This is a genomic window from Lysinibacillus pakistanensis (assembly GCF_030123245.1).
GTDB lineage: Bacteria > Bacillota > Bacilli > Bacillales_A > Planococcaceae > Lysinibacillus > Lysinibacillus pakistanensis.
On the sequence record NZ_CP126101.1, the window covers coordinates 814,558 to 872,228 of the forward strand.

46 protein-coding genes and 2 pseudogenes (2 of these 48 only partly in view) are annotated in these 57,671 nt (G+C 35.8%); 45 read left to right on the forward strand and 3 right to left on the reverse strand.

Annotation, left to right across the window (positions count from 1 at the left end; translation table 11 throughout):
* The 25 genes from rfbD to prfB all read left to right on the forward strand — a co-directional run.
* Window positions 1–467, forward strand: the 3' portion of a protein-coding gene (gene rfbD, locus QNH24_RS03830) for a dTDP-4-dehydrorhamnose reductase (protein WP_283870830.1). It extends 373 nt beyond the left edge of the window; the window shows 467 of its 840 coding nt (coding positions 374–840); its start codon lies beyond the left edge, outside the window; its stop codon occupies window positions 465–467.
* Window positions 468–470: 3 nt separating this feature from the next.
* Window positions 471–1,541 carry a glycosyltransferase family 2 protein gene (locus QNH24_RS03835; protein ID WP_283870831.1) on the forward strand — a complete coding sequence of 357 codons (1,071 nt, stop codon included), beginning with the start codon at window positions 471–473 and terminating at the stop codon, window positions 1,539–1,541.
* A 27-nt stretch (window positions 1,542–1,568) separates the two neighbouring features.
* A complete protein-coding gene (locus QNH24_RS03840; protein ID WP_283934524.1) occupies window positions 1,569–3,119 on the forward strand; it encodes a glycosyltransferase family protein in 1,551 nt (516 codons plus the stop codon).
* Window positions 3,120–3,142: 23 nt separating this feature from the next.
* Entirely contained in the window at window positions 3,143–4,084 is a 942-nt protein-coding gene (locus QNH24_RS03845; RefSeq protein ID WP_283872728.1) for a WxcM-like domain-containing protein, read from the forward strand.
* Entirely contained in the window at window positions 4,081–5,166 is a 1,086-nt protein-coding gene (locus tag QNH24_RS03850) for a DegT/DnrJ/EryC1/StrS family aminotransferase (protein WP_283870833.1), read from the forward strand. Before QNH24_RS03845 ends, QNH24_RS03850 begins: the two co-directional genes overlap by 4 nt.
* A 22-nt stretch (window positions 5,167–5,188) precedes the next feature.
* Window positions 5,189–6,580 (forward strand): hypothetical protein, encoded by a 1,392-nt coding sequence (locus QNH24_RS03855; protein ID WP_283870834.1) that lies wholly within the window; start codon window positions 5,189–5,191, stop codon window positions 6,578–6,580.
* 3 nt (window positions 6,581–6,583) lie between these two features.
* Window positions 6,584–7,456, forward strand: coding sequence for an FkbM family methyltransferase (locus QNH24_RS03860; protein ID WP_283870835.1), 873 nt, complete (start codon window positions 6,584–6,586; stop codon window positions 7,454–7,456).
* 26 nt (window positions 7,457–7,482) lie between these two features.
* Entirely contained in the window at window positions 7,483–8,127 is a 645-nt protein-coding gene (locus tag QNH24_RS03865; protein WP_283870836.1) for an acylneuraminate cytidylyltransferase family protein, read from the forward strand.
* A gap of 8 nt (window positions 8,128–8,135) precedes the next feature.
* Entirely contained in the window at window positions 8,136–9,722 is a 1,587-nt protein-coding gene (locus QNH24_RS03870; protein WP_283870837.1) for an aldolase catalytic domain-containing protein, read from the forward strand.
* 15 nt (window positions 9,723–9,737) lie between these two features.
* Entirely contained in the window at window positions 9,738–11,417 is a 1,680-nt protein-coding gene (locus tag QNH24_RS03875; protein ID WP_283870838.1) for an HAD-IIIC family phosphatase, read from the forward strand.
* Window positions 11,401–11,625, forward strand: coding sequence for an acyl carrier protein (locus tag QNH24_RS03880; RefSeq protein ID WP_283870839.1), 225 nt, complete (start codon window positions 11,401–11,403; stop codon window positions 11,623–11,625). Before QNH24_RS03875 ends, QNH24_RS03880 begins: the two co-directional genes overlap by 17 nt.
* Before the next feature lie 13 nt (window positions 11,626–11,638).
* Window positions 11,639–12,742, forward strand: coding sequence for a GNAT family N-acetyltransferase (locus QNH24_RS03885; protein ID WP_283870840.1), 1,104 nt, complete (start codon window positions 11,639–11,641; stop codon window positions 12,740–12,742).
* A gap of 15 nt (window positions 12,743–12,757) precedes the next feature.
* Window positions 12,758–13,645, forward strand: coding sequence for a polysaccharide deacetylase family protein (locus QNH24_RS03890; protein WP_283870841.1), 888 nt, complete (start codon window positions 12,758–12,760; stop codon window positions 13,643–13,645).
* 306 nt (window positions 13,646–13,951) lie between these two features.
* On the forward strand, window positions 13,952–14,338 hold the full coding sequence (locus tag QNH24_RS03895) for a flagellar protein FlaG (protein WP_283870842.1): 387 nt from the start codon (window positions 13,952–13,954) through the stop codon (window positions 14,336–14,338).
* A 22-nt stretch (window positions 14,339–14,360) separates the two neighbouring features.
* Window positions 14,361–16,688 (forward strand): flagellar filament capping protein FliD, encoded by a 2,328-nt coding sequence (gene fliD, locus QNH24_RS03900; RefSeq protein WP_283870843.1) that lies wholly within the window; start codon window positions 14,361–14,363, stop codon window positions 16,686–16,688.
* Window positions 16,689–16,706: 18 nt separating this feature from the next.
* Window positions 16,707–17,066: a flagellar protein FliT gene (gene fliT / locus QNH24_RS03905; protein ID WP_283870844.1), complete on the forward strand. Its 360-nt coding sequence runs from the start codon at window positions 16,707–16,709 to the stop codon at window positions 17,064–17,066.
* Between the two features lie 76 nt (window positions 17,067–17,142).
* Window positions 17,143–17,553, forward strand: a complete 411-nt coding sequence (gene fliS, locus QNH24_RS03910) for a flagellar export chaperone FliS (RefSeq protein ID WP_283870845.1) — start codon at window positions 17,143–17,145, stop codon at window positions 17,551–17,553.
* An 812-nt stretch (window positions 17,554–18,365) separates the two neighbouring features.
* A complete protein-coding gene (locus tag QNH24_RS03915) occupies window positions 18,366–19,355 on the forward strand; it encodes a tetratricopeptide repeat protein (protein ID WP_283870846.1) in 990 nt (329 codons plus the stop codon).
* Between the two features lie 650 nt (window positions 19,356–20,005).
* Window positions 20,006–20,386 carry a PilZ domain-containing protein gene (locus QNH24_RS03920; RefSeq protein WP_283870847.1) on the forward strand — a complete coding sequence of 127 codons (381 nt, stop codon included), beginning with the start codon at window positions 20,006–20,008 and terminating at the stop codon, window positions 20,384–20,386.
* A 90-nt stretch (window positions 20,387–20,476) separates the two neighbouring features.
* Window positions 20,477–21,028, forward strand: a complete 552-nt coding sequence (gene hpf, locus QNH24_RS03925; RefSeq protein WP_283870848.1) for a ribosome hibernation-promoting factor, HPF/YfiA family — start codon at window positions 20,477–20,479, stop codon at window positions 21,026–21,028.
* Window positions 21,029–21,596: 568 nt separating this feature from the next.
* Window positions 21,597–22,505 (forward strand): group II intron reverse transcriptase/maturase, encoded by a 909-nt coding sequence (gene ltrA / locus QNH24_RS03930; RefSeq protein WP_283868744.1) that lies wholly within the window; start codon window positions 21,597–21,599, stop codon window positions 22,503–22,505.
* Between the two features lie 20 nt (window positions 22,506–22,525).
* Entirely contained in the window at window positions 22,526–22,882 is a 357-nt protein-coding gene (locus tag QNH24_RS03935; protein ID WP_283872730.1) for a group II intron maturase-specific domain-containing protein, read from the forward strand.
* Between the two features lie 196 nt (window positions 22,883–23,078).
* Window positions 23,079–25,589 carry a preprotein translocase subunit SecA gene (gene secA / locus QNH24_RS03940; RefSeq protein WP_283870849.1) on the forward strand — a complete coding sequence of 837 codons (2,511 nt, stop codon included), beginning with the start codon at window positions 23,079–23,081 and terminating at the stop codon, window positions 25,587–25,589.
* Between the two features lie 456 nt (window positions 25,590–26,045).
* Entirely contained in the window at window positions 26,046–26,594 is a 549-nt protein-coding gene (locus QNH24_RS03945; RefSeq protein ID WP_283870850.1) for a competence protein ComK, read from the forward strand.
* A 133-nt stretch (window positions 26,595–26,727) separates the two neighbouring features.
* Window positions 26,728–27,832 (forward strand): peptide chain release factor 2 gene (prfB, locus tag QNH24_RS03950; protein WP_376781181.1). Its coding sequence is split into 2 segments (ribosomal slippage): window positions 26,728–26,802 and window positions 26,804–27,832, totalling 1,104 coding nucleotides; the frame shifts between segments, so codons are not numbered across the junction.
* A 181-nt stretch (window positions 27,833–28,013) separates the two neighbouring features.
* Here the strand turns inward: prfB and QNH24_RS03955 are convergent.
* A complete protein-coding gene (locus tag QNH24_RS03955; RefSeq protein WP_283870851.1) occupies window positions 28,014–28,523 on the reverse strand; it encodes a competence protein ComK in 510 nt (169 codons plus the stop codon).
* Between the two features lie 225 nt (window positions 28,524–28,748).
* Between QNH24_RS03955 and QNH24_RS03960 the strand changes: the two genes are divergently transcribed.
* The 12 genes from QNH24_RS03960 (at window position 28,749) to QNH24_RS04015 (ending at window position 43,549) form a co-directional block, all read left to right on the forward strand.
* A complete protein-coding gene (locus QNH24_RS03960) occupies window positions 28,749–28,991 on the forward strand; it encodes an IDEAL domain-containing protein (RefSeq protein ID WP_054770144.1) in 243 nt (80 codons plus the stop codon).
* 303 nt (window positions 28,992–29,294) lie between these two features.
* Window positions 29,295–31,274, forward strand: coding sequence for an excinuclease ABC subunit UvrB (uvrB, locus tag QNH24_RS03965; protein ID WP_283870852.1), 1,980 nt, complete (start codon window positions 29,295–29,297; stop codon window positions 31,272–31,274).
* Window positions 31,275–31,281: 7 nt separating this feature from the next.
* A complete protein-coding gene (uvrA, locus tag QNH24_RS03970; RefSeq protein WP_283870853.1) occupies window positions 31,282–34,146 on the forward strand; it encodes an excinuclease ABC subunit UvrA in 2,865 nt (954 codons plus the stop codon).
* Window positions 34,147–34,323: 177 nt separating this feature from the next.
* Window positions 34,324–35,511, forward strand: a complete 1,188-nt coding sequence (locus tag QNH24_RS03975; RefSeq protein ID WP_283870854.1) for a DUF4097 family beta strand repeat-containing protein — start codon at window positions 34,324–34,326, stop codon at window positions 35,509–35,511.
* 259 nt (window positions 35,512–35,770) lie between these two features.
* Complete coding sequence (gene ftsE / locus QNH24_RS03980) at window positions 35,771–36,457, forward strand: cell division ATP-binding protein FtsE (protein ID WP_283870855.1); 687 nt, start codon at window positions 35,771–35,773, stop codon at window positions 36,455–36,457.
* Window positions 36,447–37,331, forward strand: coding sequence for a permease-like cell division protein FtsX (gene ftsX / locus QNH24_RS03985; RefSeq protein WP_283870856.1), 885 nt, complete (start codon window positions 36,447–36,449; stop codon window positions 37,329–37,331). Before ftsE ends, ftsX begins: the two co-directional genes overlap by 11 nt.
* A 69-nt stretch (window positions 37,332–37,400) precedes the next feature.
* Window positions 37,401–38,702, forward strand: coding sequence for a murein hydrolase activator EnvC family protein (locus QNH24_RS03990; protein ID WP_283870857.1), 1,302 nt, complete (start codon window positions 37,401–37,403; stop codon window positions 38,700–38,702).
* 252 nt (window positions 38,703–38,954) lie between these two features.
* Window positions 38,955–39,593, forward strand: coding sequence for a hypothetical protein (locus tag QNH24_RS03995; protein ID WP_283870858.1), 639 nt, complete (start codon window positions 38,955–38,957; stop codon window positions 39,591–39,593).
* Window positions 39,594–39,620: 27 nt separating this feature from the next.
* A complete protein-coding gene (locus QNH24_RS04000) occupies window positions 39,621–40,211 on the forward strand; it encodes a redoxin domain-containing protein (RefSeq protein WP_283870859.1) in 591 nt (196 codons plus the stop codon).
* Window positions 40,212–40,534: 323 nt separating this feature from the next.
* A complete protein-coding gene (locus QNH24_RS04005) occupies window positions 40,535–41,986 on the forward strand; it encodes a S41 family peptidase (protein WP_283870860.1) in 1,452 nt (483 codons plus the stop codon).
* Between the two features lie 142 nt (window positions 41,987–42,128).
* Entirely contained in the window at window positions 42,129–43,310 is a 1,182-nt protein-coding gene (locus tag QNH24_RS04010; protein WP_283870861.1) for a PDZ domain-containing protein, read from the forward strand.
* Window positions 43,310–43,549: a DUF2198 family protein gene (locus QNH24_RS04015; RefSeq protein WP_054770141.1), complete on the forward strand. Its 240-nt coding sequence runs from the start codon at window positions 43,310–43,312 to the stop codon at window positions 43,547–43,549. The genes QNH24_RS04010 and QNH24_RS04015 overlap by 1 nt, the downstream gene beginning before the upstream one ends.
* A 48-nt stretch (window positions 43,550–43,597) precedes the next feature.
* On the opposite strand, the gene QNH24_RS04020 is transcribed toward QNH24_RS04015, so the two are convergent.
* Window positions 43,598–43,924 carry an AzlD domain-containing protein gene (locus QNH24_RS04020; RefSeq protein ID WP_283870862.1) on the reverse strand — a complete coding sequence of 109 codons (327 nt, stop codon included), beginning with the start codon at window positions 43,922–43,924 and terminating at the stop codon, window positions 43,598–43,600.
* Complete coding sequence (locus QNH24_RS04025) at window positions 43,921–44,652, reverse strand: AzlC family ABC transporter permease (protein ID WP_054770139.1); 732 nt, start codon at window positions 44,650–44,652, stop codon at window positions 43,921–43,923. Before QNH24_RS04025 ends, QNH24_RS04020 begins: the two co-directional genes overlap by 4 nt.
* A gap of 124 nt (window positions 44,653–44,776) precedes the next feature.
* Between QNH24_RS04025 and QNH24_RS04030 the strand changes: the two genes are divergently transcribed.
* The 8 genes and pseudogenes from QNH24_RS04030 to QNH24_RS04065 form a co-directional block, all read left to right on the forward strand.
* On the forward strand, window positions 44,777–45,328 hold the full coding sequence (locus QNH24_RS04030; protein ID WP_347342944.1) for a helix-turn-helix domain-containing protein: 552 nt from the start codon (window positions 44,777–44,779) through the stop codon (window positions 45,326–45,328).
* 11 nt (window positions 45,329–45,339) lie between these two features.
* Window positions 45,340–45,963 (forward strand): TVP38/TMEM64 family protein, encoded by a 624-nt coding sequence (locus tag QNH24_RS04035; protein WP_283870863.1) that lies wholly within the window; start codon window positions 45,340–45,342, stop codon window positions 45,961–45,963.
* A gap of 388 nt (window positions 45,964–46,351) precedes the next feature.
* Complete coding sequence (gene addB, locus QNH24_RS04040) at window positions 46,352–49,861, forward strand: helicase-exonuclease AddAB subunit AddB (protein ID WP_283870864.1); 3,510 nt, start codon at window positions 46,352–46,354, stop codon at window positions 49,859–49,861.
* A 1-nt stretch (window position 49,862) separates the two neighbouring features.
* A pseudogene (locus QNH24_RS04045) lies at window positions 49,863–51,125 on the forward strand (UvrD-helicase domain-containing protein); the annotation flags it as partial.
* A 672-nt stretch (window positions 51,126–51,797) separates the two neighbouring features.
* Complete coding sequence (gene ltrA / locus QNH24_RS04050; RefSeq protein ID WP_283870865.1) at window positions 51,798–53,714, forward strand: group II intron reverse transcriptase/maturase; 1,917 nt, start codon at window positions 51,798–51,800, stop codon at window positions 53,712–53,714.
* Window positions 53,715–53,814: 100 nt separating this feature from the next.
* Window positions 53,815–56,274 (forward strand): annotated as a pseudogene (gene addA / locus QNH24_RS04055) (helicase-exonuclease AddAB subunit AddA); the annotation flags it as partial.
* Window positions 56,275–56,359: 85 nt separating this feature from the next.
* Window positions 56,360–57,526: a DUF418 domain-containing protein gene (locus tag QNH24_RS04060; protein WP_283870867.1), complete on the forward strand. Its 1,167-nt coding sequence runs from the start codon at window positions 56,360–56,362 to the stop codon at window positions 57,524–57,526.
* Window positions 57,527–57,651: 125 nt separating this feature from the next.
* Window positions 57,652–57,671 carry the start of a fumarylacetoacetate hydrolase family protein gene (locus tag QNH24_RS04065; protein WP_283870868.1) on the forward strand. 883 nt of this gene lie beyond the right edge of the window, so 20 of the gene's 903 nt are visible here — the first part of the coding sequence; its start codon is at window positions 57,652–57,654; its stop codon lies beyond the right edge, outside the window.

Here is a 57,671-nt window from a genome sequence, read left to right on the forward strand (position 1 = left end):
ATGGTAAGTCGAAGTTAGCTGGGGAGCAATTTGTGCGTGAGCTTCATAATAAATTTTTTATTGTACGAACTTCTTGGGTTTATGGTGTACATGGCAATAATTTTGTGAAAACAATGTTAAAGCTAGCGGAAAAAATGGACGATATAAAGGTTGTAGATGATCAAATTGGCTCACCGACATATACAGTTGATTTAGCTGAAAAACTAGCTGAACTCTGTGGTACAGAGAAGTATGGAACATATCATATTTCAAATGAAGGTCAGTGTTCATGGTATGAATTTGCATGTGAAATTTTTAGGATAGCAGGAAAAGATACAAAAGTTATTCCATGTACTTCCGAGGATTTTCAGAGACTGGCTAAGCGACCAAAATATAGTGTATTGAAGCATCAAGCATTGGACATAAACGGAGTTTCACTGTTAAGTAATTGGACTTGTAGTTTATCAAAATACTTCAAAAAGGAATAAAAGATGGAGAAACGAATTTCTATAATAATACCTAATAAAAATAGTTATAGTTACCTAAAATCATGTATAGACTCAATTACTAAATTAAACTATAAAAACTTTGAAGTAATAATAGTAGATAATGGTAGTACCGAGGAGGATATTTTAGATTACTATGAAATTTTAAACAAAAAAAATACCTATAAAATAATTAAATGTAAGATGGAGTTTAATTATTCTAAAATGAATAATATGGGAGCAGAGCATGCTACGGGAGATTTTTTGCTGCTATTGAACAATGATACTATGTTCGTCGATCCTGATACTATAAAAAAAATGTTGAAGCTTGCTGAAAAAGGTGATACTGGTGCAGTTGGGGTACTAATGTTATTTGAAGATAATACAATTCAACATATCGGTGTTACTATTAGACATCAGCTTGCTAAACATCATTTTAAATATAACTATTATAAACGTGTTGAAGAATTCGAGCTTAATCAATGGGATAATCTACAATGCGACGCGGTAACAGGAGCATGTTTATTAATAAAAAAACAACTTTATATGAACATAGCAGGTTTGAATGAAAGTTTGAAAATCGCATATAACGATATAGATTTATGTTTAAGATTAAGAAAGTTGGGTCTGAAAAATTACTGTGTGATAAATAGTTATATTTATCATTTTGAGAGTAAAAGTAGAGGGGATAAAGATATTTCTAATGATATAAAATTATTTAATAAGATTAGTGAATTCAGTGAAGAAATAACATATATAGATTTTTACAGATTACTTAATAACGCAGCATTAGAAAAATTTATCAACAATCAAGAATTCTTTATTTTTGGAACGAGTAGGGCAGGACAGGAAGCATTTGCGCTAGTATGCAAAAATCGTTTAACAAATAATTTTAAAGGATTTATAGATAATAATAGCGAAAAACATAATTTAATTTTAAATAATTACAGGATCTATAACCCAAATATATTAACAAATAATTCTAAGATAATTGTAGCAAGCAGTTTTGCTAATCAAATTAATTTACAATTAAAAAAAATGGGTATCAAGGATGAAAATGTTTTGTTTATTAATTGAATGATAAGTGTACTGGAGAGGAATATGATGGATAAAGAAGTCTATAAAGAAGTCTTTAATGATCGTAGACGATATTTTATGAAGTTATTAAAAATGGCTGAAGAGAATATCGCAAATAATCATATAAATGATGGCATAGTTTATTTAGAGATAGCTGCTAGATATGCTACTGAAGTTCATTTTGGCGAATTTTATAATTTTGAAATAGAGGAAATGATAAAAAATATTTCAAATAAATATTTTTTAAATGATAAATTCCCACAAAATAATAACAGAAAAAGAAATAAAGTACTACATATTGCAACAAAAATCTATGAAACAGGTGGTCACACTCGGTTAATGCTAAACTGGATTGACTGTGATACAAATAACCATAATGATATTTTACTCACTGACATCGAGGAGAATCAGATACCCACAGAATTGTTAAAACAATATGAAAAAAAGTTTAGCATATACAACGTAGGACATTTAAAAGGGATAGAAAAGATTAATGAAATCAGGGAATACGCTAAAAAGTATGACTATGTTATATTGCATATTCATCCAAGCGATGTATACACTTCAATTGCATTACACAATTGTCCACTACCTATCCTTTTTTTAAATCACGCGGATCATAGATTTTGGATCGGACGAAACACAGCTAATTTATTTTTAGAGATTAGACAGGAGGGTGCAAATAATTCAAATATAAAACGAAATATTCCAAAATCACATCAAATGATATTTCCTATTCCTCTTAAAAGAATAAAAAAATTTACGAAGATAGAGGCTAGAAAATTATTAAATATTGATGATGATGAAATAATGATTTTATCCATTGCATCTGCTTATAAATACAATCCGATAGATGACAACGGATTAGCTGATTGTATTATACATATAAGTAATAAATTTAAAAAAGTAAGGTTTGTTTTTATAGGTCCTAATTTAAATATAGAGTTTTGGAAGGAAATTAAGGAAAAAGCAAATGGCCAAGTTGATATATTGGGGGAAATAACAGATGTTGACAGTTATTATTTAGCTGCTGATATATATTTGGATTCTTATCCTTTTGTATCATTAACCTCTTTGTTAGATGCTGGGAAGTACGGTTTACCATTAGTAAGTGTAAAGAAGAATATGACAGTAACAGATATTGATGACATAGCATTAGATAATAATTTTAAAGTAAATTCATTAAAAGAATTAATGGCTAAACTAGAACTTTGGATTAGTAATAGGGAAATACTTGAAAAACAAAGATTTAAATACAAAGATGATATAAAAAAATATCACTTATTGAGTAGCTCTTCTAAAATATTGGAAAGAGCATACCGATTGAGTGCTAAATTGGATAAATTAGAAAATAAAAATTTCCAAAATGAAATTTATGAAGATAGAGACTTTCCATTAACATATTTGCATTTTAAAAATAGAAGTAGGGAATTTGAGTTTTTAAAAGTTTGGGCTTGGCATTATGAAAAATTATCGAGAGAGCAGCAAGAAATATTTTTAAACTATCTGAATGCTACATTTAATAGAAATTCTGATGAATATTATGCTTTACTACCTTATTCAATAAAACATATGTGAGGTGAAATCTTATTTATAAATTAATTGACTTACAAATTCATGGCGACGAACGAGGTTCATTAATTTCATTAGAAGCAATGAAAAATGTGCCATTTGAAATAAAACGTGTTTATTATATTTTTAATACTGAGCAAGGTGTTTCAAGAGGGTATCATGCACATAAGACTCTAAAACAAATTTTAGTTTGTGTAAGTGGTTCATGTAACATTAAATTAGATAATGGGGTTACTACTGAAGAAATAATGCTAAATAAGCCAAATCAAGGTCTTTTCATCGAGGGAATGATTTGGAGAGAAATGCATGAGTTTAGTAGAGATTGTGTACTAATGGTATTAGCAAGTGAACTATATAATGAAGAAGATTATATTCGGAGTTATCAAGACTATATAGAAGAAGGAAAAAAACGTAAAAAAAAATATTTTTGCCATAAAAATAGTATAGTAGAATCCGCAAAAATAGGAGAGGGCACTACTGTATGGGCATATGCGCATGTATTCCCTCATGCTGTTATTGGAGATAATTGTAACATTAATGATCATACGCTTATTGAGAACGATGTTGTAATTGGCAATAATGTTACTGTGAAATCAGGTGTTCATATTTGGAACGGCGCTAGAATTGGAAATAATGTATTTATTGGACCAAGTGTTGTTTTTACAAATGACTTAAATCCCAGATCAAAAATATATCCAGAAGAATTTAAAAAAATTATTATTAATGATTTTGCTTCAATTGGCGCAAATTCTACTCTTTTGGGGGGGATTAGTATTGGGAAGTATGCATTAATAGGAGCTGGCTCAGTAGTTACGAAAAACGTTCCAGAACACGCTTTAGTATACGGTAATCCTGCTGAAATCAAAGGATTTGTCTGCAAATGCGGAGAAAAAATAATAGAAGGTTGCATTTGTGAAAATTGCGGTATGACATTTTCCAGTATTGATATAGAAGGGAAGAGAAATAATTGATTCCATTCTTAGATTTAAAATTAATTAATCAAAAATATGAAACAGAATTGAAAGAAGTGGCCAAAAGAGTCATAGATAGTGGATGGTACATATTAGGTGATGAGGTAGAAAAATTTGAAAAAGAGTTTGCTGCTTATTGTGGGACAAAATATTGTATTGGTGTTAGCAATGGGCTAGATGCATTAAAACTAATTTTACGTGCCTATGATATTGGAGCAGGTGATGAAGTAATTGTTCCTGCAAATACTTTTATAGCGACGGCATTAGCAGTTTCAGAAGTAGGAGCTAAACCAATTTTAGTTGAGCCTAGGAACGATACTTATCTGATTAATCCTGAATTAATAGAAGCTGCTATTACTGATAAAACAAAAGCAATTATTGTAGTTCATTTATACGGTAGGGTAGAGGAAATAGATAAAGTAAAACAAATTGCAGAAAAACATAATTTGAAGTTAATTGAAGATGCTGCTCAAGCCCATGGAGCTAACTATAAAAATATAAAGGTTGGAAATTTAGGCAATGCTGCAGCTTTTAGTTTTTATCCAGGGAAAAATTTAGGCGCCCTAGGGGATGCTGGAGCGATTACAACTAATGACGAGGAATTGGGGAGAAAAGTAAAAGCGCTTAGAAATTATGGTTCAGAAAAGAAATACATACATGAGTTTAAGGGATATAATAACCGTCTAGATGAAATGCAGGCAGCATTTTTAAGAGTAAAACTCAAGTATTTAGATAATGAAAATTATTTGAGACAAGAAACTGCGGCAAAATATTTGGACTCTATTGTAAATGGAAAAATCATTTTACCTGCAAAACCAATAACTAGGGAGAATCATGTTTGGCATTTATTCACGATCAGAACTAATAATAGAAACTCTTTAATAAAATATTTGAGCGATAATGGTATAGAGACACTTATTCACTACCCGATGGAGATTTTCAAACAAGTTGCCTATAAAGGTGAATACAATGTAGCACAGTATGGAATTACAACAGCAATAGTAAATGAAGTGTTATCTATTCCTATACCATTTGATGAAAATGAAGCGCAATATATCATTGATGTTATAAATAAATTTTAATAGGAATCTAGGTGAATTTTAGGTGGGGAAATCGTATTTAATATATGGAACAGGTAGTTTCGCTAGTGAAATTTATAGCCAATATAGTAATAAATTATCGATACTGGGGTTTGTTGAAACTTTTAAGTCGGCGAATGAGTTTATAGGTTTACCTGTATATGATTCAGAAGAACTTATTACATTTTCTAGATTAAATGACTGCTTTTTTATTCTTACATCAAAAAATCCATATAGTTGCTCTGCAATGATGAACAATCTTATGGAAATAGGGGTGAAAAAAGAAAAAATTATATTAGATTATATTGATGATAAAAATATATATCATTTATATCCCAAAATAAACGATAAGGAATTATTCGATGAATTATGTTTGAAATTTAATTGGTTTTTACCATGTAATTCAAATATAAATGCTGAAGTTCATATTTATAGTGATTCAATTGAAGAAGGAATTATAGGAAATATTTATATCCATAATAAAAATATTGAATTAAATAATTCTTTTAAATATTTAGTTTGGGATGTAGAACAGATCAGTCAACTAACTGAATTAAAATGTAAATTATATATAATTGACAAAAACTACAAAAAAGATGTTGATATTTTAAGTTGGATGAAGATGTTCTATGAATCATTAAGTATAAAAAGTAAATTTAACATCAAAGAGCATTCTATTGAAAATTTTAGAAATTTAAGTAGAAAAGATTATAAAGAAAGCTGGATTTTTACAACTGGACCTAGCTTAGGAAGATATAAAGAGTTTGATTATAATAAAAATGATTTTAAACTAATTTGTAACAATATAATACTAGATGATGAATTTTTAAATCATGTTTATCCAACAGCGATTACAATAGCTGATATTGCAGTGTTTTTTTCAGAATGTGAATATGGGATAAATTACAGGAATAAATTGTATGATAATTTGGTGAAGTATAAAATTTATTGTATTGTGCCAGAGCATATTGCCTATTTGATGGTCATTAATAACCCTTCAATTATTAATTATGTAATTGGTGTGCCTGTGAAAAATGAACAAATTCCTAATATAGTTGATAATAATAATTTTTATATTACACCAGCAGATAATATTGCAACAATACTATTAATGCCAATAGCTTCAGGTCAAACTGATACAATCAAATTAATAGGAATGGACGGCAAATCTTTAAAAAATGAAAAGTTAAAAAAGAGCAGTCATATTTGGAATCACTATGAACAAATTGAATATGATTTTTCAAGTATAAAAAAAAGCTATCCCGCATATTTTTCGAACATTGACAAAGAGCAATATTATGATAAGCATGAAGAAGATTTAGAAAAAGTTCTTACATATGGTGAGAGATTCGGAAAAAAATATATAAGTAAAACTTTTTCAAACTATGAGCCTCTAAAAAAAAGAATGGAGGATTAATGTATGTTAAATAAATTATTGAAAAATGAAAAATTAATTATAGTAGATGTTGGTGCTAGTGGCGGGGTTCAAATGGAATGGTTGCCATTTCGAGAGTTTTGCGAATTTTATCTTTTTGAACCTGACGAAAGAGCAGTTTTAAAAAATGATAATGATAATATATTTATTCAAAATTACGGACTATCGGATTCTAATGAAACAATGGATATTTTTTTATGTAGAAAGCAACAGGTTTCGTCAATTTATGAGCCCAATCATGAACTTTTGACAAAATATCCAGCACCAGAAAGATTTGATGTATTAAAAAAAGAAAAATTACAAGTACATAGTATGCACGATGTTTTAAAATTGTATCCGAATTTTGTGAAAATAGATGTACAAGGACATGAATTGGCTGTTATTAAAGGAATGAAAGATTTAATTAATAGTGTTATCGGTTTAGAAGTTGAAGTTTCTTTTATTGAGATATATAAAAAACAGCCATTATTTTCAGAGGTGGATAACTATTTAAAGAATAACGGATTCCAACTTTTTGATTTGAAACGATATTTTTGGAGAAGAGATGCTAAGAAAAACTATGGTTCACTAAAAGGGCAACTTTCTTTTGCCGAGGCACTGTATTTACGATCTCCAGAGTATATTATTGAAAATTTTGCTAAAGATAAATCAGAAATATTTAAAAGTATTTTAATTTATAAAAAATATGGATACTACGATTTAATTGAAATTTTAGCGGAGTTGGCTAAGGAGAATAATATTATTGTAAGTGAGGATTATGATCATATAATGGACATTTGTTCTTTAGCTGAAGATCAATCATTTCCGATATTAGGTAAAGGTAGAATTCAAAATGATGAAATCTTAGGAAATCAATGAGTTAAATTTGGAAAAGAGGAATAGTATTGAAAATAGTAGCATTTGTTCCTATAAAATTAAATAATCAACGACTATCTGGGAAAAATATTAAATCTTTTCAGGATGGTAAACCTTTAATACAATACATACTTACTACGTTAAATCAATTAAGCTATGAGATTGATATTTATGTATATTGTAGTGATGAGATTATAAAACATTATTTAGTTGGTAAAACACAGTATTTAAAACGTTCTTCTGAATTGGATAAAGATGGAACCAAAATTAATGAAGTGATTGAAAGTTTTGTTAGTGATGTTAATGCGGATATTTATTTAATGGCACATGCGACATCTCCTTTTATTACAAAAAAGAGTATTGAAAAAGGTTTAAAAGCTGTACTTGATGAAGGAAAAGATTCCGCTTTTGCTGTTAAAGCGCTTCAAGACTTTATGTGGAAAGATGGAAAACCTCATAACTATTCATTAGATGCAATTCCTAGAACACAAGATTTAGAGAAAGTTTTTATTGAAACTAGTGGCTTTTATATTTTTAAAAAGGAAGTATTTATAAATCATTATCGTCGAATTGGCATTAATCCTCAATTAATTGAAGTTAGTGAAATTGAAGCTATTGATATTGATACAAAAGAAGACTTTACATTAGCTGAAGCCATATTAAATTTTAGGTAGGTAAATATATGAAAATATCTATTTTAGATTGTACTCTACGTGACGGTGGATATATAAATCAATGGCGTTTTACTGAAAAGCAAATAACTTCCATATTAAATAATTTAGCATTATCGAATATTGATTATATCGAATGTGGATATTTAAAATATTCTACTGAAAATAATTCAGATACAACTTTGTTCAAAAAAGTTGAACAAATTCGAAATTATTTACCTTTTAATAAAAAGTCTAATAATTTTGTTGTGATGATAAATTATGGGGAATATCCTATTGAACATTTACCTGTTAATAATGGAGAGATTTTTGGGATACGTGTCGCTTTTCGTCGACAAGATTGGCAAGAAGCAATGGAGTATTGTCAACAAATCAAAGATAAAGGTTACTATGTCTTTATTCAACCAATGATAACCATAAATTATTCTGATATTGAGTTATTAGATATGATTCAAATAATAAACGATATTCAGCCTTATGCTGTATATATAGTTGATAGCTTTGGGGTAATGAAACCGAAGGATTTACTAAGATTAACATATTTATTAGATCATAATTTAGAATCAAAAATTAAGTTAGGTTTTCATGGTCATAATAATTTACAATTAGTGTTTTCAAATGCTACTCATTTTGTTGAGTCAAATATTACTAGAGATATTATTATAGACAGTTCAGTTTATGGTATGGGAAGAGGAGCAGGTAACTTAAATACAGAATTATTTGTTGAGTATTTAAACGATAGGCATGCTGCAAAATATGTATTGACACCATTACTAAAAATTATTGATGAGTCATTAATGACGATATATCAAGAAAATTATTGGGGGTATTCTTTACCATATTTTATTGCAGCAAGGAACAACTGCCATCCTAACTATGCAAATTATTTACTTAATAAAAATTCTTTAAATGTTGAAGATATTGAAAGAATAATAAAATCTATTGAAGATAATAAAAAAGACGCTTTTGATAAATTATATATTGAGGATATTTATATTAATTATCAAACCCGTCGTAGTAAAAGTATAGTTTTATCGAATGACATACACGAAGTTTTTGCCGAAAAAGATGTATTAATCATTGGTCCAGGAAAAAGTATACTATCAATGGAAAATATAGATTTATATGCTGAAAATCAAAATAATATTGTAGTTTCTGTTAATTTTATTCCTCAAATTTGTTCAGTAGATTATATTTTCATTAGTAATAGTAAACGATTTGAACATTTGGATAAAAGTGAAAAACCGTTAATTGTTACATCAAACATTAATTATCCAGGAGCAGATTATAAGGTTGATTATAAAGCGTTACTACATCATGATTTAGAAATTCATGATAATGCTCTAGTCATGCTACTTAAGCTCTTAATTAATTCGAATGCCCATAAAGCGATTTTAATCGGATTTGATGGATATGAAATTGATATAAATGAAAATTATAGCGATGCTGATCATATTATACCGATGGATAGAGAAAAAGTGCAGGTTTTAAATCGAAAAATAGGTACATCGATTCAGGAACTTTCTTCGGAAATTGAGATTGTATTTAATACTCCTTCAAAATATTTCAAGACTGAAGATCATGTAATAAAAATATGATAGGGGGAGAAAGATTTGCAAAAGGATATATTGTTAAATAATGAGCTGATGTTCAGAAAAATAAAAGGTTATAAACATGAATACACACAACAGTTAATAATCAAAGTTGAACGAACTCTCCCATTTGAATACGTTTCTAAAATGATTACCCCTTTCCTTTCTCGAATTGAGAAGGAGGGGATATTTTCATATTCTGATTACGATACGTCCATACCGATTTTATCCACTAATGGAGAAGTAGATATAGTTCTTTTCTGGACGGATTGGCGTTTATATATGGATAAAATGGAGCCTAAACCCCTTTTAGAATGGTTGAAAACAAGGTTATCTGAAGTAGATACGTCAAAGCCTATTCTAATCAATAACTGGCCAACATTTTGGGAGTTGGATGAAAAGCAATATGCAGCAAGTGTATCTAAGCGTGGATGGATTTATGAATTTAACTATTTGCTAGAAACATTGAAAGATGAATTTAACAATATTGAGATTATAGATATGAATTTATTTGCTAGTCAGATGGGGATGAGTTCATATGATGCAAGAAATGATGAAGTGAGTAACTATCCACTCTCTAATCAATTAACATTACAATTAGCACGTCATATTGCACTAAATTTAATTCCAGCTATGCTTGAACCAAAATTAAAAGCGATTGTTTTAGACCTTGATAATACGCTATATAGTGGTGTTTTAGGCGAAGATGGTATAGAAGGAATCCAGTTAACGGAGGAGCATATTCAGCTACAAAAAGTGTTAATGCGAATAAAGGAAAACGGTATTTTACTGGCAATAAGCTCTAAAAATAATAAGCAAGATGTACTGGAAATGCTGGAAAAGCGTAAAGACTTCCCACTAGATAAAGATGACTTTACATTTATGGAGGCGAACTGGAAAAGTAAGGCGGATAATATTCGATTAATGGCGAAAAAATTTAATTTTGATGTATCAGCCATGTTATTTATCGATGATAATCCAGCCGAGATTGCCCTTGTAAAAGAACAAATTCCGACTATACATACATTAATGGCGGATGCTACAGGTAAAGAGACAGTACATCGATTATTAAATTATCCATTTCTTTATTCTCGTAAAAAAGATAATTCAGCAGATTTACGTCAAAAGGATATTTTAGCGAATCAAAAACGTGTAGAGCTTGAAAAAAAAGTTGGAGATAGTAATAGATACCTTGCTTCATTACAAATGAAGATTTCAGTTTTCGAAAATGAATCTCTTCACCTACAAAGAATCTATGAAATGGGGCAAAAAACAAATCAGTTTAATCTTGCTTTACACCGTTTTGCAGAGGGAGAGATACAAGAGAAAGCTAAGGATTCAACTTATAAAATATATACGGTAGCGTTATCAGATATGCTAAATGACAGTGGGATTATTGGAACCTATATAGTAAGGTTAGATGGGGATATAGCAACTTTTGAGGAAATATTATTTAGTTGCCGAGCACTCGGTCGTAACGTTGAAGATGCTTCTCTACAGTTAATTCTAAGTAAACTCATTAACGAGGGAATTCGACAAATAAAATTTGAATCAGTGGAAGGTCCACGAAATAGCCCAGCGCTTGAGTGGTTAAATAACATTTACATAAGTCCAAAAATAGCCGATATACTAAAAGAATTAAATAATAAATTAAAAGATTATCCTGCGGAGGTTTGTTGGCAAAATGAGAGAAACCATTAATGAAATACTAATTGAAATCCTAGAGCTAGATGATGCAAATGTCGAGCTTCTAGATCGCGAAAAAAATGCAACTTGGGATTCCATTAAACATTTAGAAATTATTATGGCTATCGAAGAAGAATTTGATATTCGCTTTACTGCTACTGAAGTAACAGCGGTTAAGAATATTCAAGATTTATATGAATATGTAGAGAAAAAACTAGTGTAAGTTGGGGGCTCATATGGAAATTCGATTGTTTAAAATAGATGAGATAGCATTATTGATGGAGTCTATTCATCGTATATGGGCTAAAAATCATATTTTAGCGAGAGATGAGCAGCTAGTTCGTTTCATGTTCTATGATAATCCTAATCGACAGCTCATAACAGACGATAATCATCTAACCTTTGTAGGTGCATGGATAGATGGAGAAGTTGTGGGGCTACTTGGAGCAATGCCTTTTGAATTCAATGATCAAGGAAAAAAAGGATTAGCAATTACACTAGCTAACTGGATTGTCGACCCTAATTATCGTGATTCAGGGGCAGGCTTAGCTCTTTTGGATTTTGTACAAGGTTTAAATCCGAATATTATTTTAGCAATGGGATTGAGTGAAGAGGCAGCGAAACTTTATAGACTAATGCGTTGGAGCCTTGTGGAAGATATTCCGAGATGGATTGGACTAAATAATAAGGAATTGACTATTCAAGCTATATTAAACGGAAATGAACAGCCAATCCGTTATGTCAATCCTTTAAAAGGATTAAATGTTAACTCTAATATCAGTTGTTTTGAAATCACTTCTTTACAAGAAGAAGAATGGGAACAATATAATAAAGGATTCTTTGAGAAAAAATCGATTGGTGTTAAAAGAGATTCTAAATTTTTGAAATGGCGTTATTTTAACCACCCTACGTTTAATTATCGAAAGTTTGTTTGTAAAGATTCTTCTGGTATTACAGGATTGCTCATCGTACGGATAGAGTTGATCCAAAATCAATTTAAAATAGGTAGAATTGTAGAGTTTATAGCCAAGAATCAAGATAGTGCAGTAAAGTTAGCAAATGAATTGGTAGCTTTAGATAGCGAAATACTTTTTTACGATTTCTATTGTTATTCAAGTATTTCCAGTTGGGGTCTTGAAGCAATTGGCTTTAAGCGTACCTTTACTTCTCAAGAGGATTTATTTATGTTACCAACAAGATTTCAACCAATCGATTATTTAAATACTAAACTTATGACTGCTATGTATATTTCTGATAAGCAGACTTATCGTTTAAACCATATTGCTGATCAATTGTGGTATATCACAAAAGGTGATGCAGATCAGGATAGACCGAATTAATGTGAGGTAAATTATATGCAAGATATTGTAATTATGTATCATTATGTGCGTGAGAAAGAGAGCTGGACAGGTAGTGTACCAATCAGTCCAGAAGATTTCCGAAAACAAATTGAGTGGGCTAAGGAAAATTATGAAATTATCTCACCTGATAATATGAATAAAATAACGAAAAAACCGAAGTGTATTATTTCTTTTGACGATGCAACAAAAGATCAATATACAATAGCTTATAAGATTTTAAAAGAATTAGATGTACCTGGTTATTTTACGGTTATGTCAGCACCCTTAGAAAGTGGTGTTGTACCAATATTTCATTTAGTTCATACGGTTCTATCACATATCAATGATGAAGAAGTATGGAATGAGCTAAATGCAAAGTTTGAAATTCCTGATTTAACAGAAAAAAGTGCATATTATAGTTATGAACCTAATGTATATCGTCGCTATAATAAATATGTTTTTAATTTCTTACTTGATGAACAGTCTTGTCGGCGTTATTTAGAAGAAAAAGTGGAAAAATTATATGGTTCAATTCAATCTTTTATTAAAGCATTTTATATTTCTATAGAAGAATTAGTTGAAATGAAAGAAAACGGCATGACACTTGGAGTACATTGTGTTAAGCATTTGCCCTATAAAGGAGATGCACAGGAATTTTATAATACAGAGATTGCTCCATGTAAAGTATTTATGCAACAAGAATTAGGAATTACCCCAAAATGGTTTACCCCAGCATTTGGTGGTGGTGAAAATGCTATACAAATGCGTGCTGAATTAGAACCGATTTTAAGAGCAAATGGATTTAAAGGTGCCTTTACAACCATTGAGGATTATACAATATTAAATAATAATAATTTTTGGTTTAACAGATTTGACTGTAATCGTTTAAAGTCTATTCAATAATTGTCAAATCTACTTTTTAAGTTGAAGTAGGTTACATAAAGTTCAATAAATTTTCAATAACAAAATTATGCTGTAAAAGCATATATGAAAAATAATAAATATTTGAAAAAAATCCCTCGATTTAGATCTTAGTATCTGAACTCGAGGTTTTTATCTTTTATTATCATTATTATTACTTGGTCTAAAGCAGGACTAATCTTAAAGATAAGAAGATATCAAGTATTTGTTTACCAAAAAACCTGAAACAATAGAAATTCCTTCCGATAATAATGTTAAGCAAATGAAAAGTTTAGGAGGTTGAGCTACATGCGTATTGCATCGCAGGGGCAGGCAATGGAAACGATTACTGCACCAACAAATACGAAGGCAATGAATGTGCAGGAGAATATGACGCCTAATGTTTCAACAATCACGAACTCTCAACCGATAGTAGAAAAAGCTACTGCTGTTGGCGAAGATCAAGAAGTTACAAAGGAGAAACTACAAAAGGCTGTTGATGTTGTAAATGAATTTTTGGAAATAAATCACAGCTCCTCGAAGTTTGTTTATCATGATGGCTTGGAACGCTATTATGTAACAATAGTCAATCGTGATACAGACGAGGTTGTTAAGGAAATTCCACCAAAAAGATTATTGGATGCATTCTATGAAATGCAAAAAATGGTGGGAATGATAGTAGACGAGAAAATATAAACATAATTAGGAGGATTTTAATATGGTTTCAAGAATTGGCGGCTTAGCCTCAGGCATGGATATCGATAGTATTGTAGAAAAGCTAATGAAGGCAGAAAGAATGCCCTTGAATAAAGCTTTTCAAAGAAAGCAAACATTAGAATGGCAACGTGATGCGTATCGTAATGTCAATGTAGCAACACAGAAATTTAAAACATTTTTAAATGAAAAAATGTGGTTACAGAATCAATTAATGAAAAAAACTGCTACATCTACTAATGAAAATCTAGTATCTGTGAAAGCTACAAATTCGGCTACAGGTTCACTTAATATTGAAAGTGTTGCACAATTAGCCTCTGCAACGCAAATGATTGGTGAGCAAAAAGGACATACTGGTACGACAAAATTATCAGCTTTGGTAGGAGATTCCGTTAAATCTATAGAGCTAAGATCTATTGACAAGAATGGTAATTTAGCAGAAAAAGCAACAACAATTTCCTTTGACCCTACAAAAGATACAATTAATGATTTAGTGAAAAAAATTAATGAAAGTAAAGCAGGTGTTACTGCACTTTTTGAAAATGGACAACTTTCATTAACTGCTAATAATACTGGTAGTGTAAAAAGTGGAAGTGGTGAGATTGTTTTTGGTCAAGGTAAAGAACTGTTTGATGCCTTGGGGATGGACAATGCAGACATAAAAGCAGGAAAGAATGCAATCTTAAAAGTAAATGGTATTTCACTGGAGCGTTCTTCAAATAATTTTACGATTTCTGGGTATGAAGTATCGTTAAAGTCTACATTTAATGCTAAAGCGGGTGCAGCTGATCGCCTAGCAGCTGCACAAAAAGAATTAAATAACGCTCAGGCTGCACAACCAGGTTTAGAAGCAGACAGAAACAATAAGCGTCTTGCATATGAAACTTATCGTGATAATACGTATAAATCTGAGTATGATCGTATTTTTGGAACAAATAATTTAACAGTAGCACAACAGGAAAAATTCGATAAATTATCAAATGTCGGAAAGGTGGCTCTTCTTAACTCTTCAGATTTAACGGAACTACAATCCATGAGTATTGACTATACAGATGCTGAGAGTATTAAAACATCGATTAATAATTCTAGCTTAACAGATGAGCAAAAAGCAAATTTATTAAGACTTTCAGCAGATGATTTAAAATCTTTACAAAGCTCAGATGGTGCGGCATTGCTTGAACGGGCACAGCAAGTTGATTTCGAAAACTCATATAAAACATTAGATAAGACATTTTTAAATAAATTAACTACTGATGATCTAGCATTTTTATCTGAGATTAAAGGAAAAAATAGTAGTGAAATTGATCAAATTTTAGCCGGAAAAGATGATGCAATCAAAAATAAGTTTGGAAAGATGGATCGAGTAGATTTAGGTCGTTTAAGTGATTTAAGTGATTCCTTAGCTGATTTTCAACAGTTTAGTTCTATTGAGAAAACGAATAACGAAAATCTAAATGCATTTAATACAGCTGAAAACGCTGTTCAGGCTGGAATAAAACGTATAGCTGAGGCTCAGAAATCATATGATAATGCAAATGCTGCTGTAGGTAGTACGGCAGGTGATACTTCACCAACTGTAGCTTCTGTAAGTTTAGCATCCACTGCAGATACAAAGAGCATAAAAGAAAGTATTAAAGAATTTGTAAAAAATTATAATGAGATGCTAGATACGTTGAATGGTTTATTAAAAGAGAAAAAATATCGTGATTATCCGCCACTAACAAAAGAGCAACGTGAGGATATGTCAGAAAATGAGCAAAAGTTGTGGGATGAAAAAGCAAAAAGCGGTTTATTACGTAGCGATTCTTTAATACGAGATGGTTTGACTAAAATGCGTTCTCAATTTGTCTCATCTGTTAAAGGACTGGGTGATGCTACAATGGATTCCTTAGCAGAGATTGGGATTACTACATCTAAGATTTTATCAGATGGCGGAAAATTGGTAATTAATGATGACAAACTTGATGCTGCATTAGAAAAAGATCCAGATCAAGTTGTTCAATTGTTTACTAATACAGGTAGTGTTACAACTACAACTGATGATAAAGGTAGGAAAGTGACACAAGATTCTCGAGGTATAACGAATCGTTTACGTGACGAAATTGACGAACTTACTAAGAGTATAGAGAAGAAGGCAGGTAAGGAAGGAAAGACAGAACAAACTTATAGTATAGGTAAACAGATTATCGAATCTGACAATCGCATTACAAAATTACAAGCAAAATTAAAAGATATTGAAGCTCGATACTGGAAACAATTCACAGCCATGGAGCAGGCCATTAATAAAGCTAACCAGCAATCTGGCATGTTCATGCAAGGTGGAGGCTTCTAACTAAGGTAGGAGAATTTTATGCAGCAAACAAACCAACTTTTACAAGTATCAGCAAATTTATTCAAGTATTTAGGTGACATTCCAAAAGGTGAAGAGCGAGACGAATACATTGAGACAATTAACAGCCTGTTGGACAAACGCGGCACGATTATTCAAGATTTAATTCAGGAAGGCTTCCATTTTGATGAACAAAACCGGGTTCATCGGACGTTGCTTGAATTAGATAATGGGATTAAAGAGCGTTTGGCTGCTGTGATGGACGCTGTGAAACAAGATATGGCAAACCTACAGAAAACGAAAAAAAGTGAACAGCAATACTTCAATCCATATTCGAGTGTTCGAGTGATGGATGGGATGTATTATGACAAAAAGAATTAACATTTACCTATTAGCTTTTCTTCGAAAAATGATTTAAACTAGTAATTAAGTAACCTTTAAAAGGAGTTGTCCTTTATTGGCAGCAAATTTAACAGCGCAAAATGCATACAAACAAAATAGTGTGACCACTGCTTCCCCTGGTGAGCTGACATTAATGCTTTACAATGGATGCTTGAAATTTTTAGGTAAGGCTAAGCTTGCAATTGAAGAAAAGAATATTCAAGAAAAAAATAACAATCTTCAAAGAGCACAGGCCATTATTGCGGAACTAATGTCTACATTAAATATGGACATTGACATTTCAAAGCAAATGCTCCCTCTTTACGAATATATGAATCATCGCTTAGTCGAAGCAAATATTCAAAACGATGTGGCGATTATTGAAGAGGTTGAAGGTTTGGTGACGGAGTTCCGTGATACGTGGAAGGAAGTTATTCGCATTAATCGACAGCAGCAATTTGGTCAGGGAAACAACGGACAAATTTAGACAAACGAAGAGACCATCTATTGATGATGGTCTCTTTTCTTTATGCGAAAATCGCACAACAAAAATACATTAAGGGAAAGCCGATAAATAGGTGTCAATCCTCCTCCTCTGAATTTACGCTTTGTTCTGGATACTCTTGAGGTACGAGCCTATGGTGAAATCATTTGGAGTCGAACTTTTGGTAAAGGCAAGCAATATGGTGTGAATTTCAATCATCAGGAAGCTGTTGAGGATTGATTATTGAAGAGTTGAAGTTGCGACGAAGACCCTAAGAAAAAGCATTAACAACTTGTTCTCCAATCCCATATGAATCATTAAAGTATAATGATTTAAGGATATCGAACTATCTATTACTGAACATTATGTAGTACGAAACTCCAGATAGGCTGTTACTTTCATTGTAAAAAAGGATAGAGACTCTCAAAAAATTGAGAGAACCCTTCCTTTTATCTTGGTCGTTTAACACCACCACGTCTTTTCATTTCAAAGCCATATAAATAATTTCTGGAACATTAATTCTTCCGTCTAGGCGAATTTCAATAACACCTAGCTTAAGGTGAACAGCTACATGGCTGTGATCCATTATTAGAGATTTATATCAAAGCTTTGACAATATATTTGATTAACCAAGGGTAGAAATATATAAGAAAAAAATGCTAGACTTATCGAAGAAAAATGTGGTGAATGTAATGATTAAGCATGAGATGAACAATTTTAAGTATAGATGATTAGTCAAGGTGAACCACTTATTATTAAGCGTTTATACAAGCGCGAGCTGTACCTATTTTAAATTTCTTACGAGGAGATAACACATGCCAAAAAAACAGATCAACCCAAAATTAATTTCTGCTTTAACAGGAAGAGAACTGGACTCCATTTCTCCGTCACCGATAAACAAAGATTTAGGTGGGAAATATGTAAAAACGATTATAGATCGGAAATCAAAGATTGAACCTATCTTTCAGAAAAATGAGATGATGATGCAATGTAAACGTTGCGGTCAAAAAGGAAAATATGATGTTGGTCTTATTTCTATTGATATTCCTGAAAAAAAGGAAGATATAGACAACACGATACGCCAAATGACTGGCTATTTTAGGTGTAATCATTGTAATGCTGGGGGAGAATGGGAAGATTCTAGCGAAGTACTCATGCTATCTATCATGACTTTACTGGATCCTGATGAGTTTAGCGATCTTTGCCAAATAGGAAAAATGCAGCTCTACGACGGCACATCTCATCAATATGCTACAGATGGAGAGGAACATTTGTTACAAAAAATTGCGAAAGATCCGAATGATGGATTTATTTGGAATCGCTTAGGGAACCTTTATCAAAAAGGAGGGCGACCTGAATTAGCAATGGCTGCTTTTGAAAAATCAATCGAGATTGATCCTAAACAAATGGAGTCTCACTATTCGATTGGTACCCTTCTCTCTGAAGTTAATGACAATCAACAAGCTATGCATCATTTTCATCAGATGATGTTAACTGCTGAAGAATATAAGCAGATGGATGCCGAAAATTTAAGAGAGTTACTGTCATTTGGTCTCCATGTAGCGTTTGATATTTTTATTCATTCTAATGGGAAAATTCCATTATTCCCAACTACGGATGTTTTACTCTCATTTGGAAAAGAGTTAGACGGAGAGACTTATACATTGGATTTCGAAATTCATCCTGATGACTTAACTTCATTTTATCCAATTGCAGAGTCATTTATGGGAAAACGAGTAAATGAAATTCCAAAAAAGAAACGAATAAAAACAGCAGCGTCACTTTTTAAGGGAAAATCAAAGTAAAAATGTCATGCACCTTTTCCACATCCTTCTATAAATAATGGCTCAATTTTTAATGTTCATCCACTAGCAAACCTAGATGATATCACTGATATATACAAAATCTTATGATGGTAATCTAATATTTAGGATTTTTGTGGGGGACTCTTTTTCACTTAAAAAGATGAAAAAAGAATCTATTTCTTTAAGGTTCATCTATAGGGATACACACTTGGTGAATTATCACTTGCTAAAAAAGGAATAGGATGAAGCGTTAATATACAGGAAGAACCTGCGTTTTGGCATGGCAAGGATGAAATAGAACAAAAACGACAAGATTATAATGACTTTACAAATTTCGACAAGATAAGGAAATCATCTATAATAAGGTGAGCTTAAGAAACCTGGATATTGTTGCATACACATTCGTGCTGACCGTATGTTTCGCATGAGCCTGTAAAATGTGTGCGATCGTATTCTTCACGTTCATGCGGTATGCTAGGCATGAATAGCCACAGTATTCTTACTCATTCGGATCTTTGGTCGGATTATATGTAGTCGTAAAATTAGGTCTAAAAACGGTACAATATGTTACTAATTCCCTCTAGATGTAAAACATGCATCGTGTCATAATCAAGCTAACTATATGTTTTGAATAATATTGGGGTGGGAATATGATATTTAAGCGTCAAGAAGGTTTTCGCTTTAAATTCGAAGAACCGGTTACAATGACTTTCGCTATATACGAGGATGGTAGGGTCAATCAAGAGCAAACAGCTATGGCTGAGTTGCTTGATATTAGTCCGCGCGGTTTAAAGATGTTTACTGAGGTGGATTTGGGCGTTAATCCTCCTCCTTTAGATCTCCGCTTTGTGCTTGATACAAGAGAGGTGCGGGCATATGGAGAAATCATTTGGAGTCGACCTTTTGGGACAGGTAAGCAATATGGTGTGTTTTTCAATAATCAGGGGGCAGTTGAGGATTTGATTGTCGAAGAATTAAAATTGCGTCGAAAAAAAGAAGCGGCTGAGGCAAAAATTAAAAATAATTCGTAAATTTTTTGTGAAAAAAAGAATTAATTTAGAGGTATTCCACACACTTGTGTAGAATTAATATAGTATAGCAGTTATAAAGGAGGAGTTTACATGTTAAACTTTAACATTCGTGGTGAAAATATTGAGGTAACTCCAGCTATTCGAGAGTATGTAGAGAACAAAATCGACAAAGTTGAACGTTATTTTAACGAAGATGTTAACGCCAACGCTAACGTAAATTTAAAGGTTTATAATGACAAACAAACTAAAGTGGAAGTTACTATTCCAATGAAAAATTTAACTCTTCGTGCAGAAGAGCGTCATAATGATATGTATGCTGCGGTTGATTTAATCGTTGATAAATTAGAACGACAAATTCGTAAGCATAAAACAAAGGTAAACCGTAAATTCCGTGAGCGCGAGGGTGCAGGCCTTTATTTTGCTACTTCACAAGCAGCTGTAGATGCAGTACCAGAGGAAGAGGAATACTCAATTGTTCGTACAAAGCAATTTGATTTAAAACCAATGGATCAAGAAGAAGCTGTACTACAAATGAATATGCTAGGTCATGATTTCTACGTCTTTACAGATGCAGAATCCAATGGCACGAATATTGTCTATAAACGCAAGGACGGTAAATACGGCTTAATCGAAACAACTTAACCTCACAAGATAGAAGCTCTCGCTATAGCGGGAGCTTTTTATTTGTGTGCCCGGCATGCGCAACAACTAGGTGGTGAAAGTCCACTACAGACTTGGCAGTAGGAACTGTTAGCAAAAGACAAGGGTGTCCATGGTGACATGGAATCTGAAGGAAGTCGGACGCAAAATCTCGAACTGACGAACAGAAATCAGATACAAGGCTGACTTGGGATGGATGAGCTTGCAAATCAAAGTAAAGTCCAATACTGCCCGAATCCCATACAGTAAATCTGGCAGTTACATGAGAGGAAAGTGGTTGTGCTTACCCGGGGAGATCTCTTGAGGGTTATTGAATTAACAATCAGATTAGTGATAATCGGATGAATCAAGAGAAGTCAGCAGAGGTCATAGTAGCTTTCTAACGAAAGTAAAGGACTGAACAATCTTAAATCTTGAATGAACAAGGAGGTGAAGACATCCCGACAAAACACAGAAAACATCGAGGTAAAGACCAAAAGATGGCTACTTATAGAGGGTTAAGCTGGAAGTGAAAGAGTATATAAGAGTGTGTAGGGATGTAGACATGGAAATGAAGAAACAAGATGGTATCCATTTAATCGATAGAATCGTTACCAACGGCAATTTATGGAGAGCTTATAAAAAGGTAAAAGAAAATGGAGGGGCTCCGGGCGTAGATGGAATAACAGTTCACGAACTAAAATCTCACCTGCGGAAACATTTTGAGCCACTCAAAATCAAGCTAAGAGATGGCACTTACCAACCGCAACCAGTGAAAAGGGTGGCTATTCCAAAATCGGATGGCACGAAGAGATATTTAGGGATTCCTTGCGTACTCGACCGGGTAGTCCAACAAGCGATTCTACAAGTAATTGATCCAATCATTGATCCGCATTTTTCAAAGAAAAGTTTCGGCTTCCGGAAAGGAAGAAACGCACATCAAGCAATCGAACTCGCCGAACAATACTATCAAGAAGGATATCGAACGGTGGTGGACTGTGATTTAAAAAGCTATTTTGATACAATCCATCACCAACGACTAAGAGCGTATCTAGAAGAATTCATTACAGATAAGATTGTCCTCAAACTCATTTGGAAATTCTTACGTTCAGGTATTCTTGATAAAGATACTTACGTTGAAACAACGGAGGGAGCTCCGCAAGGTGGTCCGCTGTCTCCTATTCTAGCAAATGTTTACTTAAATAAACTAGATAGAGAACTGGAAAAACGAGGACATCGTTTTATCCGATACGCGGATGACTTTGTGATATACGTGAAAACGCCTAGAGCGGGAGAACGTGTCATGGCAAGTGTGAAGAAATATATCGAAGAAAATTTAGGTCTAACGATTAATGAAAAGAAAAGTAAAGTATGCGGTGCAACAAGCGCTACATTCCTAGGTTTTAACATACAAAACTTAAAGGGAAAGTTGGATGCCGACCGAGTAAATCTGCTAAACAACGATTCAAAGATAAATTAAGAAAATTAACGAATCGAAAAATAGCAGGAACGTTTGAAGAGATTGCGAAAAGAATCAATCAAACAACGGTTGGATGGATTAATTACTATGGAATTGCCAATATGAAAGCCTTCATAAAAGAAACACAAGGTTGGTTAAACCATCGATTGCGTCAACTCATCTTGAAGAGATGGAAGAAACCAAAAACGAAATATGCGAAACTACGTCAATATGGAATTGACCATGATGATGCGATGAAAATAGCCTATTCGAGAAAAGGGTATTGGCGACTATCGAGAAACGAGATTATCCATCGAGCGATAACAAATGAAAAGCTCACAAAGTGGGGATTGAAAGATATAACCCAGCTTTATGAGCTCAGATACTTAAGGGATTGAACCGCCGTATACGGAACCGTACGTACGGTGGTGTGAGAGGTCGACTAGTCAATTAATGGCTAGTCTCCTACTCGATTAGTCTACAATCCCTATTCGAATATGGATAACAACTTTACTAACTAGGGAGACTGTTTGCATGAAACTGTTACACAATGGTAAAATGAAATTTGAGACTATATAGGAAGTGAAAAAATTCATGGCAAACCTATTAAATAAATTATTTGATTTCAATAAACGTGAGTTAAAAAAATTAGAAAAAATCGCTGACCAGGTAGAGAGCTTTGCTTCTCAAATGGAGCAGCTTTCAGATGATCAATTACAAGCAAAAACGGAAGAATTTAAAAAACGCTTTGCCGATGGAGAGAAGTTAGAGTCGATTCGTGCGGAGGCTTTTGCGGTTTGTCGCGAAGCGTCGAAGCGTGTATTAGAGATGTACCCATTCCGCGTTCAAATTATGGGTGCTGCTGCACTTGATGAAGGGAATATTGCGGAAATGAAAACTGGTGAAGGGAAAACATTAACAGCTACAATGGCTGTTTATTTGAATGCCCTTACCAGTAAAGGTGTACACGTTGTCACTGTCAATGAATATTTAGCAAGCCGTGATGCTGCCGAAATGGGGGAGCTCTATAACTTCTTAGGATTAACGGTTGGTTTAAACTTAAACAGCCTATCAAAAGAAGAGAAACGTGCGGCCTATGAAGCGGATATAACATATAGCACTAACAATGAGCTGGGCTTTGATTATTTACGTGATAATATGGTGCTTTATAAAGAGGAACGTGTACAACGTCCCCTTCATTATGCGGTTATCGATGAGGTAGACTCGATTTTAATCGATGAAGCGCGTACACCATTAATTATTTCGGGGCAGGCTGGGAAATCAGCACAGCTTTATAAACAGTCGAATGCATTTGTTCGTATGTTAAATGCAGAAACGGATTACACATATGAGGAATCGACAAAAGGTGTAACGTTAACAGATGCTGGTGTTGAAAAAGCAGAGAAGGCATTTGGCATTGACAATTTATTTGATTTAACACATGTTCGTTTAAACCATGCCATTAATCAATCGTTAAAGGCACATGTAAGTATGCATAATGATGTGGATTATGTTGTCCAGGATGGCGAAATTATTATTGTTGATGGCTTTACAGGTCGTTTAATGAAAGGACGTCGCTATTCTGATGGACTACACCAGGCGATTGAGGCGAAGGAAGGCGTAGAGATACAAAATGAGTCGATGACAATGGCAACAATCACCTTCCAAAACTACTTCCGTATGTACCAAAAGCTTTCAGGGATGACAGGTACAGCGAAAACAGAGGAAGAGGAATTCCGTAATATTTACAATATGAATGTTATAGCTATTCCAACGAATAAACCGATTGCTCGTGATGACCGTCCAGACTTAATTTTTGCTTCCATGGAAGGGAAATATAAAGCGGTGGCTGCAGATATTGCAGAACGTCATCAAGCTGGACAACCTGTTTTAGTTGGTACAGTTGCGATTGAAACATCTGAAATTATTTCGAAATTGTTGGATAAACATAAAATTCCTCATAATGTTTTAAATGCGAAAAACCATGAACGTGAAGCAGAAATCATTGCGAATGCTGGTACGAAGGGTGCAGTGACAATTGCCACGAATATGGCTGGTCGTGGTACGGATATTAAACCAGGAGAAGGCGTGTTGGAGCTTGGCGGTTTAGCCGTTATTGGTACAGAGCGTCATGAATCTCGTCGTATTGATAATCAGCTTCGTGGTCGTTCTGGGCGTCAGGGGAATCCAGGGGTTACACAATTTTATCTGTCATTAGAAGATGAACTGATGCGTCGTTTCGGCTCTGATAATATGAAATCCATGATGATGCGACTTGGGATGGATGATTCACAGCCGTTGCAATCCAAGGTTGTGTCGAAGGCAGTCGAATCTGCTCAAAAACGTGTAGAAGGCAATAACTTTGATGCCCGTAAACGTTTATTACAGTATGATGATGTTTTACGTCAACAGCGTGAGATTATTTATAAAGAGCGTTATGATGTACTCGAAACAGAAAATATGCGTGAGCTTGTTGAGTCTATGATTCAAGAGACAATTGACAATGTAGTTGGTATGTTTACCCAAGGTGAGCAAAAGGATTGGAACTTAAAAGCCATTGAGGATTTTGTTGCTGCAAACTTACTCGATGAAGGTGTTCTAAAGGCAGAAGATTTCCAAGGTAAAACTGCAGAGGATATTAATCAAATGATTTCAGATGCAGTACATGTACGTTATGATGAAAAAGAGACAGATCTTACACCAGAGCGTATGCGTGAATTTGAAAAGGTTATTTTATTACGTTCAATTGATACGAAATGGATTGATCATATTGATGCAATGGATCAGTTACGTCAAGGTATCCATCTTCGTGCATATGGTCAAAATGATCCGCTTCGTGAGTATCAGCAAGAGGGCTTTGCTATGTTTGAGGATATGGTAGCTTCGATCCGAGAAGATGTAGCAAAATATGCGATGAAGGCAGAAATCCACAATAATTTAGAGCGTGAAGAAGTTGCTAAAGGTCAAGCTGTTAATCCGAAAGAGGAAGGCGGTTCAGCTCCTAAAAAGCAACCAGTTCGTAAGGCAGAAAATATTGGACGTAATGATTTATGTCCATGCGGAAGCGGTAAGAAATTTAAAAACTGCCATGGTGCAGCTCAATAATCACTTAAAAAAAGATCATTTTAGCCACGTGTTAAAATGATCTTTTTCTATATTTAAAAATAGATAATGAAGGAAAATAAGTAGAAAAAAGTCAGAATTCATAGACAATTGAAATATATGGGTATACAATAGCTGTAAATCAATAGGGATTTAGTTCAACAAAAAAACACTTTTTATCTCCTTATTCTATTTTTTATAAGTAAAATTAACTGTTTGGATTATTAAATGAGTGTATTAAGTTCTAGTGGTATTAACAGAGGAAGTTTCCCTCGTCACGATTTGTTTGAACAAGCTTTCTTTGAAGTAAAGGGGGTGGTGTTGTGTGGATACAAAAATCCTCGAGTAAACAGTCTGGAGGACCTCCTCGAGGATGTACATTGGGGTATACCAATATATATTTAGTATATTCCTTTTTACTGCTGAATATAAACATAAATTTCATAAGGGGGAATATCGATGCATAAAGAGAACATTATGAGAAGTGAAACGATGCTGTATATGCCTGTGTATGATGCCTTTGGAAACTTGTGTACACGTGTAATAGAAAGGGATAATCAATTTATATCGAAATTACCACCAACAAAATTGATGGACTTTAATTTACGTTATTTTGGCTCTAGTTTAAGAGGAGCTTTTGATGGCTCCAAAATGATTCTTGGCAAGCTCAATAAGAATCCAATCATTGTTCATGAGCAAAGTAATAATGTCTGGTTTCCAAGTAGGTCATATCGGCGACCAGAATGTATGTGGTTTGCTGTTCATCATATTGAGGATTATCAAGCATTAGATAAAAAGAACACAAAAGTATTTTTTATGGATGGTAATGTTTTTGATGTAGACATTAGTGTGAATGTATTTGAATACCGAATTCAAAGAGCCTTTTTATTAAAATATAAACTGGAGAATCGTACTAAGCACTTACATGTTCCATATGATCCAGTAAAAGCCTTTCAACGCATGACAACCTTCAGTCCTTTGTGTGAGAATGAAGTTCAATTTGAATAGGCATCATAGCGTATTCTAAAAAAGTATGTTTTCCGACGTAAAAACGTTATAATAATAAGATACGGGGCTAGAGCAATGGCACTTTTGATTACATTTTAAATAGCCTCATTAATTATGTTCGGAGGATTTAACAATGATTGAATTAGCAGATGTACGTAACGCGTTAGACATTTCAGCCAAAAAACTGGCGGATTTCAGGGGGTCTCTTTGACTTAGAAAACAAAGAGGCACGTATTCAGGAATTAGATGAAATGATGCTTGAGCCAGGATTTTGGGATGACCAACAAGCTGCGCAAGTTGTCATTAATGAAGGAAATGGCTTAAAAGCAATTGTCAATGAATATAAAGATTTAGTAGAAACACATGAAAATTTAGATATGACGCTAGAGCTTTTACGTGAAGAGCCAGATGAAGATTTGCAAGAAGAGCTAGGCAAAGAGCTAGTAGAATTCCAGCAAAAAATAGGTGATTTTGAGCTACAGCTGTTGTTGAGTGGCCCTTATGATCAAAATAATGCGATTTTGGAGCTTCATCCAGGGGCAGGAGGAACAGAGTCTCAGGACTGGGGATCTATGCTTCTTCGCATGTACACACGTTGGGCAGAAAAACGTGGCTTTAAAGTTGAAACAGTGGATTATTTACCAGGTGATGAGGCAGGTATTAAATCAGTAACATTGTCCATTAAAGGGCATAATGCATATGGATATTTACAGGCTGAAAAAGGAGTCCATCGTCTGGTGCGAATCTCTCCATTCGATTCTTCAGGTCGTCGCCATACATCTTTTGTGTCTTGTGATGTTATGCCTGAATTCGATGACAATATTGAAATCGATATTCGTACAGAGGATTTAAAGATTGATACGTATCGTGCAACAGGTGCAGGTGGTCAGCATATTAATACAACAGACTCAGCTGTCCGTATTACTCACATCCCGACTGGTACAATTGTACAATGTCAGGCTGAGCGCTCACAAATTAAAAACCGTGAAAAAGCGATGACAATGTTAAAAGGAAAATTATATCAATTAGAGCTAGATAAACAACAGGCACAGCTAAATGAAATTCGTGGTGAGCAGAAAGAAATCGGCTGGGGCTCACAAATTCGTTCATATGTATTCCATCCATATTCAATGGTGAAGGATCATCGTACAAATGAAGAAACAGGCAATGTAGGAGCAGTGATGGATGGCGACTTAGATCCATTCATTAATGCATACTTACGTTCGAAAATTGGCTAATCAATTCCCTTCAAGGGCACAGAAACTTTGTGCACCTGAAGGGAATTTTTTTATCTTCATTCATCAAATATTTTTGTATTGAAAGCATAGCGGTAGCGGAGGATACAGAAGACTCCTACCTCTATGTGAATGCAGTTTTGGTTTCTTTTCAAGCGGTGTCCAAAGACCTGCTGTAATTAAATCAGAAAGGCGGATGATATGGGGCATCATGACTAATGCTCTTTCGTTCATTCATGTAATGCTTATAGAGCATGGATGCATTGACAAATTGTTTACTGATAGAAGCATATTGAATAGGTAATTCTATTTGTTTATCGTTTTTAAGTGTGATAATACAGCCTAATTTACTCGGTATAATATTCGAAATGGCGTGAAGTCCAATCCAAATATTATGGATGGAGTTCGGAGAATAAGTTGGTAAAAAGATACATGGGAAACCATAATCAAAGGCTACTACGATTGGTAGTTTATGTTGATTGCCAAAAAAGCGTTTAGCGGAATATTTTGCAGCCTCATAGGTTGTCCCAAGCGAGATACAGGATTTTCGTAGAATGTGCATAGGTTTACGAGTAACGATAAGCTCATTATGTTTATCAATAACCCTTGTGAAGATTTTTGCCCCATGCTGGATAGGTTCCAGTAAATAGGTGTTGAAAGAGATTAAATATCCATTGACATAATTTGTTTGCATAAATGGTGTTCCTCCTTTTCTCTTAATAGCTGTAGTGTAGAGGATAAACTCAAATATTGATAATATAGATAAAATGTAAAACCTATTGATAAATGAAGAAAACATGTAGAGAATTTGCTTCAAATGAACAGAGATTAATGACTAATCCAAGTTATTTTCAGTTCTTATGCATTGCATTTTAAATTCAATTTTCATATAATTTAGAAAAGGATCGAGGTGAGATCGTTGGATAAATATTATTCGTATACAGATTTTCTAAAAGCCGTGGGTCAGTCAAAGAAAGTTGATGAGGCAGAGAAATTATTGAACGAGATTTATTTGGATTTATTTTTAAATCATATCCAGCGTATGCATCGTGAAGAGCAGCTCATGGTTCTGATAGATAGAGCACTCGATGAAAAAGATGAAAAGGCATTTCATCTATACGCACATGAACTAACAGTATTACGCCAAGCAGCAAGTGAATAATATGACGAGCCCGCCCTCCTGAAAATTGGAGGGCGGGATTTTTTTGCGTATAGGTTAGTAAAAGAATTAACTCGTTATTGTATGAGGGGAATCTGTTTAGCTGAAAGGGCTTGAAAACTTGATGAAGCGGCTATTATAAGAGTAGAAAGGTATTCCATAATTTACTTGAAGGATTCATAACAATATCGTTATTTTATCGAAAGAGAAAAGAATTTACAAACATTCGTTCGTTAAATGTTCGAAATTTTAGTGCTGCTATGCTAAAATAAATGTACAAATTGGAAGGAAAGGACGGGGGCGTGTGTGCAAGTATTTGATTTACAAGCGCCATATCAGCCTAATGGGGATCAACCACAGGCAATCGCGGAATTAGTGGAGGGTGTACGTGCGGGGAAACGTCATCAAACATTACTTGGTGCAACAGGAACAGGAAAAACGTTTACTATCTCTAACGTTATTCAGCAGATTAAAAAACCGACACTGATTATGGCACACAATAAAACACTGGCAGGTCAATTGTATAGTGAATTTAAAGAATTCTTCCCGAATAATGCTGTAGAATACTTTGTCAGCTATTATGATTATTATCAGCCAGAGGCCTATGTTCCACAAACTGATACTTATATTGAAAAAGATTCAAGTATCAATGATGAAATCGATAAATTACGTCACTCTGCCACATCTGCATTATTTGAGCGTGATGATGTTATTATTATTGCTTCTGTATCCTGTATTTATGGTTTAGGTTCTCCAGAGGAATATCGTGAAATGGTAGTTTCGATTCGGACAGGCATGGAAATTGAACGCAATCAGTTACTACGCAAGCTAGTAGATGTTCAATATGAACGCAATGATGTTAGCTTTACTCGCGGAACGTTCCGAGTACGTGGAGATGTGGTGGAAATATTCCCAGCATCCCGAGATGAGCATTGTATTCGCGTGGAGTTTTTCGGTGATGAAATCGATCGTATTCGTGAAGTGGATGCGTTAACAGGGGAGATTTTATCAGATCGAGATCATGTCGCTATTTTCCCAGCATCCCACTTCGTTACACGAGAAGAAAAAATGCGGAAAGCCATTGAAAATATTGAAAAAGAGTTAGAAGAACGACTAGCGCTTTTACGTGCCGAGGATAAATTATTAGAGGCTCAGCGTTTAGAGCAACGCACTCGCTATGATTTAGAAATGATGCGTGAAATGGGCTTTTGCTCAGGAATCGAAAATTATTCACGTCACCTAACATTACGTGAGGCAGGAGCGACTCCTTATACCCTGCTCGATTATTTTCCAGATGATTTTTTACTGGTTGTTGACGAAAGTCACGTTACACTGCCACAAGTTCGGGGAATGTACAATGGTGACCAGGCACGTAAAGGTGTGTTAGTCGAGCATGGCTTCCGTTTGCCGTCAGCGCTTGATAATCGCCCATTACGTTTTGAGGAATATGAAAAACGAGTTCATCAAGCTATTTATGTATCGGCAACACCTGGTCCCTATGAGCTTGAACATTCTCCAGAAATGGTGGAACAAATTATACGTCCAACTGGGCTGCTAGATCCGCTAATTGATGTGCGACCAATTGAAGGACAAATTGACGATTTGATTGATGAAATTCAAGACCGCATTACGCGTGATGAACGAGTACTTGTAACAACCTTAACGAAAAAAATGTCAGAGGATTTAACAGCCTATTTGAAGGAAATGGGTTTAAAGGTGGAATATCTGCATTCAGAAATTAAGACGCTCGAGCGTATTGAAATTATTCGTGAGCTACGTAAAGGGACTTATGATGTGTTAATTGGTATTAACCTTTTAAGAGAGGGGCTAGATATTCCGGAGGTGTCACTAGTAGCAATTTTAGATGCTGACAAGGAAGGATTTTTACGCTCAGAACGCTCATTAATTCAAACGATTGGACGTGCTGCACGAAATGCCAATGGTCATGTTATTATGTACGCTGACAATATAACAGACTCTATGAAAAAGGCGATTGAGGAAACGAAGCGTCGTCGAACATTACAGATGGCGTATAACGAAGAACATGGTATTACACCGAAAACGATTGTAAAGAAAATACCTGATGTGATACGTGCGACACAAGTTGCCGAAGAAGAGGAATCCTATGTAACAAAGGCAACAAAAGGCAAAAAGCTGACAAAGGTGGAGAAGGAGCAATTATTAGCTTCACTAGAAGTAGAAATGAAGGAAGCAGCAAAAGCCCTGGATTTCGAGCGTGCTGCAGAGCTTCGCGATACAATATTTGAATTGAAGGCAGAAGGGTGAATGACTTGTGAAAAATACTGAAATCGTCGTGCAAGGCGCACGAGCACATAATTTAAAAAATATTAATGTCACAATTCCACGAGATCAATTAGTTGTATTAACAGGTTTATCAGGCTCAGGGAAATCATCATTAGCATTTGATACGATTTATGCTGAAGGACAACGCCGTTATGTAGAGTCACTTTCTGCCTATGCCCGTCAATTTCTTGGTCAAATGGACAAACCTGATGTTGATGCGATAGAGGGATTATCTCCTGCTATTTCAATTGATCAAAAAACAACGAGCCGTAACCCCCGTTCAACAGTTGGAACGGTAACGGAAATTTATGATTATTTGCGTTTACTTTATGCTCGTATTGGCAAGCCGATTTGTCCAAATCATGGCATTGAAATTACTTCCCAAACGATTGAGCAAATGGTCGATCGCTTAATAACGTATCCAGAACGAACAAAGATGCAGCTTCTTGCGCCAATGGTATCTGGACGTAAAGGGACGCATGTAAAGCTATTGGAAGATTTAAAAAAGCAAGGCTTTGTTCGTGTCCGTATTGATGGCGAACTACGGGATTTAGATGATGCCATCGAACTTGATAAAAACAAGAAGCACTCTATTGAAGTCGTAGTTGATCGTGTTGTGATGAAGGAAGGTATTGCTGCACGTCTTAGTGATTCCTTAGAAACAGCGTTACGTTTAGCAGATGGACGGGTTCTTGTGGATGTTATGGAGCATGAGGAGCTATTATTTAGTGAGCATCATGCCTGCCCATTATGTGGATTTTCTATTGGGGAGCTAGAGCCACGCATGTTTTCATTTAATAGTCCTTTTGGTGCCTGTCCAAGCTGTGATGGGCTAGGTTCAACACAAGAGGTCGATTTAGATTTAGTAGTACCAGATTGGGGTCGTACATTATTAGAACATGCTATTGCACCATGGGAACCTACAAGCTCACAGTATTATCCGCAACTGCTAAAGGCAGTATGTGATCACTATGATATTCCGATGGATGTCCCTGTAAAGGATATTCCAAAAGAAAAAATGGATAAAATTTTATATGGTTCTGGTAAAGATAAGATTCATTTTCATTATGAGAATGAGTTTGGTAATGTCCGAGAGCAAATGATTGAATTCGAGGGCGTTGTACGGAATGTTGAACGCCGTTTTAAGGAGACAACCTCTGATTATGTCCGTGAGCAAATGGAGAAATATATGGCTCAGCAGGCTTGTCCTTCTTGTAAAGGCTATCGCTTAAAGCCAGAAACATTAGCTGTGAAAATTGCGGATCAGCATATTGGAGAAGTGACACAGTATTCCATTCAGGAGGCAGATACATTTTTCAAAGAGCTGGATTTATCAGAAAAGGATATGAAAATTGCTCGCCTTGTTTTACGTGAAATTGAAGAACGTCTCGGCTTCCTTGTAAACGTAGGGTTAGATTATTTAACATTAAGTCGAGCAGCAGGAACACTTTCAGGAGGAGAAGCGCAACGCATTCGTCTTGCAACACAAATCGGCTCTCGTTTAACAGGCGTACTCTATATTTTAGATGAACCGTCCATCGGCTTGCATCAAAGAGATAATGATCGTCTTATCAGTACATTACAAAATATGCGTGATATTGGTAATACACTGATAGTTGTTGAGCATGATGAAGACACAATGCTAGCAGCGGATTATCTTATTGATGTTGGACCTGGTGCGGGAGTTCATGGAGGTCAAATTGTGGCGGCGGGTACGCCCCAGGAGGTCATGGATAATGAGAAATCTTTGACCGGGCAATACTTAAGCGGTAAAAAGTTCATTCCATTACCAATTGAGCGACGTAAGCCAAATGGTCGTAAACTATCCATTAAAGGTGCCAAGGAAAATAATCTACGCAATGTAAAAGTTGATGTACCTCTTGGCCTGTTCGTATCAGTGACAGGGGTTTCTGGCTCTGGGAAATCGACGCTGATAAACGAAATTTTATATAAATCATTGGCCCAAAAGCTAAATCGATCAAAGGTTAAGCCAGGTGAGCATAAAGAAGTGACAGGGATGGAGGAGCTTGAAAAGGTTATTGATATTGACCAATCTCCAATTGGTCGTACACCTCGTTCCAACCCTGCTACTTATACAGGTGTCTTTGATGATATTCGTGATGTTTTTGCTACAACCAATGAGGCAAAGGTACGTGGCTATAAAAAAGGGCGTTTTAGCTTTAATGTTAAAGGTGGCCGCTGTGAGGCATGTCGCGGTGACGGAATTATAAAAATAGAAATGCATTTCCTGCCAGATGTTTACGTACCTTGTGAAGTTTGTCATGGTAAACGTTACAATCGTGAAACATTAGAAGTGAAGTATAAAGATAAGAGCATTGCAGATATTTTAGATATGACGATTGAAAATGCAGTGGTGTTCTTTGAAAATATTCCAAAAATCCAACGTAAGCTACAAACGATTGTCGATGTTGGATTAGGTTATATGAAATTAGGACAGCCTGCTACAACCCTATCTGGTGGTGAGGCACAGCGTGTGAAATTAGCCTCTGAATTACATCGACGTTCTACAGGGAAATCATTCTACATTTTAGATGAACCCACAACAGGTTTACATGCAGATGATATTGCACGCTTGCTTGTTGTTTTACAGCGCCTAGTAGAAAATGGTGACTCGGTATTAGTGATCGAACATAATTTAGATGTAATTAAAACAGCTGATTACATTATCGATTTAGGACCAGAGGGTGGTGACAAGGGTGGCACAATTGTGGCAACTGGAACACCAGAAGAGGTCGCAGAGGTAAGCGGGTCTTATACTGGCAAATACTTAAAACCAATATTAGAGCGCGATCGTATGCGTATGGAAGCTGCTTTAGCAAAGGCTTCCCAATAAAGTAAAATACAAAAATCGTAACGTTCCTTTCTAAGTGATTGTTGCGATTTTTTTTACAAAGGATGCTCCAAAAAGTTCTTAGAAGCTTTAGCCCCAATTTTTTCATTTCTATGGTGAAACTTTTCACAAAATGAATCGTATAAATAATATAACGAACTGAGGGAGGCTATTTTATTTATGCAAAATGAACGTCAACGAATTTTAGAACTTGTGGAAAAAGGAACAATTTCAGCGCAAGAGGCGATTACATTATTAGAAGCATTGGAGCAACCTAGCAAGTCTACTCAAAATGTTATGAATGATGTGTCAAAAGAGGGGCAGCAATCCTCAACAGAAAAAGAGACACTCTTCAATGAACAAACTAAAGAACAGCAAAAAAAAGATACTGATTTTATGAAACATTTCCAGGATGAGATGCAGGATTTCCGTAAAGATTTAACACAGATTGGCTCAATCTTTATGGATATGATGAATACAGCCGTGAAAAAAGTAAAGGAATTTGATGTATCTTCTCCGTTTGGTGATAAAGTAGAATTTACCCATACAGAAGAAGTGTCAGCTGAACATGTGGACAGTGTAATTGCTGAATTACCGAATGGCAATTTTTCTTTAGAATCTACTGAAGGAGATAGCTTCCAAGTCATTTGTAAGGTGAAGGCACCACTTATTAATGATAGTGAAGAAGAAACACGTAACCATTTCCTAGAACAATTTGTAGTAAAAGAAGATGAAGGTTCTTTAAGAATTTTAAGTCAATTAAAGCTTGTTCAAGTAAATGTTAAAGTTCTTGTACCGAAGGAGCAGTTGGAAAAATTATCAGTCCGTTTAATGAACGGTAGTGTATCTTTACAAGATATAGGCTTCGACCATTTAAAAGTGAAAACATTGAATGGTGCTATCAAGGGCTCTAAGTTTAATTTTGAAAAAGCTAAAGTCGACTCTTCGAATGGATCGATTGAATTGACGAATGTTCGTGGTAAAGATTTAGAGGCTGAAACATTAAACGGTCGTGTCTATTTAGATGGGGCATTGGATGAAATAGAAGCAAAATCGGTTAATGGACATGTCGTTGTGACAACTTGCTCTACAAACTCATCAAAAATTAAAGCACAAACAGTTGCTGGTGCAGTTGAATTGTATGTACCACGTACCATTTCATTAAGCGGAAAAATTGTCACTAATTTTGGAAAAGTAGATGTAGGCATTCAAGATGTATCAAAGATTGAATCACAAGATCAATTCTTATCCAAAGTAGTACGTTTTGATAAAGAAGTAGAAAATGCGAATCGTCTGTTTATTGAAGGCGAATCAAAAACAGGTGCGGTTTTAGTTCGCTATACAACAACTGACGAGCAGCATATTTAAGCTTAAAAAAGCATTCAAGCTATGCACAAACATAGTCTTGAATGCTTTTTTTGTCTCATTTTCTGGTAATCAAAGTCGATTTTCTGTTTTCTTTGATGTCGAGTTTTATAATAATTATGGGATGACAATGGTAATGAAAGAACGAAATAGTAGGAACTGGCACGGAATGAAATGAAACTGTAATAAAAAAACAGAAATAGAGTGCTATAATAGTAAGAGAATACTTCTTACATAGGTAAGAGATTTAGGTGGTTTAAATATGATAGAAATGAAGAATGTGACAAAGAAATACCCAAATGGCGTTGTTGCGACAAATGGGATTTCCGTTAACATAAAGCAAGGAGAATTTGTGTATGTTGTTGGCCCAAGTGGTGCGGGTAAATCAACATTTATTAAATTAATGTATCGTGAAGAAAAAGCAACTTCAGGTGAAATCACGGTGAATGGGATAGATTTAGCAAATTTGAAAAATAAGAAGGTACCCTTTTTACGTCGACAGCTTGGTGTAGTTTTCCAGGACTTCAAACTTTTACCTCGATTAAATGTCTATGAGAACGTTGCGTTTGCTTTAGAGGTAATTGAAGAGGAGCCAGTGGAAATTCGACGTCGAGTGATGGAAGTGTTAGAGCTTGTCGGGCTAAAACATAAGGCGAGAATGTTTCCAAATGAACTATCAGGGGGCGAGCAGCAACGTGTTTCGATTGCACGTTCAATCGTCAATGTTCCAAAGGTTGTGATTGCCGATGAGCCTACTGGGAATCTTGACCCTGAAACATCATGGGAGATTATGAATTTATTTGAGGAAATTAATGCACGTGGCACAACGATTGTAATGGCAACTCATAACCGTGAAATCGTGAATACAGTTCGACGTCGTGTGATAGCGATTGAGGGCGGCATGATTGTCCGTGACGAGCACGGAGGTGAATACGGCTATGAAATTTAATACGGTAAAACGTCACTTCCGAGAAAGTTTCAAATCCCTTGGCCGTAATAGCTGGATGACCATTGCTTCAGTAAGTGCCGTAACAGTTACATTAATTTTAGTAGGCGTTTTTGCGCTTATTATGATGAATTTAAATAAGGTTGCTTCTGATTTAGAGAATGATGTTGAAATTAAAGTATTGATTGATGAAACAGCAGATGAGGCTTCAGAAAAAGCGCTAATTGAAAAAATTAAAAAATTGCCGGATATTGCCGAAATGACCTATTCCACGAAGGAAGAAGAGCTAACCAAATTAGTAAAGGATTTTGGGGACGATTTTAAACTATTTGAACAAAGTAATCCATTACGAAATGTTATTTACGTAAAAGCTTCAAATCCTCAGCAAACAGCTACTGTTGCAAAGAAAATTGATAAATTTGAGTATACATATGATGTTATGTATGGAGAGGGTAAGGTAGAAAAGCTTTTCAACTTCTTAAATATTAGCCGTAATGTTGGACTAGTGTTGATTTTAGGATTATTATTTACAGCTATTTTCTTAATTTCAAATACGATTCGTATTACGATTATAGCCCGTCGAGATGAAATAGAAATTATGAAGCTTGTTGGAGCAACGAATTCATTCGTTCGTATCCCATTTTTATTGGAAGGAATGTGGCTCGGGGTATTAGGCTCTATTATTCCGATTGCGGTTGTCGCAACCCTTTATCACAATGTATATAAAATTATAGCGCCTCGATTAAAAGGCGAGCTAGTGCAAGTACTTGATTTTTCACCTCTTGTGTACCAAGTAAGCGGTCTGCTACTACTAATTGGTGTACTAATCGGTATTTGGGGAAGTTTCATGTCAGTGCGTAAGTTTTTAAAAATTTAGCTAGAGGATTGATAGCACTAACAACATCAATCTACATTACAAAAAAATAGTCGAAGGGGAGTTCAGTCGGTGAAAAGTAAGGCGAAAAACTCAATGAAAACACTTGCAGTAGTATCTGCACTATTTCTTTTTATCCAAACTCCATCAGCATATGCAACTAGTTTATCGGATTTAAAAGATGAAAAAAAACAAGTGGAAACAAAGAAAAATGAATTAAATTCATCCATTAAAAATAAAACAAATGCTATCACTGCAAATGAAGACAAGCAACAAAAGCTATTAGATCAAATTCAAACGTTGAACGCTGAAATCGACAAAACCAATAGTAATATCAAAAATGTACTTGCAGAAGTGCGCTCTACTAATGAAGAAATAAAAGCATTAGAGGATTCAATAGCAGAGCTTCTACGTAAAATTGAAGAGCGTGATTTATTGTTGCAGGATCGTGCTCGTGCAATCCAAGCGGGCGGCTCTGTTAGCTATTTAGACGTATTATTAGGATCTAATAGCTTCGTAGATTTTATCGATCGATTCTCTGCTGTTAATGCTTTACTAGATGCGGATCGTCAAATTATCCGTGATCAAAAAGAAGACAAGCAAACTTTAGAGGAACAAAAGAAGGCTTTAGAAAATAAACGCCAAAAGCTTGAAGAAAAACAAGCTGAACTTGAACGTTTAAAGGCATCCTTAGATGGACAGAAAACAGAGAAAAATAAATTAGTAGATCAATTAGAAAAAGAGCAGGAAAAGCTCAAATCTGAAAAAGTATTACTAGAAAAAGAATATTCTGAAGCCCTTGAAATTAGTGAGGAATTACAACAAAAAATTATTGATGAACAAAATCGATTAGCGGAAATTGCTCGTCAGCAGGAAGCAAAACGCAAGGCAGCCGCTGCTGCAGCAGCAAATGCAGGCAATCATGGGGGTGGTGGTTCATCAACTGTCAATGCACCACAATCTGATGGTACATGGATTACACCTACTAATGGTCGTTTAACCTCACCATATGGCTGGCGTAATATTGGTGCGGGTCCAGAATTCCACTATGGTGTGGATCTTGCCAATAAGACAGGAACACCCATATGGGCAGCAGCTGATGGTGTTGTATCCTATGCGGCACCACTTAGCACATATGGCAATGTAGTCATTATTACACACTCTATCGATGGCCAAATTTATACGACAGTATATGCACACTTAAATTCCTTCAATGTAAGTGTAGGTGCAGAGGTCTCTCAAGGTCAGCAAATTGCAACAATGGGTAGTACTGGTCGCGTAACAGGACCACATTTACACTTTGAGGTGCACATTGGCGCTTGGCGTGGACAAGCAGTTGGTAGTGTCAATCCATTGAAGTATATTCCGTTGTAAATAGTGAAGCTATACATTAGCATAGTCTAATGTATGGCTTTTTTGATGTTTAAACAAAGTAGATGAAATGCTTGTATTATACAAATCGATTCTTTAATGTTACAATTTACAATACCTATAGGGGTATGTGCAAATGATGAAAGTATACATTTTCAAATTACTTTCTGAAGAATTTCTTAAAACAGTGTGAAATGGCGTTTCACACAAAGAATATATGCTATGCTGAAAATATCTTTTTGTGGAGGATTTTGGGTGATTAATACGGAATGGTACTCTATTCGGACATTAACATTGCCGGCAACTGCTGTTGCTCTTCTAATGGCATTTGTCATTGTATGGCTAGTTTTACGAATGCAATTCCCTAAAAAATGGTCTGGGGTATATGCCGATGCCATTTTGACCTTTATACTTGTTTGGAAATTTAGTGTCATTGTAACTGATGCTAAAACTATTATGGCTCAACCTTTTGCATTGCTTTATTTCAATGGTGGTACAGTAGGTGTCTTATTAGCTGCTATAGCAGTATCACTGCAGCTTCTTTGGAAGAAACAAAAATTACAGTTTGATGCAATAGGAGCAAGTGCATACAGCTGGGCAATTATTTTAACTCAATCGATTTATCAATGGCTAGTTGTATTACTGAATGATAATCCGACTAATAGCGAAATTATAACTTTAGCTGTACTAAGTGTACTAACAATCCTCATATTATGGAAAATATCTGCTATCGATCATGCATTACTTGTCTATACAAGTGGATTAATTATTGTAGCTAGTTTTCAGCCGCTTGGGTTATGGCAACCAGCTGTAGGGATCAGCGTTATATTACTTATAATGGGTTTACAGTTGCAGCTTTTTGTAAAAAAATTTGAAACGAAAGACGGCTGTTAAAAGAGCAAAGATCATTGGAGGGAAATAATGAAGAAGAAAAATATAGGGCTACTAATTGTCATATTGTTAGTAGTTGCGATGGTTGGTACATATGTTAGACAGCAAATTGATAAGGAGCGAGAAATTGAAACGGCTTCACTAGGAAAGGAGATGGAGGAGCGAACTATTGGCTTGAAAAATGGAGACACACCACCAGACTTTACACTCACAAGTCTAGATGGAGAAGAGGTAACATTGAGTAGTCTTCGTGGGAAAAAGGTTGTTTTAAATTTTTGGGCGACTTGGTGTCCACCATGTAGGGCTGAAATGCCACATATGCAAAGCTATTACGAACAATATGCCAAAGAAGATAATGTAGAAATTGTAGCTGTCAATTTAACCTCGGCTGAACGTGATGTGACGGCTGATGCTAAAATTGATACAGTAATGACCTTTAGGGATAGCTTCGAATTAACCTTTCCCATTGTTCTTGACCCAGAGAATTCAGCTGGTTCAGATTATCAAATAATACCAATACCTACAACATACTTTATTGATTCTAATGGCTATATTCAACGAGCTATAAAAGGCCCCATGGATGCTGATATGTTAAAAACTTATGTGGATGCATTAGACTAAACACACGAATAAATCTGCTCGTTTCTATTTAGAGGCGTAGCAGTTTTTTTCTTGATTCAGAAGATCTTTACTGTGCGAAAGCGCAACGACAGCAACAAATGTTTTTAGGTACAGAAAACTTCCATCTACGTAAAGTCCACAGTAAATATCACAGATTTTGCAGAGGAGCTTTTCGAGCAAGTTCAAAAACTATTAGGCTAGGGCGTAATTGATGAAAACTATTGAATTAGACGCATCTGGCATTCAATAAATTATTTTGAAGCGCAATCTTGTATGTTTGAAAAAAAAAAGTCATACAGTAAAAGAGACGGAGGAGGGAAGAGTTGCGTAAAATAATGGCTGGTGTCGGAGTACTAGCTAGTAGCTTATTGCTAGGTAGTGGAATTTATTTTGACTGGTTTAATTTAGGTGTAGGGAATAAAAAGGAGCCAGTCGTCACAGAGGTTGAATCAATCAATGAAGCTATGAACTTGATTGAGGAGAAATCTGTATATAATACGAAAAAGGAATCATTGGTGGAGGGGGCACTGCGAGGTATGGCAGATGCGATTAAGGACCCTTATAGTACCTATTATTCAAAGGAGGAGGCAGAGCAGCATCGACAAATGTTAGCTGAAGAAAGAGTGGGCATTGGTATTGAGCTAACTGAAAATAATGGCAAATTTATTGTTGTATCTCCTGTTCGTTCATCCCCAGCGGAGAAGGCAGGCATGCGCTCTCTCGACGAAATTGTACAAGTAGATGGAGTTCGAGTAGATGGGAAAAAGATGAGTGAGTTAATGCAATTAATTCAAGGGGAAAAAGGCACGAAAGTTACCATTGTCGTTTATCGCCCCAGTGAGGATAAGCATATAAAAATGACAATGGAGCGAGCTGCAATATCGAATAAAACGGTATCAAGTGAAGTAATCAAGGTGGAAGATACGTCAATCGGCTATGTGGAAATCTCAATCTTCGGTGAAAAAACGGCAAATGAATGGGTTACTGAAACGAGTAAATTACTGAGAAAAGATATTGAGGGACTTGTCATTGATGTACGGGATAATCCAGGTGGGTATTTACATAGCGTCGCAGCGCTACTGAGCACGGTATTAGAAAATGGCAAAGTATTTGCGTATATGCAAAATGCTGAAGGTGCTATGGAACCATTAAAAACAGAAGCAAAAAGCTTTGACGAGAAATATTTACAAGCGATGTATAAAATTCCGATTGTAATTTTACAAAATGAAGGCAGTGCATCGGCTAGCGAGGTACTTGGTGGTGCCTTAAAAGGATGGGGGCGTGCATCCATCGTTGGTGTTAAGAGCTTTGGTAAAGGAACTGTACAGGAATCTTGGGCTTTATCAAATGGTGGAGAACTAAAACTATCCACAAATAAATGGCTGACACCTAAACGTGAATGGATTCATGGGCAAGGAATAGAGGCAAATTTAGTGATTGAACAAAACGAATTATTCGCCTTCCAAATGCATCCATTATCAGGCAAGTTTAAAGTCGGGGATATGAGTGAGGAAATCTCATATACGCAGAATGCTTTAAAAAAGCTAGGTTATAAAATTGATCGCCTAGATGGTTATCTGGATGAAAAGACAGAGGAAGCGGTTATGCAGTACCGAGATGAGAAAAAATTAAAGCAGGCAGAAGATAATATTTATCTAGATTCAACATTCTTTAATAGCTTAAATGATACTTTAAAGCAGTATAAAATGGATCGCCAAAATGATTTACAATTCCAAATGGCGACAAGCTTTTTATTGCACAATATAGAACAGTAGATAATAGAAATTTGATTTGTAAAAAAGACATCCGCTGAATATCGTTATGTAATGACAATATCTTTAGTTTGTACTACGCAAGTGTGTAGTCGTTTGATACAATAAATTCATAGTATTAAAGACAGAAATGGCGGGTGTTCGTATGGTTAGTGATATTTTAATTGAAGTTGTAACAGCGATTGGCCGCTTTTTACTCAATCCATTACTTTATATTGCAATTATTTTTGCAATTTTTTTAGGGTATCGTCGCGTAAAGCAGGAACGTAAATTTTTTAATAGACGCATTGTTTGGGGATGGACAGAACTAGTTGGGCAATGGAAGCATGGTTGGCTTTGCGCCCTTATTATTTCACTATTAAGTGTTGGTGCTGGTTTAACAGTACCTAAAGCTTTTTTATTATGGCTGATAGCTATTTCGGTTTTGGCACTATTCCTATTTTTTATAAACGCACTTTCTCCTATTTATACGATGGGACTTGCTGCTTTCGCCATATGGGGAATGTTTCATTACCATTGGACTTTTTCATGGTGGAAAATATCAGTGGAAGGTGTAAATTTATTAGAAGGTTCTATCGTAACCATTACCATTTTAGCAGGCCTATGTGTGATTGCTGAGGGTATATTAATTCGTCGAACAGCCATTAAGGTAACAACGCCCTGTGTTGAAAAAACGAAGCGTGGGATGCAGGCTATTGTATATCGTACAAGAAATGTTTGGATATTACCAATTTTCTTTGTAATGCCTGGAGAAATTATTCCATCAGCATTGCCCTATTGGCCACAATTTACATTAGGTGACAATCAATTTGCACTTGTCCTATTTCCGATAGTCATAGGATTTTCAAAGCTTGCGAGAAAAGAGTTACCGGCCTTGAAGTTGCCTAAAATAGGGAGATCAGTGCTTATACTAGGACAGCTTATTTTAATCGGTGGGTTAGCAGCATACTTGGAGCCATTAATCGGTTTTATAACCTTAGCAGTAGGTGTGGTAATTCGTGTCATTATTTCCATCTATTATGCGATGCAAGATAAAACTGATATTTATGCAGTTTCACAAAGTACAAAAGGGGCCATAATCGCAGCAGTATTACCGGATTCGCCTGCTGAAAAAATGGGTCTACTTGTAGGAGAGTGTATTCGTAAAGTAAATGGACGCCCTATTTTTACTGAAGCTGAATTATATGAAGCTTTACAATTAAACGCAGCGCATTGTCGTCTAGAGGTTTTAGACCGTAATAATGAAATACGCCTAACACAGCATGTAATCTATAGCAATGATCATTACCGAATCGGATTATTGCTAGCTGAGCAGAGGGATATCTAATGGATGTTTTCGGGAAAATGGTGTTAGCGTTATTTGTACCTGCATTACTAGTATTATTGTTTACTAGGATTACGTTTAATCGCTATGTTGCTTTGATTCTAGCGATTGCCCTTATTGCGGCATCTGTCTATGCAGGGTATACTTCTCCACCTATTATCTTTGTGATTGATGCATTTTCGTTAACTGTAGGTTTTTGGTTAGCCAGTAAAATGAAGCATAAAAAAGATTTCAATCCTTAGTCCAATAAAGGTCAGTCCAAAGTGATATACCGCTTCGGACTGACCTTTTTACATGAAATATCGTACGGCTGCCATAATAATGACGCCTGCAACAACTGTAATAGATAAGCTTTTTGTAAGAAGTGCAATGATTAAAGTTGGCACAAATGTAAGAAATACTGGCCAATTCAATGTAACAACTTTCCCACTGTCAGTATCCAATAAGTTTTCAATAACAAGAGCACTCAAAATACAAACAGGAATAAAGCTTAGCCATTTTAGGACAATTTCTGGAAGTTTAACATTGCGAACAAAAATAAATGGAATAACACGTGGTAACCAAGTTACTAGTGCACAGCCAATGATTAGCCATACCATATAAGCAGTTGTTGTCATTTATCTGTCACCACCCCAATTGTCGCTACAATAACTGTTGCAAGAAGAACAGCCACGTGTGAAGGTACAAGATAAGATAGACCGTACATGATAACAATCATATAGCCAATTAACATAAGGTAATGCATGATTTTATTTTTCCCAACACTGCTAAGCTGAAGGACAAGCAATGCAACAAACATCGCTATTAAGGCAAAATCTAAACCCCATTTCTCTGGATTTGCCACCCATTGGCCTAAAAATGCGCCAGCAACACAGGAGAGAATCCAGAACAAATAGGCGGTGATATTTAACCCATCCATCCATTTTCCATACAACTTGCCAGTCTGCATTTGCTTTGTTACGGCTACACCAAAAGTTTCATCTGTTAGCAATGTACCAAATCCAACATTTCTGAGCATGGAATAGCGTGTAAAATGTGGAGCTATTGTTAAACTCATTAATAAATGACGTAAATTTACGACAAAAATGGTTACAATGATAGCAGAAGCAGGGCTATTTGTTAAAAGGAGTGCGCAAAAGATGAATTGGGCCGAGCCTGCATAAATCAAAATAGTTAAAAGTGCAATTTCGAGTACTGATAAGCCAGATGCGGAACCTACAACACCGAAAGCAAGTCCTATACTTATATAACCGAGTAATGTCGGGATACAATCTTTTATGCCCTGTATAAAGCTGTCATTTGGTGAGTGAGTAGCTTCATTTCGAAGCTCTGTTGTACTTGTCATAAATAGGTCATCCCTTCTGAAAAATTTCCATGTATACTAATGATGGAATAGTTTGATAGTTCTTGATGTTTATTAAAGTATACATATGTCTGATAAAATAAACAATAGAAAATGGTGAATACTAGTGGAACAAATGAGCCGAAATTTAGCATTTCAATTAAAGAAGATTCGACAGCAACGTCATTTAAGCTTAGACGAAGTTTCTAAAGCTACAGGTGTAAGTAAGGCGCAACTTGCACAGATTGAAAAGGGAGAAGCCAATCCAACTGTATCAACCATTTGGAAAATTGCTGCGGGGATGCGCATTTCCTTTTCCTCTTTATTACAGCCACCAACAGCTCATTTCATGAAATATAGCAGTGATGATGCACCTCATGTAGATGAAGATGAGGGGCGCTATCGAGTTTATTCGATTATTCCTTATAATCCGGAGCGTGGCTGGGAGTTTTACAAGATCGAAATGGAGCCTGGTGCATTAAGTAGGAGTGAAGCACATACAGAAGGGGTAGAAGAAACTGTAATTGTTATACAAGGACAAGCTGTTATTTCTGCTGGCGATATGCATGAATTAATTAAGGAAGGGGATACATTGGTATTCTCAGGTCATCAGCCCCATGAATATAAAAATACTTCGGAAACGTTAACGATTTTACATTTAATTTTGCAGTATAAATAGAGGTGTCAATTTTGAATGAATGGTTTACTGTAGAAAATATTGAACATGTAGCAGCACAGTATCGGACGCTTGGCCCAGTCATTGGATTGCTATTACCTTTTATAGAAGCATTTTTACCGTTTTTACCTTTAGTTGTCTTCGTTGTGGCCAATGCTAGCGCGTTTGGTTTATGGTTTGGTTTCTTATTATCATGGTTAGGCTCTGTAGCAGGGTCATATGCAGTATTTTTACTTGTACGACATTTTGGCAAGCACCCGAAGCTACAATTTGTAACAGGGAGTAGTAAGGTCAAGAAGCTAATAAAATGGGTTGATATGAATGGAATTAGCCCACTGTTTGTGTTACTTTGTTTTCCTTTTACACCTTCTGTAATTGTCAACATAGTAGCTGGACTCTCCCATATTCATAAAAAATATTATTTAGTGGTGTTATTGGCAGGTAAGTTCGTTATGATTTTAGGAATGAGCGTACTTGGTTATGATTTAAAATCGTTACTAACAAGCCCTGTAAGACTAATTATTGCAGCAATTGCCATTGTCCTACTTTGGTGGATCGGTAAGCTTATAGAGAAAAGATTAAACGCACGTGTGGAGAGAGATCTAAAGCAGGTGCGAAAATTGACGAAACATCATTAAGTAAGGAAGTTGAATATACACATCTAACCCCTTGTATCATGTAAAATGAGAGAAGGGGTTTTTATCTTATTCTTAGGAAAGGAAGTTATTGCCCAGATAAAAAAGTGCTCCGCTCCAAGTGAAAGTGCTCGGGATGAAAAGAAAGCTGCTCCGCCCCAAGAGGAAACTGCTCGGGTTGAAGAGAAAACTGCTCCGCCCTAAGTGGGAATCGCTCGGGTTGAAGAGAAAACCGCTCCGCCCCAACTGGGAATCGCTCAGGTTGAAGAGAAAATCGCTCGGCTCCAAGTGGGAATTACTCAGGTAGAATAGAAAAGTGCTTAGGTTTAATTGACATAAAACATTCAAAATACAGGTTTATCAATAAATAGATATAGGAGGGGAACCTTATATGACATTGCGCATTGTTTCAGGACGATCAGGAACTGGTAAATCAACATTTATTCATCAAGAGATTGTTGAGCAATTAAAATCAGAGCCATTGGGTCATCCGATTTTTGTGATTGTTCCTGACCAAATGTCTTATTCGACGGAGTATGAGCTAACGAATAAGCATGGCTTACAGGGGTTAATCCGTGCACAGGTCATGACATTTAAACGATTAGCATGGCTTGTATTACAGGAAACTGGCGGTATTGCACGAAAAGAAGTTAATGGATATGGCTATCGAATGCTTATTCGTAAACTGTTAGAGGAACAAAAAGATGAGTTTTCATTATTTCGCCAAGCTGCTGGAAAAAGAGGTTTTACAGAGGAAATAGAGACATTATTACGTGAGTTTAGTCGTTATAGTGTCAATAGCTCGGTGCTAGCAGAAGTAACTGCATCCTTAAAAGCCGTAGATGCTCCACATACATTACAAGCTAAAACTAATGACTTACAGGTAGTTTTACAAGCTTTAGAGGCTCGACTTGGTACGACTTATGTCGATAGTGAAGGCTATTATCCAATCTTAACCGAGCATTTGAAAGATTCTGAGACGATGAAGCAAGCTACGATTTATATAGATGGATTTACAGCTTTTACTGTGCGAGAGTTGGAGTTAGTCAAAGAGCTATTAAAGGTGACGAAACAAGTTACAGTTGTTCTGCCCTTTGATCATATTGATGAAGCTTATGATGAGCAGTCTTTATTTCATGAAGCTGCATTAACCAATAAACGTTTACACGATATTGCAAATGAAGAGGGCATTGAAGTTGATGCACCATTACATTTTTATTATACGTACCGTTTTCAATCTAAAGATTTACAGCATGTTGAAGAAGAATTTTCCAAATTGGTACCCCAATCAATAGAAACTTCTGGTGATGTTAAGGTGCTTGAAGCATCCAATCGACGCGCTGAGATACATGCCATTGCCCGGGAAATAACAAAGCTGACAAAGGAGGATGGCTATCGTTATCAGGATATTGTGCTTCTTTATAGACAAGCAGAAGTTTATGATCCACTTATTTCAACAATTTTTCAGCAATATGAAATTCCTACTTTTACAAATTCTAAAAAGACCATGCTCCATCATCCATTAATAGAGCTTAGTCGTTCTGTTTTAGAAGTGGTTACTTCTAATTGGAAGTACGAACCGATTTTCCGTAGTGTCAAAACGGATTTATTTTTCCCATTACACGCTGAGCTAAATGTTTGGCGTGAGCGTGCAGATCGTTTAGAGAATTATTGCTTAGCACAGGGTATTTATGGTGAGCGGTGGTTTGAGGAATCTCGATGGTTTTTCAAAAAATATCGAGGTCTTGAATTCCATTCTAAGGTACAAACGGATGAGGAACGTGCTATGCAGGCGGAAATCGAGGCTATTCGAGATGAAATTCGACAACCACTAAAATTGTTACAAGACAAGCTAGAAGTAGCGACAACAGGTAGAGATGTAGCGACTGCATTATTTGAAATAATTGAGGATTTAAAGGTCTATGATAAGCTGCAGACTTTGAAAGACCGTGAACTGGATCGAGGTGATGCCTTAGCAGCAAGCGAGCATGACCAATCATGGAAAGAATGGATTGCTGTGCTCGATCAGTTTGTGTATATGTTTGGGGAACAACAGATGACTGTCGAGGAAGCAGCAAAAATTCTAGATGAGGGCTTTGATACATTAGAATTTTCCCGTATTCCACCTACCTTAGATGAAGTGATGGTAGCGACGGTTGATTTAGCTCGTTTATCGAATATCAAAGTCGCTTTCGTTTTAGGCATCAATGATGGCATCTACCCAACACGTATGGAGTATGAGGGGTTATTATCAGATGTTGAACGTGAATGGTTTAACCAAATTGGGTATGAGCTTGCACCGACATCTAAAAATCGTTTACTCCAAGAAAATTTCTTAGTATATCGAGCATTAACGACGCCTTCTGATAAATTGTTCTTGTCCTATCCTACAGCGGATGAAGAAGGGAAGGCGTTATTATCTTCACTTTATATAAAAAAAATAATCGGCAATGGAAATACACCAGGTCTTTTAAGTGGGGTAGCTGTTGAGCGGGTTGTTATGGATCCAATTGAATTACTAGAAGATAATCCACTACCATATTTACGTCATCCACGCACAGCTTTAGCCCATCTTATGATGCAACTACGACAAGCTGAGCATAGCCATGAGCTTGCGCCAGAATGGCTGGCATTACAAAAATTTTATGAGCAGGATCCATATTGGGCACTGATTTTTGAACGGGTTCTCCAACCTATTACGCATAAAAATGAAGCACAACCACTTGAAACATATATTACACAGGAGTTATACGGTCAAAAACTAACATCCAGTGTTTCTCGAATTGAAAAATATTTCAGATGTCCATTTTCGCATTTTACAACCTATGGGCTTCGGTTAGAGGAACGTGCAGAATATAGATTAGAAACCTTTGCAATGGGTGATTTATTCCATGAAGCACTGAAATGGATTACAGAGGAGACACATCGACAACAGCTGTCGTGGGTACGTTTAACGAAACAGCAAATTAAACAATTGGCACGCCAAGCAGTGGAGCAAATTGTGCCAGTCTTTTCTCATCAAATCCTATTATCCAGTGCGCGTTATCGTTATATTCAACGTAAGCTTATCCGTATTGTTGAACGAACAATGACGGCATTGACACAGCATGCAAATGTTTCCCACTTTAAGCCAATTGCTATTGAGACATCATTTGGACCAGGTCAACATGAACAGCTTCCTCCTCTTGAAATCGATTTAGCTGGTGGGAAGAAAATGTTTATGCGTGGCCGTATTGATCGAGTGGATAGCGCGTCTATCGATGATCGCTCATATTTACGCATCGTCGATTATAAATCTTCAGCTCGTGATTTAGATTTAAATGAAGTTTACTATGGACTATCTTTACAGGTCCTTACTTATTTAGATGTAGCGATGGAAAACAGCTCTTATTGGCTACCAGGCGAAACAGAGCCAGCAGGAGTACTGTATGTACATGTTCATAACCCAATGTTAAAGCTTGACAAGGATTTAAGTGATAGTGAAATAGAAGAGGATCGTTTAAAGCAATATAAAATGAAGGGATTGCTATCAGAGAATGCAGAGGCCATTTTATCAATGGACGAGCAGTTGGAAGAATCAAGTGGGCATTCGAAAATTATTCCTGTATATATGAAAAAAGATGGAACACCATCCGAATCTCAGTCACGGATAGTTCCTGTTAACGATATGAAAAATTTGCAACATTTTGTGCGTCGAAAGCATCAAGAGGCTGGCAATGGTATTCTATCTGGAGATACTTCTATCAGTCCGTATAAATTAAAATCAAAAACAGCCTGTGATTATTGTCAGTTTTCTGCTGTTTGTCAATTTGATCCCTCTGATGGCAAGCAAAGCTATCGACAATTAATGCAAGCGAAGCCGAATGAAATTGTTGAAAAAATACGAAAGGAGATGAAGTAACTTGGTACAAGCAATACCTGAAAAACCAATGAATGTTACATGGACTGATGATCAATGGAAGGCTATCTATGCAAGTGGACAGGATACACTTGTGTCTGCAGCAGCAGGTTCTGGGAAAACAGCCGTACTGATTAATCGTATGATTGAAAAGGTCATTGCAATAGAGAATCCGATTAACGTAGATGAGCTGTTAGTTGTGACCTTTACCAATGCCTCTGCAGCAGAGATGCGTCATCGAATGGCTGAGGCGCTTGAAAAGGCAATTGCAGAAAACCCTACTTCCAATCATTTAAGACGCCAGCTTAGTCTAGTTAATAAAGCACAAATTTCAACATTACATTCGTTCTGCCTAGCCATTGTAAAACAGTATGCCTATCTATTAGACATTGATCCAGGCTTTCGTATTGCAAATGAGGCAGAGGTTGCCTTGTTGAGAGATGATATTTTAGCAGAAGTACTTGAAGCTGCATATGATTCTGAGGATGAGGAGCAAGTTCAAGCAATCTTTCGTTTAGTCGATAGTTTTACATCGGATCGTGATGATCAAGCTATTGAAACGTTAATTAGCAAGCTCTATGATACATCTCGCGTTCATGCAGTACCGAAAAAATGGCTGAACAGTCTTCCTAAAACATATGAGTTAGCGGAGGATGTGACCATTGATGATGTAGAGTTGTCGAACTATGTGAAATTAACCGTAAAGCATAGTCTTGAAGAAGCATTTGTATTAATTTCTGAAATGCGAGCAATAACGTTACAGCCAACAGGACCAGCACCCTATGCTGAAACGGCAGAAATTGATTTTGCGATGATTCAGGAAGGCATTCGTATTAGTCATAAGGGAACATGGCAGGAGCTCTTTGATTACTTTGCCACTGTCAAATGGTCAACGTTAAAGCGAGTGTCCAAGGACGCTTTAGTGGATGTGGAATTACAGGAGCTTGCAAAGAAAAAGCGAGAGGCTGCTAAAAAAATTGTTAACAAAATAAAAGAAACCTATTTTGTTAGAACGCCTGCTCGCCTGCTAGAGGAAATTCGTTTAATGGCCCCAACGATTGGCACATTAGTGGGACTGACAAATGTGTTTAGTGAACAGTTTCGTCTAGCAAAATTAGAACGGGGAATTATTGATTTCTCAGATTTAGAGCATTTTGCCCTCCAAATTTTATCAGAGGAAGTAAATGGAGATTTACAGCCATCACCTGTTGCTATGGATTTAAAAAAGCGCTTTAAAGAAGTACTTGTGGATGAGTATCAAGATAGTGCGACACGTTGCTAATTGAAAAGATTAGCCACTAGCATCATTTCGCTAGGAGAACTAAGAAATCAGATGAGTCGAATGATGAGGTAACGCTCTGAAAGGCTCGACCTAATCCTCCGAATAGCATTGTCGCGTGCAATCGTGATGATGTTATAAGCTCGGTGAAGTCAGTTGAACATCCTCCTAATCGAAAGAAGGAAAGCGGGATAGAGGTATTCTGTGGGATGGATAGACTGGGGTTCTATAAAAATACTCATGGTTAGAATGTAGGGAACAAAACTTCCTACTGACGAAATTCCGAATGTACGGCTCTAGAGGTATAGGTATTCGAAAGGGTACACCAACTTATTGTTGGGTTAGTGAGGTGGAGTAAAATTTGTCTTTATGAAACACCTTATAGTGTTACAGGCACTATCCAGCTAACAGGGTTAGAGGAATGACCTAAAAGTATTATATGTACAGATATGATTTCTTGGAACGTGGTAAGCTGGCTACGTGGAGAGATTGTACTCGTTGAAGCGGTATGAGGGAAAGCGTCTATAGTATAACCTCATTTTAAGCACAGTGAAAGTGATGGCACAGTACCAGTGAAGCCGTGATAATAAGCGGTGGAGGGATAGCCATTAGTCAATTTATGAATAACTAAAACATTACTTTATACTATCAGGTTCTCGTATGACTAAAAGAAATGCAATCGCCAAAAGAAGTAATAAAGTGGTGAGAGTATTGACTGAAACAGCAAACAAGAAAGTTTTAAAACGACAGTCCTTACGAAACAATGAATATTACGACATGCAACAAACCTTAGATGACCTTTACAAAGCAAGTCAAATGAACAAACGCTTTAAAAATCTGTATGAATTGATTATTAATAGAGAAAATATTTTACTGGCATATCGAAACATCAAGAAAAACAAGGGTTCTTTCACCAAAGGTATTAATGAATCTACAATCGTTACTATCGGAGAAAAAGACCCGAACGCATTAATTGATTATATCAGAAAAAGACTTGAAAACTTCATACCACACAAAATAAGAAGAAAAGAAATACCAAAAGCTAATGGAGGGATTCGACCACTCGGCATTCCGACAATCGAAGACCGAATCATTCAACAATGTATTAAACAAATTCTAGAGCCAATATGCGAAGCGAAATTCCATAATCACAGTTACGGTTTTCGACCGAACAGAGGAACTTTACATGCATATTCTAGAGCAGTAACATTAGCAAACATCAACAAACTGCACTATGTGGTTGATATTGACATCAAAGGTTTCTTCGATAACGTCAATCATGGCAAACTTCTTAAACAAATGTGGTCAATGGGTATCCAGGATAAAAAGGTTCTCTCAATCATAAGTAAACTACTGAAAGCAGAAATTGCAGGAGTAGGAACACCTAATAAAGGGACTCCTCAAGGTGGTATTTTATCACCCCTATTATCTAATATTGTGCTAAACGAATTAGATTGGTGGATAAGCAATCAGTGGGAAACGTTTGAAACACAGAAAAACTATGAGCGTAAAAGAATTATTGGTGGCAAGGTTAGACTTGATAGGTCAGTGAAATATAGTACCTTAAAAAGAGCCACAAGCTTGAAAGAAATGTTCATTGTGCGATATGCAGATGATTTTAAAATCTTTTGTAGAGACCATAAAAGTGCCTTCAAGATTTTCGAAGGTGTGAAAAAATGGTTAAAAGAAAGATTACATCTCGACATTAGTAAAGAAAAATCAAAGGTCATTAATTTAAGGAAAAACTTCTCGGAATTTCTAGGCTTTAAAATGAAAGTGGCTAGAAATAAAAAGAAGCATACCGTAAAATCATTCATGACAAATAAGGCGAAGAAAAACGCAATTAGCAAAATCAAAGAAAACATCAAACGAATTAAAAAGAAATCTAATGCTTCAGAAGTGTCCAAGCTCAATGCAACAATTCTAGGACTTCATAACTTCTATCAGCAAGCAACGATGGTAACGAAAGATTTTAGTGAAATTGCATTTTCAGTCAAACGAACCTTATATAACAGCTTGAAGAAAGTTTCATCGGATAAAGGTGAGCCAAGTACGTACTACAAGAAACATTTCAAAGATTATCTTGGCAAGAAAAAGATATTCGTTGCGAAAGTAGCGATATTCCCTATTGATGGAATCAAACACAAAAGTCCAACAAACTTTACGCAAGAAATCAATAATTATACAGTTGAAGGTAGAAGTCTGATTCATAAAAAGCAAAAATCAGTATCAGAAGAAGTTGTGAAGTATCTCATGAAAAATCCTGTAATCAATCGTAGTATTGAATACAACGACAATCGTATTTCTAAATACATTGCTCAAAAAGGGGTTTGCTTTATCACAGGAGAAGCACTCATTCTGAAAAATATGGAATTACATCACATCGTTCCAAAGGCAAAAGGTGGTAACGATAAGTATGACAACTTAGTTTTTATAACGAAAGAAGCCCATAAACTGATTCATGCCACAACAGAAGACATCATTAATAAATACCTTCAAATGTTAGAGTTAACAAAACCAAGTTTGGACAAAGTAAATAAACTTCGTGTGAAAGCTGGAAATAAAGTATTAGTATAAAGATTCATAATTGATGGAACGCCGTATGAGGGGAAACCCTCACGTACGGTGTGAATGGGGGGAAAAGCAGGAGATTACTTCAAATGCTTACCTATCCATATCAAATATGCTGCAGGAAACAATTTTACAGCTTGTAAAAACAGGTGAAGAACTAGATGGAAATCTTTTTATGGTGGGAGACGTCAAGCAAAGTATATATCGCTTCCGTTTAGCAGAGCCAAAGCTCTTTATGCGTAAATATGGGGAGTTTTTGGAGACTCCTGATACGACTGGTATGCGCATTGATTTAAATGCAAACTTCAGAAGTCGGAAAGAGGTATTAAACGCTACAAACTATATTTTTGCACAGATTATGGGTGAGCGTGTTGGAGAAATTTTATATGATGAAAAGGCCTCATTAAAACCAGCGGCACCTTATGATGATCGGGAGATGCCGGTAGAGCTTGTTATAATGCATCCCCCTCTGGAGGAGGAGCTGGATGAAAAGTCAGAGGATACTACAACAGAAGAAGCCACAGAGCTTGAGGAATTAAAAAATTCACAGTATGAGGCTCGATTTATTATTGATCGAATTCGGCAGATGATGGAGGATGGAACGACTGTTTACGATACCAAAACTAAGACTGAGCGTCCATTAAAATATAGTGATATTGTGATTTTAATGCGTTCCATGACTTGGTCAACCGACTTGGTGGAGGAATTTAAGCTTGCTGGAATTCCGCTGTATGCAGAGTCCTCTAAAGGTTATTTTGATGCGTTAGAGGTAATGATTATGCTAAATGTACTGAAGGTCGTCGATAATCCCTATCAGGATATTCCTTTAGCCTCTGTACTCCGTGCCCCCTTTGTTGGCTTAACGGAAAATGAACTGGCGAAAATTCGGTTAGCGGATACTAAGGCTCCATTCTATGATGCATTAAGGCAATTTATTCGCAGTGAAGGGCATAGTGTACAAGCTGTCACATTTGAGAAGCTTCAACGTTTTATGCTGGCATTTGAAAACTGGCGAGATTTAGCACGCCGCGGTTCATTATCCGATCTAATTTGGAAGATTTACTTAGATACGCATTATTATGAGATGGTTGGTGCTATGCCAAATGGCAAACAGCGTCAGGCTAATCTACGAATTTTACATGATCGAGCTTTAATGTATGAGCAAACTTCTTTTAGAGGGCTATTTCGTTTTTTACGCTTTATTGATCGAATGCGTACACGTGGCGATGACCTAGGAACAGCCAAATCAATCGGAGAAAAAGATGATGTTGTGCGTCTTGTTACGATTCACTCTTCAAAGGGATTAGAGTATCCAGTAGTATTTGTTGCTGGGATGGGTAGACCATTTAATAAAATGGATTTCCATCTACCTTATTTATTCGATCAAGATTTTGGTCTTGCTGTAAAAGCAATTGATCCAGACAATCGTATTATGTATACATCCTTACCATTTTTAGCATTGAAGGAGAAAAAGGAGCTTGAAATGCGTGCGGAGGAAATGCGTGTATTATACGTAGCAATGACACGTGCAAAGGAGCGATTAATCTTAATAGGCTCAGTGAAAAATTGGAGTAAAACACGAGACAATTGGCAGGATGCACAAAGTCTATCCTTGGATGCCCCGCTGCAGGAGTATTTACGCGCAAGGGCAAATAGCTACTTTGATTGGATAGGTCCTGCAGTTGCAAGACATGCTGATTTTACAGCGATTGCGACAACACCATATCAACCATTGGAAGATGCCTCGCATTGGTGGATTCGTCCGATTAAAACTAGCCATTATATGTACGATATACATGCGCTAGAAAATGAGGTACAACAATTACTTGAAACGCCAGAAGATAAAGCCATGCTGACAACAATTACGACACGCTTTCAAGCACAGTATCCTTTTCAAAAATCCACAAGGAAGCGTTCGAAAACATCTGTCAGTGAAATAAAACGTTTGGAAAATTTACAAAGGCAAAATGAGCCTGAATACTATTTTACTTCACCTTCTAGGCAGCGATCGACATCTATTGCACCTAGACCATCCTTTTTACAGCATCAGCAGCTCACAGGTGCAGAAATAGGAACCGCCATTCATACGGTTATGCAGCATGTACCTCAAAATGGTTTTCTGAATATCCAAGAGGTACAAAGGTTTGTTGCTGATTTAGTAACAAGGCAGCTGCTGACAGAGTCTGAGGGACAAGTAGTTTCTGCAGAGAAAATTTTTAATTTCTTTACAACAGAGATTGGACAGCGCTTTAAAAAAGCACGACAACTAAGAAGAGAAATGCCGTTCACCATTAGTAGAGTTGATGAAGATGGTGATGCTCAAATTGTACAAGGTATAATTGATTGCTTATTTGAGGATGAAAATGGGAATTGGGTTTTATTAGATTATAAGACAGACCGAATTCAAGCACATTTTGCAAAGGAGCCTGCGTTATCGAAGGAAATATTAGATCGATATGGCGTTCAGCTAAAGGTTTATAGTGAAGCGATTGAATCCATTCTTCAGATTCAAATTAGTGATAAAGTATTGTATTTATTTGATATTGAACGATCCATACATGCATAAACATGGCCATTGCAGTGAACAGAGCTTTCCAAGTAGGAAGTGGCTCTGCTCCACTACAGGGCAAAAAGAAAGAGGAGGTTATGTGGTGGATTTCAAACCGACAATGTTGCAGGAGCGTATTGCAACATTAGATATTTTACGAGGTATTAGCTTGTTAGGAATCCTACTCGTTAATATGTTTGCTTTTTATTTACCGATGCCTTATATTGACCTGGCATCATGGTTTACAACACCATCAGATATCGTTTGGCAGCAAAATTTAGATATATATGTGCAAAGTAGCTTTTATCCCCTATTTGCAATGCTATTTGGCTATGGGCTCGCTATGCAATGGCAAAAAGCACTGAGTCGTCAGCAAAACTTTTATAAGATAGGGCTACGACGACTAATAGTACTATTTGTATTTGGATTGCTGCATGCTTTGTTAATTTGGTGGGGCGATATTTTAATGATGTACGCTTTTTGTGGCGTGTTTTTATTACTATTATTACGTCTTCAGTCAGTTTGGTTAGTAACAATCAGTGCGATCATTTTTGGTGTTTTCCAAGCCTTTATGTTACTCGTTGTAGGATTTATTCATTTTGATACAAAGGTGGATGAATATTTAGATATTACATCCGTTGAGAAGGCAATAACGGCTTATGGTACAGGGAATTGGGCAGATGCCTTTATGCAGCGTTTAACTGATTTATCGATCCAAATGAGTATTGGAATGTGGTTTGTCTCTTTATTTACAATCTTACCATACATGCTATTAGGTGCAGCAGCGTCCAAATGGCGTTTAGTGGAAAGAGCAAGAGAACTTAAGTGGCTATGGATAGCGTTAGCGATAGGTGGGTTGGTAATTGGTATTTTTGTGAAGAGTTTACCTGTTATGTTTACGCGTACGTATCTTTTTGATTACTTAAAGGTTTACATAGGTGGCCCGATTTTATCTATTGGTTATATAGGGCTTATTGTATTACTTTGCTTACTCCCTGTTGTTCCAAAGCTTCTAAGTCCCTTCGCAAAAATCGGACGAATGTCGTTAACAATGTACATACTTCAATCCATTATTGGAACGATTTTATTTTATCAGTTTGGATTTGGGTGGTATGGGAAAGTAAGTGTTGCAACGGGTGTGTTCATTGCACTAGGCATAATAATTGTGCAAATGATACTAGCAGAAATTTGGCTAACAAAATGGAGGCAAGGCCCTTTAGAAGCGATTTGGCGTAAATTAACATATAAAATAAAATTGAATGAAAGTTAAGTATTTTCTACTTCAATAGCATAAAGTATGTAGAATTAACAACAATAAAAATTGTTATCGCAAAAGTAAGGCAATTTCTATCATATTGTTGTATTATGTAGAAAAAAGAAGGAGCTCTTTAAATCATGAAAATTTTATCGTTTAA

What these genes read in the sequence shown, in the direction of transcription:
- QNH24_RS03835 (WP_283870831.1), top strand. Translation starts at nt 471, where the DNA reads ATGGAGAAACGAATTTCTATAATAATACCTAATAAAAATAGTTATAGT.
- QNH24_RS03840 (WP_283934524.1), top strand. Translation starts at nt 1,569, where the DNA reads ATGGATAAAGAAGTCTATAAAGAAGTCTTTAATGATCGTAGACGATAT.
- QNH24_RS03860 (WP_283870835.1), top strand. Translation starts at nt 6,584, where the DNA reads ATGTTAAATAAATTATTGAAAAATGAAAAATTAATTATAGTAGATGTT.
- QNH24_RS03870 (WP_283870837.1), top strand. Translation starts at nt 8,136, where the DNA reads ATGAAAATATCTATTTTAGATTGTACTCTACGTGACGGTGGATATATA.
- QNH24_RS03880 (WP_283870839.1), top strand. Translation starts at nt 11,401, where the DNA reads ATGAGAGAAACCATTAATGAAATACTAATTGAAATCCTAGAGCTAGAT.
- QNH24_RS03885 (WP_283870840.1), top strand. Translation starts at nt 11,639, where the DNA reads ATGGAAATTCGATTGTTTAAAATAGATGAGATAGCATTATTGATGGAG.
- QNH24_RS03890 (WP_283870841.1), top strand. Translation starts at nt 12,758, where the DNA reads ATGCAAGATATTGTAATTATGTATCATTATGTGCGTGAGAAAGAGAGC.
- QNH24_RS03895 (WP_283870842.1), top strand. Translation starts at nt 13,952, where the DNA reads ATGCGTATTGCATCGCAGGGGCAGGCAATGGAAACGATTACTGCACCA.
- fliD (WP_283870843.1), top strand. Translation starts at nt 14,361, where the DNA reads ATGGTTTCAAGAATTGGCGGCTTAGCCTCAGGCATGGATATCGATAGT.
- fliT (WP_283870844.1), top strand. Translation starts at nt 16,707, where the DNA reads ATGCAGCAAACAAACCAACTTTTACAAGTATCAGCAAATTTATTCAAG.
- QNH24_RS03915 (WP_283870846.1), top strand. Translation starts at nt 18,366, where the DNA reads ATGCCAAAAAAACAGATCAACCCAAAATTAATTTCTGCTTTAACAGGA.
- QNH24_RS03920 (WP_283870847.1), top strand. Translation starts at nt 20,006, where the DNA reads ATGATATTTAAGCGTCAAGAAGGTTTTCGCTTTAAATTCGAAGAACCG.
- hpf (WP_283870848.1), top strand. Translation starts at nt 20,477, where the DNA reads ATGTTAAACTTTAACATTCGTGGTGAAAATATTGAGGTAACTCCAGCT.
- ltrA (WP_283868744.1), top strand. Translation starts at nt 21,597, where the DNA reads ATGAAGAAACAAGATGGTATCCATTTAATCGATAGAATCGTTACCAAC.
- secA (WP_283870849.1), top strand. Translation starts at nt 23,079, where the DNA reads ATGGCAAACCTATTAAATAAATTATTTGATTTCAATAAACGTGAGTTA.
- QNH24_RS03945 (WP_283870850.1), top strand. Translation starts at nt 26,046, where the DNA reads ATGCATAAAGAGAACATTATGAGAAGTGAAACGATGCTGTATATGCCT.
- QNH24_RS03955 (WP_283870851.1), bottom strand. Translation starts at nt 28,523, where the DNA reads ATGCAAACAAATTATGTCAATGGATATTTAATCTCTTTCAACACCTAT.
- QNH24_RS03975 (WP_283870854.1), top strand. Translation starts at nt 34,324, where the DNA reads ATGCAAAATGAACGTCAACGAATTTTAGAACTTGTGGAAAAAGGAACA.
- ftsE (WP_283870855.1), top strand. Translation starts at nt 35,771, where the DNA reads ATGATAGAAATGAAGAATGTGACAAAGAAATACCCAAATGGCGTTGTT.
- ftsX (WP_283870856.1), top strand. Translation starts at nt 36,447, where the DNA reads ATGAAATTTAATACGGTAAAACGTCACTTCCGAGAAAGTTTCAAATCC.
- QNH24_RS04000 (WP_283870859.1), top strand. Translation starts at nt 39,621, where the DNA reads ATGAAGAAGAAAAATATAGGGCTACTAATTGTCATATTGTTAGTAGTT.
- QNH24_RS04010 (WP_283870861.1), top strand. Translation starts at nt 42,129, where the DNA reads ATGGTTAGTGATATTTTAATTGAAGTTGTAACAGCGATTGGCCGCTTT.
- QNH24_RS04015 (WP_054770141.1), top strand. Translation starts at nt 43,310, where the DNA reads ATGGATGTTTTCGGGAAAATGGTGTTAGCGTTATTTGTACCTGCATTA.
- QNH24_RS04020 (WP_283870862.1), bottom strand. Translation starts at nt 43,924, where the DNA reads ATGACAACAACTGCTTATATGGTATGGCTAATCATTGGCTGTGCACTA.
- QNH24_RS04025 (WP_054770139.1), bottom strand. Translation starts at nt 44,652, where the DNA reads ATGACAAGTACAACAGAGCTTCGAAATGAAGCTACTCACTCACCAAAT.
- addB (WP_283870864.1), top strand. Translation starts at nt 46,352, where the DNA reads ATGACATTGCGCATTGTTTCAGGACGATCAGGAACTGGTAAATCAACA.
- ltrA (WP_283870865.1), top strand. Translation starts at nt 51,798, where the DNA reads ATGACTAAAAGAAATGCAATCGCCAAAAGAAGTAATAAAGTGGTGAGA.